At 45.0% G+C, this 57,671-nt stretch carries 55 protein-coding genes and 5 tRNA genes (2 of these 60 only partly in view); 53 read left to right on the top strand and 7 right to left on the bottom strand.

Features of this window, described 5'->3' with window-relative positions:
* A protein-coding gene (ppc, locus tag ACRRS1_RS02245; protein ID WP_432454770.1) for a phosphoenolpyruvate carboxylase crosses the window boundary here: on the bottom strand, positions 1 to 1,049 show its beginning. The gene continues 1,591 nt to the left of window position 1, outside the view; the window shows 1,049 of its 2,640 coding nt (coding positions 1-1,049); it begins with the start codon at positions 1,047 to 1,049; the stop codon falls past the left edge of the window.
* Positions 1,050 to 1,463: 414 nt separating this feature from the next.
* Here ppc and argC point away from each other — a divergent pair, with 414 nt between their 5' ends.
* From argC to argH, 5 genes are all read left to right on the top strand, one after another.
* Positions 1,464 to 2,474, top strand: a complete 1,011-nt coding sequence (gene argC / locus ACRRS1_RS02250; protein ID WP_432460772.1) for an N-acetyl-gamma-glutamyl-phosphate reductase — start codon at positions 1,464 to 1,466, stop codon at positions 2,472 to 2,474.
* Positions 2,475 to 2,482: 8 nt separating this feature from the next.
* Positions 2,483 to 3,259: an acetylglutamate kinase gene (gene argB / locus ACRRS1_RS02255; protein WP_432468498.1), complete on the top strand. Its 777-nt coding sequence runs from the start codon at positions 2,483 to 2,485 to the stop codon at positions 3,257 to 3,259.
* Between the two features lie 18 nt (positions 3,260 to 3,277).
* Positions 3,278 to 4,183, top strand: coding sequence for an ornithine carbamoyltransferase (locus ACRRS1_RS02260; RefSeq protein WP_432468957.1), 906 nt, complete (start codon positions 3,278 to 3,280; stop codon positions 4,181 to 4,183).
* Between the two features lie 46 nt (positions 4,184 to 4,229).
* Positions 4,230 to 5,435 (top strand): argininosuccinate synthase, encoded by a 1,206-nt coding sequence (locus ACRRS1_RS02265; protein ID WP_432468497.1) that lies wholly within the window; start codon positions 4,230 to 4,232, stop codon positions 5,433 to 5,435.
* Between the two features lie 84 nt (positions 5,436 to 5,519).
* Complete coding sequence (gene argH / locus ACRRS1_RS02270) at positions 5,520 to 7,397, top strand: argininosuccinate lyase (RefSeq protein WP_432468496.1); 1,878 nt, start codon at positions 5,520 to 5,522, stop codon at positions 7,395 to 7,397.
* A gap of 144 nt (positions 7,398 to 7,541) precedes the next feature.
* Here argH and ACRRS1_RS02275 read toward each other — a convergent pair whose 3' ends face one another.
* From ACRRS1_RS02275 to ACRRS1_RS02285, 3 genes are all read right to left on the bottom strand, one after another.
* Positions 7,542 to 7,907, bottom strand: a complete 366-nt coding sequence (locus ACRRS1_RS02275) for an MmcQ/YjbR family DNA-binding protein (RefSeq protein ID WP_432468495.1) — start codon at positions 7,905 to 7,907, stop codon at positions 7,542 to 7,544.
* Positions 7,908 to 8,484: 577 nt separating this feature from the next.
* Entirely contained in the window at positions 8,485 to 8,982 is a 498-nt protein-coding gene (locus ACRRS1_RS02280) for a response regulator (protein WP_432468494.1), read from the bottom strand.
* Positions 8,983 to 9,000: 18 nt separating this feature from the next.
* The gene (locus tag ACRRS1_RS02285; protein ID WP_432468493.1) at positions 9,001 to 10,878 is read right to left on the bottom strand and encodes an ATP-binding protein; all 1,878 of its coding nucleotides are present in this window, start codon (positions 10,876 to 10,878) and stop codon (positions 9,001 to 9,003) included.
* A 354-nt stretch (positions 10,879 to 11,232) separates the two neighbouring features.
* Between ACRRS1_RS02285 and rpsJ the strand changes: the two genes are divergently transcribed.
* The 38 genes from rpsJ (at position 11,233) to tuf (ACRRS1_RS02475) (ending at position 41,578) form a co-directional block, all read left to right on the top strand.
* The gene (rpsJ, locus tag ACRRS1_RS02290; protein WP_137674375.1) at positions 11,233 to 11,544 is read left to right on the top strand and encodes a 30S ribosomal protein S10; all 312 of its coding nucleotides are present in this window, start codon (positions 11,233 to 11,235) and stop codon (positions 11,542 to 11,544) included.
* Between the two features lie 31 nt (positions 11,545 to 11,575).
* Positions 11,576 to 12,211 carry a 50S ribosomal protein L3 gene (rplC, locus tag ACRRS1_RS02295; RefSeq protein ID WP_432454762.1) on the top strand — a complete coding sequence of 212 codons (636 nt, stop codon included), beginning with the start codon at positions 11,576 to 11,578 and terminating at the stop codon, positions 12,209 to 12,211.
* Between the two features lie 15 nt (positions 12,212 to 12,226).
* Positions 12,227 to 12,832, top strand: coding sequence for a 50S ribosomal protein L4 (gene rplD, locus ACRRS1_RS02300; protein ID WP_432454761.1), 606 nt, complete (start codon positions 12,227 to 12,229; stop codon positions 12,830 to 12,832).
* Positions 12,829 to 13,131, top strand: a complete 303-nt coding sequence (gene rplW / locus ACRRS1_RS02305) for a 50S ribosomal protein L23 (RefSeq protein WP_432454760.1) — start codon at positions 12,829 to 12,831, stop codon at positions 13,129 to 13,131. The genes rplD and rplW overlap by 4 nt, the downstream gene beginning before the upstream one ends.
* Positions 13,132 to 13,146: 15 nt before the next feature.
* Positions 13,147 to 13,977, top strand: coding sequence for a 50S ribosomal protein L2 (gene rplB / locus ACRRS1_RS02310; protein WP_432468491.1), 831 nt, complete (start codon positions 13,147 to 13,149; stop codon positions 13,975 to 13,977).
* Positions 13,978 to 13,988: 11 nt separating this feature from the next.
* Entirely contained in the window at positions 13,989 to 14,267 is a 279-nt protein-coding gene (gene rpsS, locus ACRRS1_RS02315) for a 30S ribosomal protein S19 (protein ID WP_026959667.1), read from the top strand.
* A 10-nt stretch (positions 14,268 to 14,277) separates the two neighbouring features.
* A complete protein-coding gene (rplV, locus tag ACRRS1_RS02320; RefSeq protein WP_432456110.1) occupies positions 14,278 to 14,610 on the top strand; it encodes a 50S ribosomal protein L22 in 333 nt (110 codons plus the stop codon).
* Positions 14,611 to 14,620: 10 nt separating this feature from the next.
* Positions 14,621 to 15,319: a 30S ribosomal protein S3 gene (gene rpsC / locus ACRRS1_RS02325; protein ID WP_329775581.1), complete on the top strand. Its 699-nt coding sequence runs from the start codon at positions 14,621 to 14,623 to the stop codon at positions 15,317 to 15,319.
* 11 nt (positions 15,320 to 15,330) lie between these two features.
* Positions 15,331 to 15,741: a 50S ribosomal protein L16 gene (rplP, locus tag ACRRS1_RS02330; RefSeq protein WP_432454758.1), complete on the top strand. Its 411-nt coding sequence runs from the start codon at positions 15,331 to 15,333 to the stop codon at positions 15,739 to 15,741.
* Positions 15,741 to 15,932: a 50S ribosomal protein L29 gene (rpmC, locus tag ACRRS1_RS02335; RefSeq protein ID WP_163134083.1), complete on the top strand. Its 192-nt coding sequence runs from the start codon at positions 15,741 to 15,743 to the stop codon at positions 15,930 to 15,932. The genes rplP and rpmC overlap by 1 nt, the downstream gene beginning before the upstream one ends.
* Entirely contained in the window at positions 15,932 to 16,177 is a 246-nt protein-coding gene (gene rpsQ / locus ACRRS1_RS02340; protein WP_432454757.1) for a 30S ribosomal protein S17, read from the top strand. Before rpmC ends, rpsQ begins: the two co-directional genes overlap by 1 nt.
* Before the next feature lie 205 nt (positions 16,178 to 16,382).
* Positions 16,383 to 17,225: a Wzz/FepE/Etk N-terminal domain-containing protein gene (locus ACRRS1_RS02345; RefSeq protein ID WP_432468489.1), complete on the top strand. Its 843-nt coding sequence runs from the start codon at positions 16,383 to 16,385 to the stop codon at positions 17,223 to 17,225.
* Between the two features lie 103 nt (positions 17,226 to 17,328).
* A complete protein-coding gene (locus tag ACRRS1_RS02350) occupies positions 17,329 to 17,628 on the top strand; it encodes a hypothetical protein (RefSeq protein ID WP_432454755.1) in 300 nt (99 codons plus the stop codon).
* A gap of 529 nt (positions 17,629 to 18,157) precedes the next feature.
* Positions 18,158 to 19,111, top strand: coding sequence for a type I pantothenate kinase (gene coaA, locus ACRRS1_RS02355; protein ID WP_432454754.1), 954 nt, complete (start codon positions 18,158 to 18,160; stop codon positions 19,109 to 19,111).
* A complete protein-coding gene (gene murB / locus ACRRS1_RS02360) occupies positions 19,108 to 20,169 on the top strand; it encodes a UDP-N-acetylmuramate dehydrogenase (RefSeq protein ID WP_432454753.1) in 1,062 nt (353 codons plus the stop codon). Before coaA ends, murB begins: the two co-directional genes overlap by 4 nt.
* Entirely contained in the window at positions 20,162 to 21,124 is a 963-nt protein-coding gene (birA, locus tag ACRRS1_RS02365) for a bifunctional biotin--[acetyl-CoA-carboxylase] ligase/biotin operon repressor BirA (protein ID WP_432468487.1), read from the top strand. The genes murB and birA overlap by 8 nt, the downstream gene beginning before the upstream one ends.
* A 111-nt stretch (positions 21,125 to 21,235) precedes the next feature.
* Positions 21,236 to 21,311 (top strand) — tRNA-Thr (locus ACRRS1_RS02370).
* A 42-nt stretch (positions 21,312 to 21,353) separates the two neighbouring features.
* Positions 21,354 to 21,437, top strand: a tRNA-Tyr gene (locus ACRRS1_RS02375).
* Positions 21,438 to 21,475: 38 nt separating this feature from the next.
* Positions 21,476 to 21,550 (top strand) — tRNA-Gly (locus ACRRS1_RS02380).
* 2 nt (positions 21,551 to 21,552) lie between these two features.
* Positions 21,553 to 21,628, top strand: a tRNA-Thr gene (locus tag ACRRS1_RS02385).
* Positions 21,629 to 21,721: 93 nt separating this feature from the next.
* A complete protein-coding gene (gene tuf, locus ACRRS1_RS02390; protein ID WP_432454751.1) occupies positions 21,722 to 22,906 on the top strand; it encodes an elongation factor Tu in 1,185 nt (394 codons plus the stop codon).
* A gap of 592 nt (positions 22,907 to 23,498) precedes the next feature.
* Positions 23,499 to 23,574 (top strand) — tRNA-Trp (locus ACRRS1_RS02395).
* Positions 23,575 to 23,629: 55 nt separating this feature from the next.
* A complete protein-coding gene (gene secE / locus ACRRS1_RS02400; RefSeq protein ID WP_432454749.1) occupies positions 23,630 to 24,007 on the top strand; it encodes a preprotein translocase subunit SecE in 378 nt (125 codons plus the stop codon).
* Positions 24,007 to 24,552, top strand: a complete 546-nt coding sequence (gene nusG / locus ACRRS1_RS02405) for a transcription termination/antitermination protein NusG (RefSeq protein ID WP_432454748.1) — start codon at positions 24,007 to 24,009, stop codon at positions 24,550 to 24,552. Before secE ends, nusG begins: the two co-directional genes overlap by 1 nt.
* Positions 24,553 to 24,676: 124 nt before the next feature.
* Positions 24,677 to 25,105: a 50S ribosomal protein L11 gene (gene rplK, locus ACRRS1_RS02410; RefSeq protein WP_432454747.1), complete on the top strand. Its 429-nt coding sequence runs from the start codon at positions 24,677 to 24,679 to the stop codon at positions 25,103 to 25,105.
* Between the two features lie 4 nt (positions 25,106 to 25,109).
* Entirely contained in the window at positions 25,110 to 25,811 is a 702-nt protein-coding gene (rplA, locus tag ACRRS1_RS02415) for a 50S ribosomal protein L1 (protein ID WP_432468485.1), read from the top strand.
* A 239-nt stretch (positions 25,812 to 26,050) separates the two neighbouring features.
* On the top strand, positions 26,051 to 26,545 hold the full coding sequence (gene rplJ, locus ACRRS1_RS02420) for a 50S ribosomal protein L10 (RefSeq protein WP_432454745.1): 495 nt from the start codon (positions 26,051 to 26,053) through the stop codon (positions 26,543 to 26,545).
* A gap of 54 nt (positions 26,546 to 26,599) precedes the next feature.
* The gene (gene rplL, locus ACRRS1_RS02425) at positions 26,600 to 26,965 is read left to right on the top strand and encodes a 50S ribosomal protein L7/L12 (protein WP_432454744.1); all 366 of its coding nucleotides are present in this window, start codon (positions 26,600 to 26,602) and stop codon (positions 26,963 to 26,965) included.
* A gap of 226 nt (positions 26,966 to 27,191) precedes the next feature.
* Entirely contained in the window at positions 27,192 to 31,226 is a 4,035-nt protein-coding gene (rpoB, locus tag ACRRS1_RS02430) for a DNA-directed RNA polymerase subunit beta (protein ID WP_432454743.1), read from the top strand.
* 81 nt (positions 31,227 to 31,307) lie between these two features.
* Positions 31,308 to 35,513 (top strand): DNA-directed RNA polymerase subunit beta', encoded by a 4,206-nt coding sequence (gene rpoC, locus ACRRS1_RS02435; RefSeq protein WP_432454742.1) that lies wholly within the window; start codon positions 31,308 to 31,310, stop codon positions 35,511 to 35,513.
* Positions 35,514 to 35,651: 138 nt separating this feature from the next.
* On the top strand, positions 35,652 to 36,035 hold the full coding sequence (locus tag ACRRS1_RS02440) for a RidA family protein (protein ID WP_432468484.1): 384 nt from the start codon (positions 35,652 to 35,654) through the stop codon (positions 36,033 to 36,035).
* A 2-nt stretch (positions 36,036 to 36,037) separates the two neighbouring features.
* The gene (gene tusD / locus ACRRS1_RS02445; RefSeq protein WP_432454740.1) at positions 36,038 to 36,436 is read left to right on the top strand and encodes a sulfurtransferase complex subunit TusD; all 399 of its coding nucleotides are present in this window, start codon (positions 36,038 to 36,040) and stop codon (positions 36,434 to 36,436) included.
* A complete protein-coding gene (tusC, locus tag ACRRS1_RS02450; protein WP_432454739.1) occupies positions 36,433 to 36,792 on the top strand; it encodes a sulfurtransferase complex subunit TusC in 360 nt (119 codons plus the stop codon). The genes tusD and tusC overlap by 4 nt, the downstream gene beginning before the upstream one ends.
* Before the next feature lies 1 nt (position 36,793).
* Positions 36,794 to 37,069, top strand: a complete 276-nt coding sequence (tusB, locus tag ACRRS1_RS02455) for a sulfurtransferase complex subunit TusB (RefSeq protein ID WP_432454738.1) — start codon at positions 36,794 to 36,796, stop codon at positions 37,067 to 37,069.
* Between the two features lie 145 nt (positions 37,070 to 37,214).
* Positions 37,215 to 37,589 carry a 30S ribosomal protein S12 gene (gene rpsL, locus ACRRS1_RS02460; protein ID WP_248714063.1) on the top strand — a complete coding sequence of 125 codons (375 nt, stop codon included), beginning with the start codon at positions 37,215 to 37,217 and terminating at the stop codon, positions 37,587 to 37,589.
* 94 nt (positions 37,590 to 37,683) lie between these two features.
* A complete protein-coding gene (rpsG, locus tag ACRRS1_RS02465; protein WP_432454737.1) occupies positions 37,684 to 38,154 on the top strand; it encodes a 30S ribosomal protein S7 in 471 nt (156 codons plus the stop codon).
* A 78-nt stretch (positions 38,155 to 38,232) separates the two neighbouring features.
* Positions 38,233 to 40,326 carry an elongation factor G gene (gene fusA, locus ACRRS1_RS02470; RefSeq protein WP_432454736.1) on the top strand — a complete coding sequence of 698 codons (2,094 nt, stop codon included), beginning with the start codon at positions 38,233 to 38,235 and terminating at the stop codon, positions 40,324 to 40,326.
* 67 nt (positions 40,327 to 40,393) lie between these two features.
* A complete protein-coding gene (tuf, locus tag ACRRS1_RS02475) occupies positions 40,394 to 41,578 on the top strand; it encodes an elongation factor Tu (RefSeq protein ID WP_432454751.1) in 1,185 nt (394 codons plus the stop codon).
* A gap of 204 nt (positions 41,579 to 41,782) precedes the next feature.
* Here tuf (ACRRS1_RS02475) and ACRRS1_RS02480 read toward each other — a convergent pair whose 3' ends face one another.
* Positions 41,783 to 44,317, bottom strand: coding sequence for a hypothetical protein (locus ACRRS1_RS02480; RefSeq protein WP_432468483.1), 2,535 nt, complete (start codon positions 44,315 to 44,317; stop codon positions 41,783 to 41,785).
* Between the two features lie 217 nt (positions 44,318 to 44,534).
* On the opposite strand from ACRRS1_RS02480, the gene oxyR reads away from it, so the two are divergent.
* On the top strand, positions 44,535 to 45,425 hold the full coding sequence (oxyR, locus tag ACRRS1_RS02485) for a DNA-binding transcriptional regulator OxyR (RefSeq protein ID WP_432468481.1): 891 nt from the start codon (positions 44,535 to 44,537) through the stop codon (positions 45,423 to 45,425).
* Here the strand turns inward: oxyR and ACRRS1_RS02490 are convergent.
* Positions 45,422 to 48,010, bottom strand: coding sequence for a penicillin-binding protein 1A (locus ACRRS1_RS02490; protein ID WP_432454733.1), 2,589 nt, complete (start codon positions 48,008 to 48,010; stop codon positions 45,422 to 45,424). The genes oxyR and ACRRS1_RS02490 overlap by 4 nt on opposite strands.
* 158 nt (positions 48,011 to 48,168) lie before the next feature.
* Between ACRRS1_RS02490 and pilM the strand changes: the two genes are divergently transcribed.
* From pilM to ACRRS1_RS02535, 9 genes are all read left to right on the top strand, one after another.
* Positions 48,169 to 49,245: a type IV pilus assembly protein PilM gene (pilM, locus tag ACRRS1_RS02495; protein WP_432454732.1), complete on the top strand. Its 1,077-nt coding sequence runs from the start codon at positions 48,169 to 48,171 to the stop codon at positions 49,243 to 49,245.
* Positions 49,238 to 49,813: a PilN domain-containing protein gene (locus tag ACRRS1_RS02500; protein WP_432454731.1), complete on the top strand. Its 576-nt coding sequence runs from the start codon at positions 49,238 to 49,240 to the stop codon at positions 49,811 to 49,813. Before pilM ends, ACRRS1_RS02500 begins: the two co-directional genes overlap by 8 nt.
* Positions 49,813 to 50,409 (top strand): type 4a pilus biogenesis protein PilO, encoded by a 597-nt coding sequence (locus ACRRS1_RS02505; protein WP_432454730.1) that lies wholly within the window; start codon positions 49,813 to 49,815, stop codon positions 50,407 to 50,409. Before ACRRS1_RS02500 ends, ACRRS1_RS02505 begins: the two co-directional genes overlap by 1 nt.
* Positions 50,409 to 50,933: a pilus assembly protein PilP gene (locus ACRRS1_RS02510; RefSeq protein WP_432454729.1), complete on the top strand. Its 525-nt coding sequence runs from the start codon at positions 50,409 to 50,411 to the stop codon at positions 50,931 to 50,933. Before ACRRS1_RS02505 ends, ACRRS1_RS02510 begins: the two co-directional genes overlap by 1 nt.
* 10 nt (positions 50,934 to 50,943) lie before the next feature.
* A complete protein-coding gene (gene pilQ, locus ACRRS1_RS02515) occupies positions 50,944 to 53,025 on the top strand; it encodes a type IV pilus secretin PilQ (RefSeq protein WP_432460780.1) in 2,082 nt (693 codons plus the stop codon).
* A 171-nt stretch (positions 53,026 to 53,196) separates the two neighbouring features.
* Positions 53,197 to 53,712: a shikimate kinase AroK gene (gene aroK, locus ACRRS1_RS02520; RefSeq protein WP_432454727.1), complete on the top strand. Its 516-nt coding sequence runs from the start codon at positions 53,197 to 53,199 to the stop codon at positions 53,710 to 53,712.
* 7 nt (positions 53,713 to 53,719) lie between these two features.
* Entirely contained in the window at positions 53,720 to 54,796 is a 1,077-nt protein-coding gene (gene aroB / locus ACRRS1_RS02525; protein WP_432454726.1) for a 3-dehydroquinate synthase, read from the top strand.
* A gap of 10 nt (positions 54,797 to 54,806) precedes the next feature.
* Complete coding sequence (locus tag ACRRS1_RS02530; RefSeq protein WP_432468480.1) at positions 54,807 to 56,285, top strand: AAA family ATPase; 1,479 nt, start codon at positions 54,807 to 54,809, stop codon at positions 56,283 to 56,285.
* A gap of 103 nt (positions 56,286 to 56,388) precedes the next feature.
* Entirely contained in the window at positions 56,389 to 57,231 is an 843-nt protein-coding gene (locus ACRRS1_RS02535) for a Dam family site-specific DNA-(adenine-N6)-methyltransferase (protein ID WP_432454724.1), read from the top strand.
* A 25-nt stretch (positions 57,232 to 57,256) separates the two neighbouring features.
* Here ACRRS1_RS02535 and ACRRS1_RS02540 read toward each other — a convergent pair whose 3' ends face one another.
* On the bottom strand, positions 57,257 to 57,671 hold the 3' portion of the coding sequence (locus tag ACRRS1_RS02540) for a DNA-methyltransferase (protein WP_432454723.1). 248 nt of this gene lie beyond the right edge of the window; the window shows 415 of its 663 coding nt (coding positions 249-663); its start codon lies off the right edge, out of view; the stop codon is at positions 57,257 to 57,259.

Raw genomic sequence — 57,671 nt, forward strand, 5'->3', positions numbered from 1 at the left:
GTATTCACTACGATGTCGCGGGCTTCTGTATACTGACCTTTCAACTTCGCGGTAAGGTAGTCGTGGGTTTCTTGTAGTTCACTGCGCAATACTTTAAGTAGCGCACGATAAGGTTCGCTCTGAGTGCCAGTTTGCTCAAGCAAGGCTTGATTTGCATCGCTCATCGACAATTCACTGACTAGCTTCTGAATTTCCTTCAGGTATAAATCTACAGCGACCCAACGGCTTGAAAGTAATACTTCTTCAGTCACTTTTGCGGTGACAAAGGGGTTACCATCTCGGTCTCCGCCCATCCATGATGAAAACACCACAGGAGCGCTATCTAAAGCAAGACGCATGTCGAAGTGATTACTGAGTTTCTTATCTAATTGTCGAACAAATTCAGGAACAGCATGCCACAATGAGTTTTCAATTACGGCAAAGCCCCATTTGGCTTCGTCAACTGGGGTTGGGCGTAGCTTACGGATTTCGTCGGTGTGCCAAGCTTGATTAATCAGTTGCTCTAGGCGACCCATCAAATTATCCCGCTCTCGTTGCGGTAAGTCTAATTCTAACCAGTCGAGACAATCATTAATACTCACGTATTTATTGATTAGTGTTCGGCGAGTCACTTCGGTGGGGTGGGCCGTTAAGACTAATTCGATATTGAGTTGGGCAACTGCGTGATGAATTTCTGCTTCGCTAAGTTGCTCTTGTTTTAATTTTTGAAATACCAAATCGATGGGATCGGTGGTGCAGGTACTGCCTTCACAATTGCGAGAAATGGTATGGAATTGTTCGGCGATATTAGCCAGATTTAAAAATTGGCTAAAGGCGCGAGTTACAGGTAATAACTCATCATCGCTTAAATTTCGTAATAGTTCTAATAGCTGCTCACGCGCTTGTTCATCATTGCTGCGTGACGCTTTTGCTAGCTGACGGATCGTTTCTACTTTCTCGAGGAAAGCCTCGCCCATATGGCTTTTGATCGTATTACCAAGTAGCTGTCCGAGTAAATTTACATTTCCTCGTAATGACGCATTGGTTTCCTGAGGCAAATTCTGGCTCATTCTTTTTCCTTTACTGTTGGCGTATGCTAGCGATTATTGAAATTAATTTACTAAATTACCCTATTCCTAGCCCAAAAACATACCTAAGACTGCGCTTATAGTCAAAGCACCTGTAATAAAATTACAGGTAACCTGAGTTCCTTTGAGGTGGATCAAGCGCTCAGGCCTATTGCGTATCTCATGGTCATCGGTAAATTTAGAGGATTAGCCACGATTTTAGTATTTTTTACAAATATTACAATAAATAAAAATGCATTATTATTGCATAACGAATTACTTGTGGTATGCTCCGCAATAATTGAAGCATAGCTTGGTTCAGCTTGTTTAAAATAATGATTTTTTATTAAACTTGTCAGCGGCGCTAAGCTTTGTCACAAATGAAAATATTACCAATGTGAAGGGAACGAAGACACGATGTTACAGGCTGCGATTATTGGAGCGAGTGGTTATACCGGAGCGGAGTTGGCAGGCTATGTGAGTCGCCATCCGCAGTTACAACTTGCAGGCTTATTTGTCTCCGAGCGAAGTCTCGATGCGGGTAAGTCTTTATCCAGTTTACATGGTCGATTACGCGGTATTGTTGATGCACCAGTTCAGCCTCTAATGGTGGCTGATATCGCCAGTACTTTTGCCAATGTTGACATTGTGTTGTTGGCAACCGCACATGAAGTTAGTCATGATTTGGCGCCGGCCTTTTTAGCTGCTGGTTGTCAGGTATTTGATCTCTCGGGTGCTTTTCGGGTGCAAGATGCCGAGTTTTATGAAACCTACTATGGTTTTACTCACCAATATCCCGAATTACTGGATAAAGCGGTCTATGGTTTAGCTGAATGGAATGCCGAGCAGATTAAACAAACTGATTTAGTCGCGGTGGCGGGGTGTTATCCTACGGCTTCTTTAACGGCCTTAAAACCTTTGGCGGCGGCGGGTTTGATTGCTGATAATAGTAAAGCGGTAATTAACGCAACCAGTGGTGTGAGTGGCGCTGGGCGCAAAGCGTCTTTAAATAGTAGCTTCTGCGAGGTGAGCCTAAGTCCTTATGGTGTATTTAAGCATCGTCACCAACCGGAAATCGCCACGCATCTCGGTCATCCGGTGATCTTCACGCCACATCTTGGCAATTTTAAGCGCGGTATCTTAGCGACGATTAATGTCATTTTAAAACCGGGAACTACACCAGAGCAGGTGAATGAAGCTTATCAACAAGCTTATGCGGGGCAACAAATTGTGCGTTTATTAGCAGACGAATGGCCATCGATTACTAAAGTAGAATATACGCCATTTATCGATTTGGCTTGGCAACAGCAGGGCGATGATCTGATTGTGGTTTCTGCGGAAGATAACTTGTTGAAGGGGGCCGCTAGTCAGGCTATTCAGTGCCTCAATATTCGCAATGGCTTTGCCGCCACAACGGCATTAGTTTAAGGTTCTGTATGAAAACTTTAGTGATTAAATTAGGTGGTGCGGTATTGAATAATTCCCACGCCTTAGATAATTTATTTGCCGCTTTAGAGGCAGTTTCTCAGCCTATTGTTTTAGTACACGGTGGTGGCGTAGTTGTCGAAGACGTATTGGCGAAAACCGGCTTTGTCTCAGAAAAACTTGATGGTTTGCGGATTACGCCTAAAGAGCAAATCCCCTATGTGGTGGGTGCTTTAGCGGGTACTAGTAATAAATTGCTATTAGCGCGAGCACTGAAGTCTGGACTGTCAGCGGTTGGTTTGTGTTTAAGTGATGCAGGCTCTTGTCGGGTGACACCAATGGATCCGCGTTTAGGGCATGTAGGCGAAGCCTCAGCTGCAAACCCGGCGTTACTGAACAGTTTAATTGAGCTGGGCCATGTCCCTGTGATTAGTTCGATAGGGATTGGAAGTGATGGTGAATTATATAATGTCAATGCAGATCAAGCGGCCTTAACGGTGTGTCAATTACTTCAAGGGCAGTTGGTGTTATTGTCTGATGTTGCAGGTGTATTAGACCAAAATAAGCAGTTAATTGCTAAGCTTGACGGTCAATTGGCGCAACAGTTGATTGACGATGGGGTGATTACCGACGGCATGACGGTCAAGGTTAAAGCGGCGCTTGATGCGGCAGCCTTTTTACAAGCACCAGTTGCTTTGGCTTCTTGGAAAGATGCTGAGCAATTAGCAAGTTTGCTCGCGGGTCAATTATATAACGGTGAGTCAGTCGGGACTCAGGTACAAATTTAAGGATAGATGATGAGCGATATGAAACACCTACTGAGCTTGCAGGAGCTAAGTCAAGAGCAGATTTTAGGTCTACTCGAGTTGGCCGCAAAAATTAAAAAAACGCCGACCGATTATGCGCAAAGCCTTGCTGGAAAAAGTGTGGTCACCCTGTTTGAAAAACCTTCTTTGCGTACTCGTGTGACCTTCGATATTGGGATTAATCGCCTTGGTGGACATGCGGTTTACCTCGACCAGCAAAATGGCGCCATGGGTGAGCGTGAAAGTGTTAAAGACTTCGCTTCAAATATTACCCGTTGGGCCGATGCCATCGTAGCACGAGTATTCTCACACCAAACCTTGCAAACCTTGCGAGCTCATTCCTCGGTACCCATCGTTAACTCTTTGTGTGACCTGTACCATCCCTGCCAAGGGCTCGCCGATTTTTTAACGATTAGTGAACACTATACGGACTTGAGTAAAGTGAAGTTAGCTTACTTGGGCGATGGCAATAATGTCACTCACTCGTTGTTACTGGGTGGTGCTATTTTGGGGATGGAAGTGGCCGCGGTTTGTCCCTTGGGTTCTAATCCCGACGCTCAAATTGTACAAACGGCACGCCAATTAGCCAAGGCTCATGGTGGTAAAATCGTAGTGACCGATAAGCTTGATGATATCAAGGGCTATGATGTGGTTTATGGCGATACTTGGGTGTCGATGGGTGATGATACGCCGTTACAGTCAGTCAAAGATCGTTTTATGGCTTATCAAATTAATCGCCAGTTAATGCAAAATTGTGGTATTAAGCATGTATTGCATTGCCAACCAGCACATCGTGAATTGGAAATCACCTCCGAGATTATGGATGGTCCTCAGTCGCTGATTTTCGATCAGGCTGAAAACCGGATGCACGCGCAAAACGCAGTCTTAGTTTCTTTATTAAATTAGTGGATTTTCAGCAATAATTGCTGGACAGAACAAGGAATACCTCAACATGACCGATATTAAAAAAGTTGTTTTAGCCTACTCTGGCGGTTTGGATACTTCAGCCATTATTCCTTGGTTGAAAGAAACCTATAATAATTGTGAGATCGTCGCTTTTTGTGCTGATGTAGGCCAAGGTGAGGAAGAACTCATCGGCTTAGAAGAAAAAGCCTTAGCTTCTGGTGCTTCTGAGTGTCACATCATTGATCTTAAAGAAGAGTTTGTTGCTGACTATATTTATCCAACGATTGCCACGGGGGCCGTGTACGAAGGAACTTATTTACTTGGTACTTCTATGGCTCGGCCAATTATTGCCAAAGCGCAAGTAGAAGTCGCTCGTAAAGTTGGTGCCGATGCGGTCTGCCATGGCTGTACGGGTAAAGGCAATGACCAAATTCGTTTCGAAAGCTGTTTTGCTGCTTTAGCGCCTGATTTAACGGTGATTGCACCGTGGCGCGAATGGAGCATGGAAAGTCGTGAAGATTTGCTTGAATATCTTGCCGAAAGAAATATCGCAACCACTGCTTCAGCGACAAAAATTTATAGCCGTGATGCCAATGTCTGGCATATTTCTCACGAGGGTGGTGAGCTGGAAGACCCATGGAACGAGCCAAGCAAAGGCGTTTGGACCTTAACGGTTGATCCGATTGATGCGCCTAACCAGCCAGAGTATGTGAGTCTAAAAGTTGAACAAGGCCGAGTCGTTGCGGTCAACGATGAAGCACTTAGTCCTTACCAAGTGGTCTCGAAACTGAATGAGATTGCTGCTGCTCATGGCGTTGGTCGTATCGACATTACTGAGAACCGTACCGTGGGCATGAAGTCGCGTGGTTGTTATGAAACACCGGGTGGTACGGTGATTGTTGCTGCGCTTCGAGGTATTGAAGAGTTAGTGCACGATAAAACCTCGCGCATCTGGCGTGAAACCGTCGGCCAACAAATGGCTCACTTAGTATACGATGGTCGTTGGTTCACACCTTTATGCCAGTCTGTATTAGCAGCGTCGGAGTCTTTAGCGGCAGACGTGAATGGCGAAGTGGTTGTGAAGTTGTACAAAGGGCAAGCACAAGTTGTACAAAAACGCTCGCCAAATAGTTTGTACTCGGAAGCATTTGCAACCTTTGGAGAAGATCAAGTCTACGATCAGAAGCACGCTGAAGGCTTTATTCGTTTATACTCTCTAGCTAGCCGGATCCGCGCTTTAAATAGCAAATAAGTTTGGCCGAAGTATAAGCAAGAAATACCTAGACCTCAGAGGCTAATGGCACTGAGGTCTTTGCAATAATAAATGGAGAGTAAAATGGCATTGTGGGGTGGGCGTTTTAGCCAAGCTGCAGATTCCAGATTTAAGCAGTTTAATGACTCGTTGCGTTTCGATTATCGATTGGCCGAGCAAGATATAACCGGTTCAATTGCATGGTCGAAGGCCTTGCTCAGTGTTGGTGTTCTGAATGCTGATGAGCAAGCGCGTTTGGAAGAGGCTTTACTGGAGTTAGGTAAGCAAGTCGCCGAAAACCCACAACAGATTTTGGGGAGTGATGCCGAAGATATTCACTCTTGGGTTGAAACCCAACTAATTCAACGAGTGGGTGATCTTGGTAAGAAATTGCACACTGGACGTAGCCGTAACGACCAAGTGGCCACCGATTTAAAACTTTGGTGTAAAAGCCAAGGTATTGAATTGTTGGAGCATCTCGATAAGCTGCAACAAAAGCTGGTTAAATTTGCTCGTCAACAACAGCATACTGTTTTACCTGGTTATACTCATCTGCAGCGTGCCCAACCGGTTACTTTCTCTCACTGGGCGATGGCCTATGTTGAGATGTTTGAGCGTGATTATTCGCGTCTGCAAGATGCCTTAAGTCGTTTGGATGTTTGTCCTCTGGGCTGTGGCGCTCTAGCGGGCACCGCCTATCCGATGGACCGCCAGCAAATTGCTAAAGACCTTGGTTTTCGCCGGGCAACCCGTAATAGCTTGGATTCGGTCTCAGATCGTGACCATGTGGTGGAACTGATTTCAACCGCCTCGATTAGTATGATCCACCTATCGCGGATGGCAGAAGATCTCATTTTCTATAACTCTGGCGAATCGGCTTTCTTAGATTTATCTGATCAAGTGACTTCTGGCTCATCGCTGATGCCACAGAAGAAAAATCCAGATGCCTTGGAGCTGATCCGTGGTAAAGCGGGCCGAGTATACGGTTCGCTGTCGGGCATCATGATGACCTTAAAAGCCTTGCCTTTAGCTTATAACAAAGACATGCAAGAAGATAAAGAAGGTTTATTTGATGCTTTAGACACTTGGGGTGACTGTTTAGCGATGGCTGAATTGGTGCTCGATGATATGGATGTGCACGAAGAAACCACCATTGAAGCGGCCAAAGGTGGTTACTCTAATGCCACCGAACTGGCAGATTATCTGGTTGCCAAAGGGATCCCGTTCCGTGAAGCCCACCATATTGTGGGCATTGCTGTGGTGACCGCGATTGAGAAAGGCGTGCCTTTAGAAGAGCTGAGCTTAGCCGAATTTAAAGAGCTCGCACCGGAAATTGAAAACGATGTTTATCCAAACTTGTCTCTTGAGTCCACTTTAGGCAAGCGTCAAGCTTTAGGTGGCGTGGCTCCGGAGCAGGTCGAGCATGCGCTAACTGAAGCTGAAACTCGTTTATCGAAACGCAATGTGAAAGGTCTATACGTTCGCTCTGCACGCATGACCGATTTAGATACCATCGAAGAGATGGTGAATTACTGGTCGCAAGCGGGTGAAAACCTGCCGCGCCCTCGCCCCGAGTTAGTGCAGGCAATCGGTGATTTTACGGTGAGTGAGCAAGCGGGTAAGGTGACCGGTTGTGCTTCACTTTATTTATACGACACCGGTTTAGCGGAAGTCCGCTCTTTAGGGGTGAACCCTAGTGCACAGCGCACGGGTCAGGGGCGAGCAATGGTTCAGCATCTGATGAAAAAAGCCAAGAAAATGGAAATCGAGAAGGTATTTGTATTAACCCGAGTGCCAGAATTTTTCATGAAGCTTGGCTTTAGCCCCACTTCGAAGAGCATGTTGCCAGAGAAGGTGATGAAAGATTGCGATATTTGTCCCCGTCAGCATGCTTGTGATGAAGTGGCTTTAGAGTTTACCCTTGATAACAAGACGCTGATCCATAAGCAAAATGTTGCTTAGATTGAGTCAATATTGAGTACTGCATAGAAGCCTCATCAGTTGATGGGGCTTTTTTGGGGGAAATGATTGGTGAGGTTAGCTAGCAAATTAGAGATTTTTATGGTCAAGTCAGTCAAGCGGTTTGCTTGAGGGATTCACGGAAATCTACTCGTCAGCTAAACCAATGAGCAGGGCTTGAACATTCCTACTCATCCCTCTGACAACTAACTCATAGGAGTTATCAATAAGCCTGAATACCTCATGTTCTGCGTCACCACCATCAAAGTACAAACTAATCCAGTGGCGCTTATTCATGTGATAACCTCGAGTAATCGAAGGATAAATATCCAATAATGCGTCAATTTGCTCGGGTTGGCACTTTAGGTTGATGCGCATCAATTCATTTTTCCATCCGACCAAGGCAAACATTTTCTTCCTTACCTTGAAGACAGGAACATCAGGTGCAAATGGTAAATCGAGCTCGGCTTCAGGCTTAGATAGCAGGTACTCTCTTAGTTCTTTGTAATCCAAGGTATCCCCCTTATATTGATAAACCAGCAAAATAACCCAAATACTGAGCGCTACATGTCATATCTAGCAGTGTATCTCAACTTGCTTCTCAAGTACTAAGAGATAAGTCTTCTTCCAAAACTACCAAATCTATAGCCGCCTGCCTAATTCAGACGCTTTAAGTAAACAAATGCAAACCAAAGTTTCTAAGATCTTACAGGTAGTAAAATACAAGGTCAGCGCTCAGGGGAGCGTTGTAATTAAATAAGTCTCGCGAGTACTTAATCGAGCAGATATGCATCACCGATGGAGATGTTTAAAGAACCATCGCGGTAAATATTGTTGTGATAGAAGTGATATTGCTTAGGGCTTGGTTTCGACGGTTCTGAGTATGAGCCCGAGGTCTGATCGATAAGACTTAGCAACTGATGAGGTACGGGTGAATGAACGCCAGTTAGCCACCTGTTGGCAAATTAAGCCAGCCCCTTGGTTTGCGTTGCGCATGTTGTCAGTTGCTTCACCCTGACAATCGGTGTGTCTCGGTAAGCGCTTAAGCTTCGTCAACGCCAGCGCTATCCATTACTGCTTTAGTACCACTCTAACTTTTTATATCCATCCGGTGTTGCCCAACATGACTAAAAATTCTGGCGCCATCGAGTACCTGAGCATAGGGCATCGGATTATCACAATGCTCTAAGACGTAGTCGGTGAGTTTTTCAATGACGATGTTGAGTAGTAATTCCTGAGTCCATGGCTTGGCTAGGTAGTAGTTCAACCCTCCACGATTAATTGCTTCAATGGTATCGTGAAGTCCCGCTTGACCGGTTAATAGTATTTTTTTTGCTGCCTCGGTATTGGCTGTGTGGTTGAGATCAATGAGAAAGTCGATGCCAAGTTCGTCGGGCATGATATGGTCGGCTAAGATCAGCGCAAGCTTGCCCCCCTGTTGTTCAAAGTCGGTAATTGCCTCGCGTGCTTCGGCGACACTTTGAGCGCCATCAATCACGAAAGGTGGACTTAAAGACATGATGTCGTGTAGTACACTGTCAAGTACTTCACGTTCATCATCAACACATAAAATCAGTAGTTGCTGCATGGTGAGACTCCTTAAGTCTTAATTCGGTTTTAGTGGTAGGCTAACAATGAATCGAGTGAATTGTCCGGGTTCAGATTCAACCTCTATCCTGCCATCATGTTGTCCGACAATTTGCTGGCAAACGGTAAGGCCGATCCCTAAACCAAAATTTCCTTCACGCTTGGTGGTAAAGTTCAACTCGAAAATTCTGTCGATCAGTTCTTGCTGCACTCCATCCCCATTGTCTTCAACGGTTACTTTGATAAGGGGCGGTGAGCCTTCAATATATTGGCTTGTTATTAATAGTTTGCCATTGGTGCCCATAGCATCGAGTGCGTTGGCAATCAAATTTGTCCATACCTGTTGTAAAGCGATTGGGTAACAACGATAGATAGGCAACAGGCCATAGTTACATTCCACCTCGAAATGACGTAGCCGATTTTCCAAAATAACTAAGGTTTCAGCTAAGCCTTCATTTAAGTCGGCTAAGACGGGTTGTTCTGGATCTTGACCTGCATAGTGCTTGAGACCTTTCACTAGGCCGGAAATTCGAGACGCGCAAACTTGAATATTACGCAGAAAATTACCGATCTGATGATAGCGTTCGAGCGCACCGATTAGCTCGTTATGGCTGCAGTTGGCTCGACATTCTAAATATTGCTGGCGCGTTTCTGGGTGGTCTAAGCCAATACTCACTGCTTTACGAGCATTGATGGCATCGCCAAACAGCTTGATACAATTTTTACTCCGCTGGCGGATATCGCTGGTGGACATTGGCGTCAGTGTTAAAGCCATTTTCAATAGCCGCTGCCCAAGCATTGTTTGTGAGTGGCTTAAGTTGCCTTCCAATATTTGCGGGAGTTGAGTCGCAATCGTGTCACTCCCTCTAATGATTGCCGCGACCGGGTTGTTAAGTTCATGGGCAACACCGGAAATTAGTTGGCCTAGTACCGCCATCTTTTCTTTTTCGATCAGCTGTTCATGGGCAGAATCTAGTGAGTCCAAGGTGTTTTGCAAGGTTAGTTTGGTTTGAATACTTTTTTGTAAGCGCCGATTAAAATGCCGCAATAATAAATTGGTGAATAGGGGGAGTAATTGATTACTAGAATCTAGCACTTTGGCAAAGGTGGGTCGGTCGAGTTTGATGACATCGGTCTGCATTGAGGTGATACCACTGGTAAAACCAGGTTCACCGGTAACGAATGACATTCCGCCGACTAAGGAACCCGCTCTCATACGAGCAACTTCTAATACTTTTCCTTCTTGCTGCTTATTAAGTACGACTTCTCCTTTGGCAATAAACCAAAGAAATTGATTGGGTTTCCCTTCTTGGGTAAGAATATGATTGGCACTATAAGTTCGACATAGGTGATCTTCGTCGTTATCTTGAAAGAAAGTATATAGGGCGCTAATTACTTTATCGGATAACTGCTCATCACTCAGCTCAGTGTAATCAAAAAACGTGGCCCGAAATTGAGCCACTTTGGCGGCTAATTGCTTGGCGAGCCATTGTTGCTGAGGGGTAATTAGCGCTGCGACAGGCCAATGTTGCTCGATAGCTTGCAGCAATGTTGTCGAATTAACTTCGGGACCAAAGATTCCGCGTGGCTGAAAACTATTGACCCATTGACATAGTTGTTTTGCATCCGGGAGCTGATTGGCATACAGCAAAATTTGAAAAGTCGATTTATGCTGAGTGATTAAGACTTCTAATTGAGCAATATGGCTGGTTTGCTCGGTCAATAAGGCTAAGTCAATGACGACTAGCCGAAGTCGCTGATCGTTGAATAAAGTTTGTAAAGCTTTAGGGTCACTTATCGTATCTAATTGAGAAAACAGCCAAGGTCTTGTCGGCGCAGCAAATACAGCGGACCAATCTTGTTTGCTTAGTACCAATAAGCGGTATTTTTCGGTCATGGTGATCCACAACTATGTTAGTAGTTAATGATTATAGCCCTGTAAAAACTATGGTTTTGCGAGCTGCTTAATGGTTCGTCATCGTGATTTGGAATAATTGTTCAGCATTTACACAAAATTTGTGGTTTCGCTTGTTTTTTTACTTTGCCTGAGTATAATGGCGCGGCTCACTAAGTTAGTGGCTGAGTTGTTCTCGAACGGCTCATGCAGATAACTCAATATAAGTTGTCTGATAACAGTGCTTCCGATTTGGAAGCAAACGTTACTCGTCGCGCGCACTACCATCCCCAAATATTGGAATTGGATGTTGTTGGTGTGTGTTAGGTTCTTTAATTTTTAATTTGGAGCTCTGTAATGCAGAACCAAAGAATTCGAATCCGCTTGAAAGCATTTGATCACCGTCTGATCGATCAATCTACTGCGGAAATCGTAGAAACTGCCAAACGCACTGGCGCTCAGGTTCGTGGTCCTATTCCACTACCTACTCGTAAAGAGCGTTACACCATTCTTGTATCACCGCACGTGAATAAAGACGCGCGTGATCAGTATGAAATTCGCACCCACAAACGTCTTGTAGACATCGTTGAGCCAACTGATAAAACAGTTGACGCTTTGATGCGCCTTGACCTTGCTGCTGGTGTAGATGTGCAAATCAGCTTGGGTTAAACCTAAGTCTGACTAATAAGAGGTTTTTACAATGATTGGTCTAATCGGTCGTAAAGTTGGAATGACTCGCATCTTCACTGAAGAAGGCGTTTCAATTCCAGTTACCGTAATCGAATGTGAGCCAAACCGCGTTACTCGTGTTATCACTGAGGAAAGCGACGGTTATCGTGCTCTGCAAGTGACCACCGGCGCTAAAAAAGCAAGTCGCGTGAACAAACCAGAAGCAGGTCAATTTGCTAAAGCTGGTGTTGATGCGGGTCGTGGCCTGTGGGAATTCCGTCTAGCTGACGGTGAAGGTGAAGAAGTTGCTGTAGGCGGTGAGCTGAAAGTTGACTTGTTCAATGAAGTTAAAAAAGTAGACGTTACTGGTACATCTAAAGGTAAAGGGTTCCAAGGCGGTGTTAAACGCTGGAACTTTGCAACTCAAGATTTTACTCACGGTAACTCTTTGAGCCACCGTGCTCCTGGTTCTATTGGTCAAAACCAAAGCCCAGGTAAAGTATTTAAGGGCAAGAAGATGGCCGGTCATATGGGTGCAGAGCGTGTTACTACGCAAAACCTAGATGTCGTACGTGTTGATGTTGAACGTAACCTAATTTTGGTAAAAGGTGCTGTACCCGGCGCTACCAATGGTGACGTGATCGTTAAACCTGCTGTTAAAGCGTAACGTTAGGAGATAGTAATGGAATTGGTATTGAAAGACGCCCAAAGCGCTCTTGAAGTTTCCGAAACTACCTTCGGACGTGACTTTAACGAAGCGTTGATTCACCAGGTAGTGACTGCATATGCTGCAGGCTCACGCCAGGGGTCTCGTGCTCAGAAAACACGTTCTGAAGTATCAGGTGGTGGTAAGAAACCATGGCGTCAGAAAGGTACAGGCCGCGCGCGTGCCGGTACAATTCGTAGCCCAATTTGGCGTAGTGGCGGAGTAACCTTCGCAGCTAAGCCTCAAGATCACAGCCAAAAAGTTAACAAGAAAATGTACCGCGGTGCAATCCGCAGCATCTTGTCTGAACTTGTTCGTCAAGAACGTTTGATTGTGGTTGAAAAATTCAGCGTTGAAGCGCCTAAAACTAAAGAATTAGTTGCTAAGTTGAAAGAATTTGACTTGAACGATGTATTAATCGTGACTGGTGAAATTGATGAAAACTTATTCTTGGCCGCACGTAACCTCTACAAAGTAGACGTTCGTGATGTAGCTGGTATTGATCCAGTTAGCTTGATTGCTTTTGATAAAGTGTTGGTAACTGCTGATGCAGTGAAACAAATTGAGGAGTGGTTAGCATGATCAGCGAAGAACGTTTGTTGAAAGTACTAGTAGCTCCACATATCTCTGAAAAGAGCACTATGTCTGCTGAAGCCGATAATACTATCGTATTCAAAGTTGTGAACACCGCAACTAAAGCAGAAATCAAAGCTGCAGTTGAAAAATTATTCGAAGTTGAAGTGACAGGCGTTACTACCTTGAACCTTAAAGGTAAAACTAAACGTCACGGAGCACGTTTCGGCCGCCGTAACGACGTGAAGAAAGCGTATGTCACCTTAGCTGAAGGTTCTGACATCGACTTCACCGGTGCCGCAGAGTAAGAGGAGTTATCTTAAATGGCTATTGTAAAATGTAAGCCTACATCTGCTGGTCGTCGCCACGTTGTTAAAGTGGTAAACACTGACCTGCACAAAGGCAAGCCTTACGCTCCTTTGTTGGAGAGTAAGTCGAAGTCTGGTGGTCGTAACAACCGCGGTGTAATTACCGTTCGTCACATCGGTGGTGGTCATAAACAACACTACCGTTTGATTGACTTCAAACGAAATGATAAAGATGGCATTCCTGCGAAAGTAGAACGTCTTGAATATGATCCAAACCGCAGTGCTCACATTGCTTTGGTATTGTACGCAGATGGTGAACGCCGTTACATTTTGGCACCTAAGGGTGTAAAAGCAGAAGCTAAACTGATGTCTGGTGTTGACGCACCGATTGAAACTGGTAACTGTTTACCAATGCGCAACATCCCAGTAGGTTCTACTGTTCATGCAGTTGAATTGAAGCCTGGTAAAGGTGCTCAATTAGCACGTTCTGCTGGTGCTTACGCTCAAATTATTGCGCGTGATGGTGCGTATGTAACTCTACGTTTGCGTAGCGGTGAAATGCGAAAAGTATTATCTGATTGTCGTGCTACTTTAGGCGAAGTGGGTAATGGTGAGCATATGTTACGTAAACTTGGTAAAGCTGGTGCAACGCGCTGGCGTGGTGTTCGTCCTACCGTTCGCGGTGTGGTCATGAACCCAGTTGATCACCCACACGGTGGTGGTGAAGGTCGTACATCTGGTGGCCGTCATCCAGTTACTCCATGGGGTGTACCTACCAAAGGTTACAAAACTCGTAAAAACAAGAGTACGGATCAATATATCGTACGCCGTCGTTCTAAGAAATAAGGGGAATCGCCATGCCACGTTCTCTCAAGAAGGGTCCATTCATTGACCTACACTTGTTGAAGAAGGTAGAGAAAGCGGTGGAAAGCGGGGACAAGAAACCATTGAAAACTTGGTCTCGTCGCTCAATGATCATTCCACAAATGATCGGTTTGACCATCGCTGTCCATAATGGTCGTCAGCACGTTCCAGTATTTGTTACCGATGAAATGATCGGTCATAAACTGGGTGAATTCGCGCCAACTCGCACTTATCGCGGCCATGCTGCTGATAAGAAAGCGAAGAAGAAGTAGGAGTTAGATGATGGAAGCTTTAGCTAAACACCGTTTTGCTCGTGGTTCTGCGCAGAAAGCACGCCTGGTTGCAGATCAAGTACGTGGTCTACCAGTTGAAAAAGCACTTGTTACGTTGCAATTCAGCAGCAAGAAAGCAGCAGGACTTGTTAAAAAAGTTCTAGAATCTGCGATTGCTAATGCTGAGCACAACGAAGGTGCAGATATCGACGAGTTAAGAGTTGCCAAAATCTTTGTTGATGATGGTCCAACTTTAAAGCGTATTCGTCCTCGTGCTAAAGGCCGAGCCGACCGTATTATCAAGCGTACCAGCCACATCACTGTGGTTGTATCTGATAACTAGGAGATAAGCAATGGGTCAGAAAGTACATCCTAATGGTATTCGCCTAGGTATCGTAAAGCCATGGAATTCAACCTGGTATGCCGATAAAGGTGAATACGCAGACAATCTTTTTAGCGACCACAAAGTACGTCAATTCTTAACTAAAGAATTGAAAAGTGCTTCTGTTTCTCGCATTACTATTGAACGCCCTGCCAAGAGCATCCGTGTGACTATTCACACTGCTCGTCCAGGTGTTGTGATTGGTAAAAAAGGTGAAGACGTTGAAAAACTTCGCAAGAACGTCGCTAAATTAGCGGGCGTACCTGCGCAAATCAACATCTCAGAAGTTCGTAAGCCTGAGTTAGATGCGAAATTAGTAGCAGATTCTATCTCTAGTCAACTAGAACGTCGTGTTATGTTCCGCCGCGCTATGAAGCGTGCCGTGCAAAATGCAATGCGTCTAGGCGCTAAAGGTATCAAGGTTCAAGTTAGTGGTCGTTTAGGCGGAGCAGAAATTGCTCGTGCTGAATGGTATCGTGAAGGTCGTGTGCCATTGCATACACTTCGTGCTGATATTGATTACTCAACTTCAGAAGCGTTGACTACCTACGGTATCATCGGCGTTAAAGTTTGGATCTTTAAAGGTGAAGTTCTTGGCGGTATGCCAGTGGCTGCAGCTCCTGAAGCTCCTTCTAAGCCGAAGCGCGGTAACAAGCGCAACGCTAAATAGGAGAACCGGGAATGTTACAACCAAAACGAACTAAATTCCGTAAGCAATTTACAGGTCGTAACCGTGGTCTAGGCAAAGGACAAGACGTGTCTTTTGGTGACTTCGGTTTAAAAGCGACTGGTCGTGGCCGTCTTACTGCTCGTCAAATCGAAGCAGCACGTCGTGCAATGACTCGTCACATTAAACGTCAAGGTAAAATCTGGATCCGTGTATTCCCAGACAAACCGATTACCAAAAAGCCACTCGAAGTTCGGATGGGTAAAGGTAAAGGTAACGTAGAATACTGGGTAGCCCAAATTCAGCCAGGCAAAGTCCTGTATGAAATGGACGGCGTAGCAGAAACACTTGCTCGTGAAGCTTTCGAGCTTGCCGCGCGTAAGTTACCTATTAGCACTACATTTGTAACGCGGACGGTGATGTGATGTTAGCTAACGAACTTAAAGATAAAAGTGTTGAAGAGCTTAAAGCTGAGCTACTTAACCTGCTTCGTGAGCAATTTAACTTGCGTATGCAAGCAAGTACTGGCCAATTAGCTCAAACACATTTGCTTAAAAACGTACGTCGCGATATCGCGCGTGTGAAAACTATTCTGAATCAGAAGGCAGGTGCGTAATGAGCGATATCCGTACATTGCAAGGTAAAGTAGTTAGCAACAAAATGGAGAAATCTATTATTGTTGCTATTGAACGCCAGGTTAAACACCCTATCTATGGGAAATATACCAAGCGTACTACTAAGCTACACGTTCATGATGAAGCCAATGTTGCCGCAGAAGGCGATGTAGTGAGCATCAAAGAATGTGCGCCAATCTCTAAGACTAAGTCTTGGACTTTGGTAGACGTAATAGTTAAAGCCTAAATTTAGGTCTTAAACTATAAAAAAGGCTCCTGTTTGGGAGCCTTTTTTACATTTAACTATATGATTAAAGCGGTAATTATTGTCTTTGCTGCATCAATAACTCATCCCTCCTCAATTTCTGGTGTTGGTTAACTGCAAGTTGTCATCCTCACCGGCACTATCTGTCACAATCTGATTTGTTGTTTAGGATTATTCGGTTCGATTCATGGGTAAACAAAAGCTAGCCAATCTTCGGAAAGCTAAAACCGGGAGTGTGCGACCGCTGCTGGTAAGTTTATGGTTGCATAAACTGCGCATTGCCGCGGTTGTAGGGGGCACGCTACTACTAACGATACTGTATTTTAAAGCAAAGCCCGAACTATACCAGGCGACTTCTACCGTGAAACTGGGCTACTGGCCCGAGGAAATGCTGCTGGTTAAGCATGACCTCGCGTCGCAAGCTACGGGCTCTTTTAATACAGAGCTCGAAATTCTTCGTTCTAAGTTAATCGCTTCTCGGGTCATTGAACAATTGGATTTATTGCATCATTCAGCATTTTTACATCAAGCGATTCAACCCTGGTTTTATTGGTGGGAACGCCTAAGCCAAGGTCATAGTAATCAGTTGGTTAACACTGGCTTATTGACAAAAGCACAGCTATTGAAGCAATTTGCACAGGGTCTAACGATCACTCCTATCGTGACCACTCAAATGGTTAAAATCAGCTTTAGCAGCTGGGATCCTCAACTAGCTCAACAAGTATCTGTGGCAGTGGCAAAAGCCTACATTGATTATCGCCATGCGGTGAGTGAAACAGCTAGCAAGCGTTCTATGGTATGGCTTATAGAGGAATGGAGCCGTGTACCAACGGCAGGGCAGGTTTTGGATCCGCCGTTGCTATTCTCTGGACGGGATCACATGGTATTGATGCGGTGTCTGGGATATATATTAGATCGCTTGAAATACGCAGAGAGCTTGAAGCGCTCGCGGCCACGCATACGGAGAAGCCCAACTTATCGATTGCGCTGTATTATCCGAACCGGTGAGTGGCAGCTAGCAAATTCTTAGCCTGCTTATTGCGGTTTTTACGGCTTTTATTATCAGTTCCCTTGTGGTTTTGTTTAAGCAAACCTTGGCCCAGGGTTTTGCGTGTCGCGAGCCATTGGAGGGAGTGCTGGATGTTGAGGTTATTGCCGAAGTACCTAAACTGAAAGGACGCAATCAGCAGTGGTTTGTGCAAGGTATTAATCCTTGGTTGAATGAGCCCTTAAGGGCATTGCCTGGGAGCTTACAGATGCGTCCCAATGGTGGACAACTGGTATTGTTTTATTCTGCTTTAGAGGGGGAAGGCAAGACGAGTTTAGTGATACAAACTGCTACTGCATGTAGTGAAGTTGAAAAAGTATTGCTGATTGATGCTGATCTACATCGAGCTTCGGCTTCTGTTTGTTTAAACTATTCTTTCGCTTAGCCCAGCTTAACTTATTTATTGGCCAGAACCCATTCAGTTGCACAATCTATTCATCGGGATCCACAACTTGGATTTGATGTATTAAACGCTGGTTTGATTGGGCCAGATTCCGCATCTTTACTAGCATCGAAAAAATTTAGATTACTGCTCACTGGCCTGTGTCAACATTATGATCGCGTTTTGCTTGACACCGGAGCCGTTGCAGGTGTCCGATGCGATGCTCATAGGGGGTCGGTTGATGCGATTTCTTTGGTAATTGAAGCAGAGCGAACCGATATTCAGTCGCTGAAACGAACGCTAAATAAATTTACTCAGGCTGGACTCGAACCTGCAGGAGTGACTTTAAATAAGGTTGCTACTCGGCATCGGACTGACAGTGTTTCACCCTCGCCATACCGTTGATTAAATGTAGTTTAGTTGCATCTATTGACGCTAAAACCTGATCACCAGAGAGGCTAATTTGGTCAGTTGAGGTGGAGTGTTTATAGCTTTTGTTATATGGTTGTGCCGCATTATATAGGAAGGGCCCATGCCAGCTATCCACAACACTACGCAGCCTGCTTTCAGTTACCTCGATTTTGAACGTGAAGCTTGGGCAACACTCCGCCAATCGGTTCCGCTTACCCTTAATGAAACCGATTTAGAAAACATTCGCGGGATTAATGAAGCTTTATCATTACAACAGGTATGTGATATTTATTTGCCCTTATCGCGTTTGCTCAATCTCTACGTGAAGGCCCGACAAAATCGCCGTGAAGTTCTTGCAGACTTTTTAGGCAGTGCTAAACATGTACCATACATTATTGGTGTTTCCGGCAGTGTAGCTGGAGGTAAAAGCACCACTTCAAGGATTTTGCAGGCGCTATTGCAACGTTGGCCGGAACATCCAAAGGTCGATATTGTTACGACTGATGGATTTCTTTACCCCAATGAAGAGCTAGAAGCCAAGGGCTTAATGCAACGCAAAGGATTTCCTGAAAGCTATGATAAAAAAGCACTTTTGGCTTTTGTCGCGGCCTTGAAAGCGGGACAGCCGAAGGTGAGCGCCCCGATCTATTCCCATTCATCATATAACATTGTGAAAGGTCGGCGGGTTGAGGTAGAGCAGCCTGACATCGTCATTTTGGAAGGCTTGAATGTGCTGCAATCGGCAGAAGGGCAGCCAGGACAACAGCGGCCACTATACGTATCCGATTACCTCGACTTCTCCATCTTTGTAGACGCAGAGCCTAGCCTATTGGAAGTGTGGTATGTGGACCGCTTTAAAAAATTACGCGGTAGTGCTTTCACCAACCCCGATAACTACTTCCATCATTATGCAAAATTAGATGAAACGCATGCCGCTAAGATTGCGGCACAAATTTGGACCAGTATCAACTACGTTAATTTAGTTGAAAATATTTTGCCGACTCGTGAGCGCGCCGATCTGATTTTGGAAAAGGGGCCAAATCACGAGGTGAGTCGAGTACGGTTGAGAAAATGAGTGTTGAGCAATCTTTTATTCGTAACGCTAGCCTTAAGCATTTAAATAGTTTTGGGCTTGAGCTAAAAGCAGATTACCTGTTTGAATTAGAACAGGTACAACAGTTACCAGCCTTGTTTGAGTGGGTGAAGGCCAAGCAATTAAGTTGGCTGATTATTGGGGGCGGCTCAAATCTATTATTAACAGAAGACTTTAAGGGTTTAGTTATCCTTAATCGGCTGCGAGGGCTCCAAGTCGAGGATAACGCGCAAGCGATTCAGTTAACTGTTGCGGCTGGGGAAGACTGGCAGCACCTTGTGCAGTGGACGATTTCGCATGGCCTACCCGGTTTAGAAAATTTGGCCTTGATCCCAGGAACTGCTGGTGCGGCACCGGTGCAAAACATTGGTGCCTATGGTTTAGAGTTTGCCGATTGTTGTCATGCCGTGAGCTATTTTTCGTTTGACGATTTTAGTGTTCAACGGTTAACTGCAGCGGAGTGCGAGTTTGGTTATCGGGATAGTATTTTCAAACAGCGCCTAAAAAATCAGGGCTTAATTACCGAGGTAGAGTTATCGCTTGCAAAAGCATGGCGAGCCTCGATTCATTACGCTGGACTCGATCGATTAGCCCCAAGTGCCAGTGCACAGCAGGTATTTGATACCGTTTGTCAGCTTAGAAAGGCTAAGCTCCCCAATCCAACTTTACTGGGTAACGCTGGGAGTTTTTTCAAGAACCCAGTCATTGCTCAGGAGCAAGTCGATAGTTTAGTGAACCAGTACCCTAAATTAGTACATTATCCAGCCGCCGGCGGACAGAGAAAGTTGGCAGCTGGTTGGTTAATCGACCATTTAGGCTTGAAAGGCTATCGTATTGGAGACGCAGCGGTGCATCAAGAGCAAGCATTAGTATTAGTCAACCATGGGCATGCTAGCGCTGCGCAATTATTGAGCTTATGCCAATACATTCGAAACCAAGTTTGGCAGGCATTTGGCATTGTGCTTGAGCCGGAAGTGCGGTTTATTGGGGCCGATGGTGAAGTGGCACCGGATTCGGTGTTGGGGCGACCCAATGAATGAAGATAAGGCCTATCGGCTCATTCAATACTTAGCAAATGGTGAGTTTTGCTCAGGTGAGCGCTTAGCGCAACTGTTGGCCGTATCAAGAACCACCGTAGCGACTTACGTTAAGCAATTTGGTCCGCTGGGTTTGGATATCTTTAGCGTAAAAGGTAAAGGCTATCGTTTAGTTCAGCCCTTATCTTTACTTGATATCGACCGTCTGCAAGCCGAGCTTTCCGCTCATTCACCTAAATTACTACATCAAGTGGATTCAACCAATGCCTGGTTGAATCGCCATCAGGCTGAGCTGAGCCATGGTCAGTTAGTGATGACCGAATATCAAAGTGCAGGACGCGGGCGTCGCGGCCGGGCCTGGCAAACCCCTTATGCGGGACAGCTTTGTATGTCTTTATTGTGGTGCTTGCAAGATGGCATTGAAGCCGCAATGGGGCTGAGCCTTGCCGTTGGTTTAGCTATCGTCGAGGCGTTAGAAGCAGAGGGTTATCGAGATCTCGGCTTAAAATGGCCGAATGACATCTATCTTGGTTCGGCAAAATTGGGTGGCGTGCTTATTGAAATGCAAGGACAGGCGAATAGCACGGTGAATCTAGTGATTGGTTTGGGGGTCAATGTCCGCGTTACGGAGTCGAAGGGGCAGTTGATAGACCAAGCTTTTGCGCAACTTGAAGTCGCGGGCGAACCGACGGTTGATCGAACTGCGTTAACAATTGCTATCGTCCACTCGCTCAATCAGATGTTTGACATATTTAAAGATCAGGGTTTTGTTGCCTTGCAACAACGTTGGAATCGATACGATATTTTTCGTGATAAAAATGTAACGTTGCACTTTTCCGAACACAAACAAGTCTCTGGGATAGCAAAAGGCGTTGACCGACAAGGTCAATTATTAGTTGAACAAGAGAGTGGTTTACAAGCCTATATGGCGGGAGAAGTGTCACTTCGTGGCCAATAAATGAGCCTAATGGCTGATTTTTGCGCGTTTGCACCTTTCCTGCAGTTTTTTTTGTATTTGCTTGTTGCATTTAATAAAGGCATTACATAGAATGCGCAGCACTTAAGCGATGCCGATTTAGCTCAGTTGGTAGAGCAACTGACTTGTAATCAGTAGGTCGCCAGTTCGACTCCGGCAATCGGCACCATCTCTTAAGTAGGCTTCACCTTGTATTTATAGGTGATTGTGTGGGGGGGTTCCCGAGTGGCCAAAGGGAGCAGATTGTAAATCTGCCGCGAAAGCTTCGATGGTTCGAATCCGTCCCCCCCCACCATTATTTTTGGTAGTAGGTCGTCTTCCAAAAGGTTTGATGCGGGCATCGTATAATGGCTATTACCTCAGCCTTCCAAGCTGATGATGCGGGTTCGATTCCCGCTGCCCGCTCCAATGCTGATATAGCTCAGTTGGTAGAGCGCACCCTTGGTAAGGGTGAGGTCGGCAGTTCGAATCTGCCTATCAGCACCACTCCTTTTCAAGTCTCCCTATTACTTTTTACAGTTCGGTAAACGCAAACCAATGGTGCTTTGGTGCCAATGACCTTTATCCAGAGGGACTATTATGTCTAAAGAAAAATTTGAACGTAATAAACCGCATGTAAACGTTGGTACTATTGGCCACGTTGACCACGGTAAAACAACTTTAACAGCGGCTATTACTAACGTATTGGCAAAAGTATACGGCGGTGAAGCAAAAGATTTCGCAGCAATCGATAACGCTCCAGAAGAGCGCGAGCGTGGTATTACAATCTCAACTTCACACGTTGAGTACGATACACCGACTCGTCACTATGCACACGTTGACTGTCCTGGACACGCCGACTATGTGAAAAACATGATTACTGGTGCTGCACAAATGGACGGCGCTATCTTAGTAGTTGCTTCTACCGATGGCCCAATGCCACAAACGCGTGAGCACATTCTGCTTTCTCGTCAGGTAGGTGTACCTTACATCATCGTGTTCATGAACAAATGTGACATGGTAGATGATGAAGAGCTTCTAGAATTAGTAGAAATGGAAGTACGTGAACTTCTATCAGAATACGAATTCCCTGGTGATGACTTACCAGTGATTCAAGGTTCAGCTTTGAAAGCCCTAGAAGGCGAAGAAGCATGGGAAGCAAAAATCATTGAGCTTGCAGAAGCTTTAGATTCTTACATTCCAGAGCCAGAGCGTGACATCGACAAGCCATTCCTACTACCAATTGAAGATGTATTCTCAATTTCAGGTCGTGGTACCGTGGTAACCGGTCGTGTTGAGCGTGGTATCATCAAAGTTTCAGAAGAAATTGAAATTGTTGGTATCAAAGAAACCACTAAAACAACTTGTACTGGTGTTGAAATGTTCCGCAAATTGCTTGACGAAGGTCGTGCAGGTGAGAACTGTGGTATTTTGTTACGTGGTACCAAGCGTGATGACGTCCAACGTGGTCAAGTATTGGCGAAACCAGGTTCAATTACTCCACACACCAAGTTCGAAGCTGAAGTATACGTACTAAGCAAAGATGAAGGTGGTCGTCACACACCATTCTTCAAAGGTTACCGTCCACAGTTTTACTTCCGTACAACTGACGTAACTGGTGCTGTAGAGCTTCCAGAAGGCGTAGAAATGGTTATGCCTGGCGACAACTTGAAATTTGTTGTTGAGCTAATCTGCCCAATCGCGATGGACGAAGGTTTACGCTTCGCAATCCGTGAAGGTGGCCGTACAGTAGGTGCGGGTGTTGTAGCTAAAATCTTCGAATAAGAAGTTAGCACAAGCAAGAAAGGTCGCTTAGGCGGCCTTTTTTATTGCCTCAAGAAAAGTAAATAGCATACTTAAAAGGGCGCTTTTGTTTTATGAAGTACCGAACTCTGCTGATGTTCGTTATCTTGCTGTTTATCCCTGCCTAGAGTTATCGCTGAGTATTGATGACGTTCAATGGCTGCGGAATCGGTATTTTGGGGCGGGTCTGTGCCAGACTTTATTGCGAAAAAATGACTTGCCAGAGGGATGTTGTTGAAGACATACAGCCGTTTGCTAAGATTGACTTTCCGGATCGTTTCAGTAGAAACCGCAAGTCAATACCAATCTAACTCATTATCTGTTCATTCTTGCTAGCCGAAATAATCACTAACTGCGTTATTTATCTTGTCATTAGAGCCACTAGTTACTGTGCTTTACGGCTCGTTACCGACAGATTTATTCAGCGCAATATGTAGGCCATATAATTAATCAGATTGGTATAAGAGAGCGAAACGCTAGAAAGTAGTTCAAAGCCACAATCTTGGCACTATTTTGCCAATTTAAGGGTTACAATCTTTAAACAAAGTGCCTATAATGTCGGGCTTCGTACTATAGGGGTGTAGTTCCAATGGCAGAACGTCGGATTCCAAATCCGAATGTTGGGAGTTCGAATCTCTCCACCCCTGCCACTATCCCTTTATAGAAGGGATTTTTGATTTTGTGGGATTATTTGCAGGTTGTTTGATGAGTACCAGTACTGAAAACCAAAGTGGGTCGTTAGATGGCCTAAAATGGGCCTTAGCGGCTCTAATTTTAATCGCCGCTGTGGTAGGTAACTACCTATACACAGATATCTCGGTATTAGTTCGTGTGCTTGGCGTAGTCATCGCAGCCGTTGCTGCACTCGCTATTGCTTCACAAACTAATAAAGGCAAGCAAGCTTTTGTCTTTGCTAAAGAATCGCGTATGGAAGTGCGTAAGGTTATCTGGCCAACTCGTCAAGAAGCCATTCAAACTACCATGATTGTATTAGCTGCTACTGCATTCATGTCGCTAATTTTATGGGGATTAGACGCCATCTTAGTTCGTCTGGTTGCCTTTGTTACAGGGGTGAGTATCTAATGACTGAAGAGCGCAAATTACGTTGGTACGTGGTCCAAGCATTCTCTGGCTATGAAGGGCGCGTATCTAAGTCGTTAAAAGAATATATTCAAATCCATGCGATGGAAGATTCTTTTGGTGAAATCTTGGTCCCGACTGAAGAAGTCGTAGAGATGCGCGCGGGTCAAAAACGTAAGAGCGAGCGTAAATTCTTTCCCGGTTATGTTCTGGTGCAAATGGAGCTTAACGATGAAAGTTGGCACCTTGTGAAAAGTGTGCCGCGGGTATTAGGTTTCATTGGTGGTACTGCTGAGCGTCCGGCACCCATTTCTGATAAAGAAGCTCAGGCCATTCTTGATCGTTTGGATGAAACCAGCGATAAGCCAAGACCTAAGACATTATTCGAACCAGGCGAAGTGGTTCGGGTTACCGACGGTCCTTTTGCCGACTTCAATGGTACCATCGAAGAAGTGGATTACGAAAAGAGCCGGGTGAAAGTATCAGTATTGATCTTTGGTCGGGCAACTCCTGTCGAGTTGGAATTTGGCCAGATCGAGAAAGGTTGATAAAAACTAAACAATTGGTTGTTTTTAGGGCAGAGGATCGCTTATAATCCGCTGCCCTTTGTTCCATCGGGAAGCCAACTGCACTTGCAGGAGGCGTTTGAACCCAAAATAAGGTAAATCTAAAATGGCTAAAAAAGTCCAAGCTTATATTAAGCTTCAAGTTGCTGCGGGTGCCGCAAACCCGTCACCACCAGTTGGTCCTGCTCTAGGTCAACACGGTGTAAACATCATGGAATTCTGTAAAGCGTTTAACGCAAAAACAGATTCAATTGAGAAAGGCGCACCAGTACCAGTTGTTATTACTGTGTATGCTGATCGCTCTTTCACTTTTGAAACTAAAACTCCACCTGCTTCGTACTTGCTGAAAAAAGCTGCAGGTATTAAGTCTGGTTCTAGTGTTCCAAATAAAACTAAAGTTGGTACTGTAACGCGTGCTCAACTTGAAGAGATTGCTAACACTAAAGCTGTCGACATGACCGGTGCTGATTTAGACGCAATGGTTCGTTCAATTGAAGGATCTGCCCGCGCGATGGGCTTGGTTGTAGAGGGCTAATACGATGGCGAAAATTTCTAAGCGCATGCGTGCGATCAACGAAAAAGTTGATTCAACAAAAGAATACTCAATCAACGAAGCGGTAGCGCTTCTTCAAGAACTGGCTTCTGCTAAATTTCTTGAAAGTGTTGATGCCTCAGTAAACTTGGGTGTAGATCCTCGTAAATCAGACCAAAACGTACGTGGTGCAACTGTACTACCTCATGGTACTGGTCGTAACGTTCGCGTTGCAGTATTTACTCAAGGTGCAAACGCTGAAGCTGCTACAGAAGCCGGTGCCGATATCGTTGGTATGGATGACTTAGCGGCAAAAGTTAAAGCCGGTGAAATGGACTTCGACGTTGTGATTGCATCTCCAGATGCAATGCGCGTTGTGGGTCAACTAGGTCAAATCCTAGGTCCACGTGGTTTGATGCCTAACCCTAAAGTGGGTACGGTTACACCAAATGTTGCTGATGCGGTTAAATTAGCGAAAGCGGGTCAAATTCGTTACCGCAACGACAAAAACGGCATTATCCATACTACTATTGGTAAAGTTGATTTTGAAGCTGACAAGTTAAAAGAAAACTTGGAAGCCTTAGTTGTTGCACTTCGCAAAGCGAAACCAGCTCAGTCTAAAGGTCAATTCATCAAGAAAGTTAGCTTATCTACCACCATGGGTGCTGGTTTAGCTATTGATGTCGCGACTTTAGAAATCCAAGCTTAATATTTACAGCGTGCGATATTTATACTATAATATCGCGCTTTGTAATTATGGGTCAGGGCCTCGGCCCTCATCCAAGACCGTAGGTGCTTGTTATGAGCTTAATTTCCTACGTAGATGGTGAGGAAACCCAAGAATAATTATTTATTCTGGAACACCAAGCCGTAAAGGTCTCTAATCCTTAGGGTTAGAGGAAAGTAAACACCAGATGTATCTGGTATTGGAATCCAGGAGTAAAGCCAATGGCATTAAGACTCGAAGACAAGAAGCAAATTGTCGCTGACGTCAACGAAGCTGCCAAAGGTGCACTTTCTGCAGTAGTTGCTGATTCACGTGGCGTAACTGTAGGTGCGATGACTTCATTGCGTGCTAAAGCGCGTGAAGCTGGCGTATCTATGCAAGTGGTACGTAATACCCTTGCCCGCCGTGCAGTAGCTGGCACAGACCTAGAATGTCTCTCTGAGTCATTCATCGGTCCTACTTTGATTGCCTTCTCTAACGAGCACCCCGGTGCCGCAGCGCGTCTGTTAACAGACTTCGCTAAAGAGCAAGAAAAATTCGAAGTACGTGCAGCAGCATTTGAAGGTGCATTAGCAGACGTAAACGTTCTTGCAAAACTACCAACTTACGACGAAGCAATTGCCAAGTTAATGGCAACTATGAAAGAAGCTTCAGCTGGCAAGTTGGTTCGCACTCTGGCCGCATTACGCGACCAAAAAGAGGCAGAAGCAGCATAATTTGCTTGTTGCTACATTATCTTATAAATTTAATTGAATTTAGGAATTTGAGTCATGTCTATCACTAAAGACCAAATTATCGAAGCTGTTGCTGAAATGTCAGTAATGGACGTTGTTGAACTAATCGAAGCTATGGAAGAGAAGTTCGGCGTATCTGCTGCTGCAGCTGTTGCTGTTGCTGGTGACGCTGGTGCGGCTGCTGAAGAGCAAACCGAATTTGACGTAATCTTAACTGCTGCTGGCGCAAACAAAGTATCTGCTATTAAAGCGGTACGTGCTGCTACCGGTCTTGGCTTGAAAGAAGCGAAAGGTTTAGTTGATTCAGCTCCTGCTGCTGTTAAAGAAGCAGTATCTAAAGAAGAAGCTGAAGCGCTTAAAGCTGCTCTTGAAGAAGCTGGTGCTTCTGTTGAAGTTAAGTAATCTGCTTATAAGTAGATTGCAGCCTTTATAGGCTATGGCTGGTGGTTATTTGACCACCGGCCTTTTTGCGCTGTAGGACGTCGTCTTTTTTATCACCGTTTTAGATGGTGCGTCTAGCAAAAAATTTAGGTGGGAAACATCTAAATACAAGACAAACGGTACGTAAGAACTGTCCCAGATTTTTTGCGGACAGAGTGGGTCACTTATCAGCGAGCTGAGGAACCATATGGTTTACTCTTATACAGAGAAAAAACGCATTCGTAAGGACTTTGGAAAACGTCCTCAAGTAGTGGACACGCCTTACCTGCTTTCAATACAGCTTGACTCTTTTGAGAAATTCATAGAGATCGATCCTGAAGGCGAGTATGGGCTGGAAGCTGCATTCCGCAGTGTATTCCCGATTGCCAGTTATTCAGGATATTCAGAGCTACAGTACGTTAGCTATCGTCTTGGCGAGCCGGTGTTTGACGTTAAAGAATGTCAAATTCGTGGAGTCACCTACTCTGCTCCCTTGCGCGTTAAATTGCGTTTAGTGTTGTTTGACCGTGAAGCTCCGGCTGGCACGGTGAAAGACATCAAAGAGCAAGAAGTTTACATGGGTGAAATTCCCTTGATGACAGGTAACGGTACTTTTGTAATTAACGGTACCGAGCGTGTTATCGTATCCCAACTACACCGTAGCCCGGGTGTGTTTTACGACCACGATCGTGGTAAAACGCATTCATCAGGTAAGGTCTTATATAACGCTCGCGTTATTCCTTACCGCGGTTCGTGGTTAGATTTCGAATTCGATCCGAAAGATAATTTATTTGTTCGTATTGACCGTCGTCGCAAACTACCGGCCTCGATCATTTTGCGTGCTTTAGAAATGACCACCCAAGAAATCTTGGCAACTTTCTTCGATACCACCACCTTTGAATTGAAGGATGGCAAGGTGTTGATGGAGTTAGTGCCATCTCGCTTACGCGGTGATACGGTTTCTTTTGATGTGATCTTGAATGGCGAAGTTTTAATTGAAACTGGTCGCCGGGTGACAGCTCGTCACATTCGTCAATTGGAAAAATCTGGTATTGAGCAGATTGAAGTCCCAGTCGAGTACCTTGCCGATAAAGTGCTTGCGGAAGACTACGTTGATGAAGCCACTGGTGAAATCATTGCAGAAGCAAACAGCGAATTAAACTTAGAGTTGATCGCAGCTTTAGCGCAAGCGGGTTATTCGATGTTGAAAACCATCTATACCAATGACTTGGATAATGGTTCATTCATCTCGGATACTTTACGTGTAGATTCATCGACTAATCGTCTTGAGGCCTTAGTTGAAATTTACCGCATGATGCGCCCAGGTGAGCCACCAACAAAAGATGCTGCCGAAGCACTATTTGAGAACTTGTTCTTTAATGGTGACCGTTATGACTTATCTACTGTTGGCCGTATGAAGTTCAACAGTCGTGTTGGTCGTGACGACGGACGAGTTGCTGGTGTGCTCGACAAAGACGACATCATTAAAGTGATGCAAATGCTGATCGAGATCCGCAATGGTCGTGGTGAAGTCGATGATATCGATCACCTCGGTAATCGTCGTATCCGTAGCGTTGGTGAAATGGCCGAAAACCAATTCCGTGTTGGTTTAGTTCGTGTAGAGCGTGCAGTGAAAGAGCGTTTGAGTCTCGGTGATCTTGACGCCTTGATGCCACAAGACTTAATTAACGCCAAGCCGATTTCGGCTGCGGTAAAAGAGTTCTTTGGTTCCAGCCAATTGTCGCAATTTATGGACCAAAACAACCCGCTTTCTGAAGTAACACACAAACGTCGTGTTTCTGCCTTAGGCCCGGGTGGTTTGACTCGCGAACGTGCAGGCTTTGAAGTACGTGACGTACACCCAACGCACTATGGTCGTTTATGTCCGATTGAAACGCCAGAAGGTCCAAACATTGGTTTGATTAACTCATTAGCAGTTTATTCACGCACCAATGAGTTTGGCTTCTTGGAGACGCCATACCGTAAAGTGATCAACAGTGTTATTACTGATGAAGTTGATTACTTGTCGGCCATTGATGAAGGCACCTACGTGATCGCTCAGGCGAACGCAGAGGTAGATGCCGATGGTAAGTTACTAGAAACCGATTTAGTGCCTTGTCGCCATAAAGGCGAATCGACTTACATGCCGACTGATCAAATTCAGTATATGGATGTGAGCCCGCAGCAAATTATTTCTGTTGCTGCTTCGTTGATTCCGTTCTTAGAACACGATGATGCGAACCGGGCATTGATGGGTTCAAACATGCAACGTCAGGCAGTTCCAACGCTGCGTGCTGATAAACCATTGGTTGGTACTGGTATTGAACGTGCGGTTGCCGTTGATTCCGGTGTGACCGTGGTATCTAAGCGTGGTGGTACTGTTGATTATGCTGACGCAAGTCGTATTGTTGTTAAAGTAAATGAAGACGAAATGAGTCCTGGTGAAGCAGGTATCGACATTTACAGTTTAACCAAATACACCCGTTCTAACCAAAATACCTGTATTAACCAACGTCCAGTGGTAAAAGCTGGTGAGTTTGTTTCTAAAGGCGATGTACTCGCAGATGGCCCTTCAACTGACTTAGGTGAGTTGGCGTTAGGTCAAAATATGCGCGTCGCGTTTATGCCTTGGAATGGTTATAACTTCGAAGATTCGATCGGTATTTCTGAAAACGTGGTGAAAGAAGATCGCTTCACTACGATTCACATTCAAGAATTAAGCTGTATTGCTCGTGATACCAAATTGGGAAGCGAAGAGATTTCAGCAGATATTCCTAACGTGGGTGAATCCGCACTGAGCAAACTTGATGAGTCAGGTATTGTGTATGTGGGGGCAGAAGTTAAGCCTGGTGATATTCTGGTCGGTAAGGTTACGCCGAAGGGTGAAACTCAGTTGACACCTGAGGAGAAACTTTTACGAGCTATCTTCGGTGAGAAAGCGTCGGATGTGAAAGATACATCCCTACGAGTACCTAATTCAGTATTTGGTACCGTAATTGACGTTCAGGTGTTCACTCGTGATGGCGTAGAAAAAGACAAGCGAGCTCAAGAAATTGAGTCAATGCAGCTGAAAGAAGCGAAGAAAGATCTTACCGAGGAATTCAAAATCCTTGAAGAGGGTATCTTTGCTCGTGCTAAATCAGTATTGATGAACGCTGGTAAGTCAGAATCAGACCTAAATCGCCAAGCGCCTACAGAATGGTTGCAAGCGGCATTAAGTGATGAAGCAGCACAAACCCAGTTAGAACAAATTGCTGAGCAATACGACGAAATCAAAGCCGAGTTTGACAAGCAATTCGACATTAAGCGCCGTAAGATCACTCAAGGTGATGATTTAGCGCCTGGTGTATTGAAAATTGTGAAAGTTTACTTAGCTGTTAAACGTCGTATTCAGCCTGGTGACAAGATGGCGGGTCGTCACGGTAACAAAGGTGTAATTTCTACCATTGTTCCTCGTGAAGATATGCCTTATGACGAAACTGGCCGTCCAGTAGACATCTGCTTGAACCCGCTAGGTGTACCATCGCGGATGAACATTGGTCAGATCCTAGAAACCCACTTAGGCCTCGCGGCTAAAGGTGTGGGTGAGAAAATCGACGAAATGCTGAAAGTTCAGCGCGAAATCGAAATGGATAAACTGCGTGATTTCATTCAGAAAGTGTACAACGTCGGTGATGATACACTGAAAGTTGACATTGCTAGCTTCACCGATGAAGAAGTAATGACACTGGCGAAGAACCTACGTGGTGGTGTGCCAATGGCAACCCCAGCATTTGATGGTGCTAAAGAAGCTGAAATCAAAGAGCTATTGCGCTTAGCCGATTTGCCTGATTCAGGCCAAATTGTGTTATGTGATGGTCGTACCGGTCAAGAATTTGAGCGCCCTGTAACCGTGGGTTACATGTACATGTTGAAATTGAACCACTTGGTTGATGACAAGATGCATGCTCGTTCTACTGGTTCTTACAGCTTAGTTACACAGCAACCGCTTGGTGGTAAAGCCCAGTTTGGTGGTCAGCGTTTCGGTGAGATGGAAGTATGGGCACTTGAAGCTTATGGTGCCGCTTACACCTTACAGGAAATGCTCACGGTTAAATCCGATGATGTGAACGGTCGTACTAAAATGTACAAAAATATCGTTGACGGTAATCATCAGATGGAACCCGGCATGCCAGAGTCGTTCAATGTACTACTTAAAGAAATTCGCTCTTTGGGTATTAATATTGAGTTAGACGAGCTGTAAGCACAGGACTTCACCTGATTTAAAAGCAAGGCGGGCGTTTCATGAGAAACGCCCCAGGTTTAACTCCGACTGGAGAGAAACGTGAAAGATTTACTTAAGTTTCTTAAGCAACAAAGCAAGACCGAAGAGTTTGAAGGCATTAAAATTGGCCTAGCTTCACCCGATCAGATCCGTAGTTGGTCTTTTGGTGAAGTTAAAAAACCAGAAACGATTAACTATCGTACCTTTAAGCCTGAGCGCGACGGTCTATTCTGTGCCCGTATTTTCGGTCCAGTAAAAGATTACGAATGTTTGTGTGGAAAATACAAGCGTTTGAAACACCGTGGCGTAATTTGTGAGAAGTGTGGCGTTGAAGTTACACAATCTAAAGTGCGTCGTGATCGGATGGGCCACATCGAGCTTGCGTCTCCTGTAGCGCACATCTGGTTCCTTAAATCGTTACCATCACGTATCGGTTTGTTACTTGATATGACGCTACGTGATATTGAACGAGTACTTTACTTCGAATCATTTGTTGTGACTGAGCCTGGTATGACTAGCTTAGAGCGCGGCCAAATGTTAACCGAAGAAACTTACTTAGATTCTCTTGAAGAATACGGTGACGAGTTCGAAGCCAAAATGGGTGCCGAAGCTGTATTAGCTCTGCTACGTCATTTAGAGCTTGATCGAGAAATCGAAGTGATGCGCGAAGAGTTGCAAACTACCAACTCAGAAACCAAGCGTAAGAAGACTACCAAGCGTCTGAAACTGATGGAAGCGTTCCGCGATTCAGGGAATAAACCTGAGTGGATGATTATGACCGTATTACCGGTTCTTCCACCTGATTTACGCCCATTAGTACCACTTGATGGCGGCCGTTTTGCGACTTCTGATTTGAACGACTTATATCGTCGTGTGATCAACCGTAATAACCGCTTGAAGCGTCTATTAGACTTGGCTGCCCCAGACATTATTGTGCGTAACGAGAAGCGGATGCTGCAAGAAGCGGTTGATGCCTTGTTGGATAATGGTCGTCGTGGTCGTGCGATTACTGGTTCTAATAAACGTCCGCTTAAATCTTTGGCTGATATGATCAAAGGTAAGCAAGGTCGTTTCCGCCAGAACTTGCTGGGTAAACGTGTTGATTACTCTGGTCGTTCAGTAATTACCGTGGGTCCAACACTGCGTTTACACCAGTGTGGTCTACCGAAGAAAATGGCTCTTGAGCTGTTTAAACCGTTCATCTATGGCAAGCTTGAATTGCGTGGTTTAGCGACCACCATTAAAGCAGCCAAGAAGATGGTTGAACGCGAAGGTGGTGAGGTTTGGGATATTCTTGAAGAAGTTATCCGCGAACACCCGGTATTACTTAACCGTGCACCAACCTTGCACCGTTTGGGTATTCAAGCCTTTGAGCCAGTGTTAATTGAAGGTAAAGCGATTCAGTTACACCCATTGGTATGTGCGGCATATAACGCCGATTTCGATGGTGACCAAATGGCGGTACACGTACCGTTAACTATTGAAGCGCAGTTAGAAGCACGTTCGTTGATGATGTCCACCAACAACGTACTATCGCCAGCTAACGGTGAACCGATTATCGTGCCTTCGCAAGACGTTGTCTTGGGTTTGTATTACATGACTCGGGAACGAGTGAATGCGCAAGCCGAAGGTATGTATCTGTCAGGTCCGAAAGAAGCTGAGAAGCTTTATCGTTCTAAACAGGCCAGCATACACGCACGAGTTAATGTGCGAATCACCGAAGTGATTGTTGCTGAAGACGGCTCTAAGATCGAAAAGACCGAAATCAAAAAAACCACGATTGGTCGTGCTATCTTGTGGTTAATCGTACCGAAAGGTTTACCTTTTGAATTGGTTAACCGAGCAATGGGTAAGAAGCAGATCTCTGGTTTACTGAACACCTGTTACCGTAAACTAGGTTTGAAGTATTCAGTTATTTTCGCTGACCAATTGATGTACACCGGCTTCCATTACGCAACTTTGTCTGGTGCCTCTGTAGGTATTAATGACATGGTTATTCCTGCCGCGAAGAAAGATATCGTGGATGAAGCCAGTGAAGAAGTGAGTGAAATTCAAGAGCAATTCCTAGCGGGTCTGGTAACTGCCGGTGAACGCTACAACAAAGTTATTGATATTTGGGCGTCAGCTAACGAAAAAGTTTCCAAAGCGATGATGGACAACTTGTCGACTGAGGTCGTGATCAATAGAGATGGTGAAGAAGAAGCGCAAGCGTCTTTCAACAGTATCTTTATGATGGCTGACTCCGGTGCGCGTGGTAGTGCTGCTCAGATCCGTCAGTTGGCGGGGATGCGTGGTTTGATGGCAAAACCGGATGGTTCGATTATCGAAACGCCGATTGTGGCTAACTTCCGCGAAGGCCTTAACGTACTTCAGTACTTCATCTCAACGCACGGTGCACGTAAAGGTTTGGCCGATACCGCACTGAAAACAGCAAACTCGGGTTATCTAACGCGCCGTTTGGTTGACGTTGCTCAAGATTTAGTGGTAACCGACACCGATTGTGGTACCGAAGAAGGTATCTTGATGACGCCTCATATCGAAGGCGGTGACGTTGTTGAGCCATTGCGTGAGCGTGTTCTTGGTCGGGTATTGGTTGGCGACGTCATCAAGCCAGGTACCGAAAATGAAGTGTTAATTAAATCTAAGACCTTGCTTGATGAAAAACTGTGTGACCTTCTTGAAGAGAATTCAGTTGATACCGTTAAGGTTCGCTCTGTAATTAGCTGTGAAAATGACTTTGGTGTTTGTGCACTTTGTTATGGTCGTGATCTTGCTCGAGGCCATTTGGTCGGTCGCGGTGAAGCGGTCGGTGTCGTTGCAGCACAATCGATTGGTGAGCCGGGAACCCAGCTTACCATGCGTACTTTCCACATTGGTGGTGCAGCGTCACGAGCGGCAGCAGAAAACAGTATCCAAGTGAAGAACGTGGGTACTATTAAGTTACATAACGCCAAGGTTGTGACGAATAACGAAGGTAAATTGGTTGTAACTTCGCGCTCTACCGAATTAACGATTATTGATGATTTGGGTCAGACCAAAGAAAGTCATAAATTGCAATATGGTAGTGTTTTGGAAGTTGCTGACGGTGGTGCGGTTAACTCTGGCGATACTATCGCTAATTGGGACCCACACACTCACCCGATTATCACTGAAGTACCTGGTCGCGTTAAATTCGTTGATATGGTTGAAGGTGTCACCATTAGTCGTCAAACCGATGAGCTAACCGGTCTTTCAAGCATTAACGTATTAGATCCGAACGAGCGCCCTAGTGCTGGTAAAGAAATGCGCCCAATGGTGAAATTGGTTGACGGTTCAGGCAATGATGTATTGATTGCTGGTACCGACATTCCTGCTCAGTACTTCCTACCAAGTAAATCAATCGTAAACTTGGAAGATAATGCTGAAGTAGGTGTGGGGGATGCGATTGCACGTATTCCGCAAGAATCAAGCGGTACTAAAGATATTACCGGTGGTCTACCTCGGGTTGCAGATCTATTCGAAGCTCGTCAACCGAAAGAACCTGCTATTCTTGCTGAGATCAGCGGTACCATTAGTTACGGTAAAGAAACTAAAGGTAAGCGTCGTTTAGTGATTACTCCAACGGATGCTGCTCCTTACGAGGAAATGATACCGAAGTGGCGTAACCTGAACGTGTTCGAAGGTGAGAAGGTTCAAAAAGGTGAGGTTATCGCCGATGGACCAGAGTCTCCACACGATATTTTACGCTTACGTGGTATCAGCCCTGTTGCGAACTACATTGTGAACGAAGTTCAAGATGTATATCGTTTACAAGGGGTGAAAATTAACGATAAGCATATCGAAACCATCGTGCGTCAAATGCTACGTAAGTGTTTGATTCTTGATGCGGGTGATTCTAGCTTCTTGCTCGGTGAACAGGCAGAAGTGGCACGGGTGAATATCGAAAACCGTGTGTTGGTTGCTGAAGGTAAGCGGCCAGCGGTTTACCGCCGTGAGCTACTGGGTATCACCAAGGCTTCACTATCTACGGAATCGTTTATTTCAGCGGCATCGTTCCAAGAAACCACACGCGTGCTTACCGAAGCGGCTGTGGGTGGAAAACAGGATGAGTTACGCGGTCTGAAAGAAAACGTGATTGTAGGTCGTTTGATCCCTGCGGGTACTGGTTATGCGTATCATGAAAAACGTCGTAATCAATCGGTTGCTCCAGCACCGATAACGGCGGATGAAGCTGCCGATAATTTGGCTGCTTTATTGAATGCTGCACCAAGTAGTGATGCTGAATAAGCTTTAGTACTTGATAAAAAGGCGGCCATTGGCCGCCTTTTTTTATGCAAATAAATCGATGGTTAGCGCAAAATATTTGACAAGCGTATCCCCAAGTCACAGACTCCGGTTTTTAATATTAGTATTGAAGAGCATATTATGAGCAAACAAATTGTATCAAGCGATGCAGCACCTGCTGCGATAGGTCCATATTCTCAGGCAACAAAAATCGATGAATTGGTGTTTACTTCAGGACAGATCCCTTTAGTTTCAAGTAGCATGGAAATTGTCGATGGCGGTATTTCTGAGCAAACTCGTCAAGTGATGGAAAACTTAATGGCGGTATTAGCGGCTGCTGGTGCAGACCGGACCACGGTATTTAAGACTACTTGTTTTTTGAGCGATATGGCTAACTTTACTGCATTCAATGCTGTGTATGCTGAATATTTTCCGGAAAATGCGCCGGCGCGTTCTTGTGTTGAAGTTGCGCGTTTACCCAAAGATGTTCTGGTTGAAGTTGAAGCTATCGCTCACATTAAGTAAACATGCTAAAAAATCTAAATTATGCCTTGGTTGTTACCAGTCCCTTATATGGTCGACAGGGCAGTGCGACTGCTCTAAATCTGGCAAATGCGATTGTTCAACAGGGGCATGCATTGAATACCGTATTCTTCTATTTAGAAGGGGTTTCCAATGCCATCGTGAGTGCTCTTCCTGCGAGTGATGAAGTTGACTTTCATCAAGCTTGGCTGGATCTGAAGGTCCGTGCCAATTGTGAGTTGTTAGTATGCAGTGCTGCAGCGTATCGACGTGGGGTTGTGACCCAGCAGGATGCGCAAAACCATGGTCTTGAGAGTTGGTCGATGAGTGAGCATTTTAGTATGTCCGGATTAGCCGAGATGTCGATGGCCATGCTTGCTGCCGACCGGGTGGTTCAACTGTGAATAAGGCATTAGTGTTCATTTTTGCGACTCCGCCTCATGGAACTTCTCTCGCCCGTGAGTCGCTCGATGCTTGTTTAGCGGCTTCAGCCGTGACCGAGGATGTGGTGGCTTACTTTGACGGTGAGGGTGTATGGCAGTTGTTGGTGAACCAACAGCCAGCAGGCATTTTGCAGCGGAATATTTTACCGACCTATGGTTTACTTGAGTTATACGATGTAGAGCAAGTTTTTGTTAATCCTTTGGCGTTAGCCGAGCGAGGACTGACACTGGAGCAATTGGCTATCCCTACAAAGGCATTGGCAAGTCAGGATTTTTGGACGCGTTATGGGCATGCCCATGCGATATTAAGGTTTTAAAATGCTTCATATTATGCGTCACAGTTATGCAAGTTCAGAGTTTCAAGCCTGTATCCAACAAATGGACGTTGACAGCCATTTGGTGTTGATTGAAGATGCTGTGTATGCCTTAGTCAAAGCTGATGCAAAGTTAGTGGCGTTAAGCGCACAGGGCCGTTTATCGGTGTTGTTGGATGATATGCAGGCTCGCGGGCTTAAGATTAGCTCCTTTAATGCTATCGATTATCAACAATTTGTTCAGCTCACGGTAAGCCATACCCCCTGTCTCACTTGGTAAGCTATCCCTCAAGACTAAAAAATATTAGATTTAGGTGATTCGCAAGTCTTGACTCTTATCCGCGCAACGCATAAAATTTCGCCTCCCCAAAATAGGGGATAGATTTTTTTCACATGTTTAAATGTAATTTCAGGAGCTATTTCGAATGGCAACGATTAACCAGTTGGTTCGTAAGCCACGTGCAAGCAAAGCTGTAAAAAGCAATGTACCTGCACTTGCTGCGTGTCCACAACGTCGTGGTGTATGTACTCGTGTATATACCACTACTCCAAAAAAACCTAACTCAGCATTACGTAAGGTCGCTCGTGTTCGTTTAACTAACGGATTCGAAGTAACTTCTTACATCGGTGGTGAGGGTCATAACTTACAAGAGCACTCAGTGATCTTGATCCGTGGTGGTCGTGTTAAAGACTTACCAGGTGTTCGCTACCACACCGTACGCGGCGCATTAGACTGTGCTGGCGTAAGTGATCGTCGTCAAGGACGTTCAAAATACGGCGCTAAACGTCCTAAGTCATAACGGCTCTCCGTTAAGTAAGGCCAAACATTTAGTTATAGCGAAATTTTTTTAAAATTCGTTTTGGGGAAACCTGAAGCATACCGGAGATATTCAAATGCCTAGACGTCGAGTGATCGGTCAACGCAAAATCTTGCCAGATCCTAAGTTCGGATCAGAACTTCTGGCTAAGTTCATCAACGTAGTAATGGTTGATGGTAAGAAATCTATTTCAGAAAAAATTGTTTATGGTGCATTAGACGGTGCAGCTGAGAAATCAGGCAAGTCTCACCAAGAAATTTTTGAAATTGCTCTTGAAAACGTGCGCCCATCGGTAGAGGTTAAATCTCGCCGTGTTGGTGGTTCTACTTACCAAGTGCCTGTAGAAGTACGCCCTGTGCGTCGTAACACTCTAGGTATGCGTTGGATGGTAGATGCAGCACGTAAACGTGGTGAAAAATCTATGGCTTTACGTCTAGCGGGTGAAATCCTAGACGCGAGCGAAAACAAAGGTTCTGCGGTTAAGAAACGTGAAGACGTTCACCGTATGGCCGATGCAAACAAAGCGTTTGCTCATTACCGCTGGTAATTGCTTGCACAGCTGCTTAAAACAGCTGTGCTGCTTTCTATGTGAGACTAAGGATATTTCCTTAGCAAGAGGATAACAATGGCTCGTACAACTCCAATTGAGCGCTACCGCAATATCGGTATCTGTGCTCATGTTGACGCTGGCAAAACAACAACTACAGAGCGAGTCCTTTTCTATACCGGTCTATCTCATAAAATTGGTGAGGTACATGATGGCGCAGCTACCATGGACTGGATGGAACAAGAACAAGAACGCGGGATTACGATTACTTCTGCGGCGACGACCACTTTTTGGCGTGGTATGAATGCCCAATTTGAAGAACATCGTGTCAATATCATCGATACTCCTGGGCACGTTGACTTCACCATTGAAGTTGAACGTTCGTTGCGGGTATTAGATGGTGCTGTAGTTGTATTTTGTGGTTCATCAGGTGTTGAACCTCAATCTGAAACAGTGTGGCGTCAAGCCGATAAATATTCAGTGCCACGATTAGTATTCGTGAACAAAATGGATAGGGCTGGTGCAGATTTTGAACGGGTAATTGAGCAAATCCGTGATCGTTTAGGTGCTAATTGTGTACCTATTCAACTTAACATTGGTGCTGAAGAAGGATTCGTTGGAGTTATCGACCTAATTAAAATGAAGGCGATTAACTGGAGCGAAGCGGACCAAGGGACCACCTTTAACTATGAAGACATTCCAGCTGAATTAGTCGCCCGAGCTGAACAGCTTCACGAAGAACTCGTGGAAGCTGCTGCAGAGGCTAGCGATGAGCTTATGGATAAGTACTTGGAAGAAGGCGAGTTAAGTGAAAGCGAAATCAAGTTTGGCTTGCGTAAACGCACGCTAAACAACGAGATCGTGCTAGCGACATGTGGCTCGGCATTTAAGAACAAAGGTGTACAAGCTGTGCTTGACGCTGTTGTTGAATATTTGCCGGCGCCAAATCACGTTGCCGCTATTAAAGGTTTGGACGAGAAAGACAACGAAGTTGACTGTCCAGCAGATGACGATGCACCTTTTGCTGCGTTGGCGTTTAAAATTGCGACCGACCCATTTGTGGGAACGTTAACCTTTATGCGTGTTTATTCGGGAACGGTTGAAACCGGCACTGCGGTGTATAACTCGGTTAAACAAAAACGTGAGCGTCTTGGTCGTATGGTGCAGATGCATTCAAACGACCGGAAAGAGATCAAAGAAGTTCGTGCTGGTGATATTGCCGCTGCGATTGGTCTCAAAGACGTCACCACGGGTGACACTTTATGTGATATGAACAATAAAGTGGTTCTTGAGCGAATGGAATTCCCGGAGCCGGTGATTCAAATTGCGGTTGAGCCTAGAACTAAAGCAGACCAAGAAAGAATGGGTGTTGCTTTGGGGAAATTGGCCGCTGAGGATCCGTCGTTCCGCGTAGAAACTAATGAAGAATCTGGACAAACCCTTATCTCAGGTATGGGTGAGTTGCACTTAGATATCATCGTAGATCGCATGAAGCGTGAATTCAACGTGGATTGTAATGTAGGTAAACCTCAAGTTGCTTATCGCGAAGCGATTCGCAAGCAAGTTGAAGTGGAAGGAAAGTTTGTGCGTCAATCAGGTGGTCGTGGTCAATATGGTCATGTTTGGTTGCGTATGGAACCTCTAGAGCCAGGTGCTGGTTACGAATTTGTCAATGAGATTGTTGGTGGTACTGTTCCTAAGGAATACATCCCAGCGGTAGACAAAGGCTGTAAAGAGCAAATGGATCAGGGTGTGCTGGCGGGTTACCCAATGCTTGACGTTAAAGTCACTTTATTCGATGGTTCGTACCACGATGTTGACTCTAACGAAATGGCGTTTAAAATTGCCGGTGCAATGGGCTTCAGAAAAGGCGCATTGGATGCTGATCCAGTATTGCTTGAGCCGATGATGAAAGTAGAAGTTACAACTCCTGAAGATTGGATGGGAGATGTAGTGGGTGACTTGAATCGTCGTCGTGGCATAATTGAAGGCATGGACGATGGACCTGCGGGCTTAAAGATTATTAAGTCTAAAGTGCCGCTGTCTGCAATGTTCGGCTATGCTACAGATCTACGTTCGGCAACTCAAGGGCGTGCGTCGTACTCGATGGAGTTCACCGAGTACAGTGAAGCGCCCAAGAATGTTGCTGATGCTATTATTGAAGCAAAATAAACTAATTCAACTATGATTGATTTGTCTCTGGTTGAGGCAGGTCGGAATGGAAAAGAAGGTACATATCGTGTCTAAAGAAAAATTTGAACGTAATAAACCGCATGTAAACGTTGGTACTATTGGCCACGTTGACCACGGTAAAACAACTTTAACAGCGGCTATTACTAACGTATTGGCAAAAGTATACGGCGGTGAAGCAAAAGATTTCGCAGCAATCGATAACGCTCCAGAAGAGCGCGAGCGTGGTATTACAATCTCAACTTCACACGTTGAGTACGATACACCGACTCGTCACTATGCACACGTTGACTGTCCTGGACACGCCGACTATGTGAAAAACATGATTACTGGTGCTGCACAAATGGACGGCGCTATCTTAGTAGTTGCTTCTACCGATGGCCCAATGCCACAAACGCGTGAGCACATTCTGCTTTCTCGTCAGGTAGGTGTACCTTACATCATCGTGTTCATGAACAAATGTGACATGGTAGATGATGAAGAGCTTCTAGAATTAGTAGAAATGGAAGTACGTGAACTTCTATCAGAATACGAATTCCCTGGTGATGACTTACCAGTGATTCAAGGTTCAGCTTTGAAAGCCCTAGAAGGCGAAGAAGCATGGGAAGCAAAAATCATTGAGCTTGCAGAAGCTTTAGATTCTTACATTCCAGAGCCAGAGCGTGACATCGACAAGCCATTCCTACTACCAATTGAAGATGTATTCTCAATTTCAGGTCGTGGTACCGTGGTAACCGGTCGTGTTGAGCGTGGTATCATCAAAGTTTCAGAAGAAATTGAAATTGTTGGTATCAAAGAAACCACTAAAACAACTTGTACTGGTGTTGAAATGTTCCGCAAATTGCTTGACGAAGGTCGTGCAGGTGAGAACTGTGGTATTTTGTTACGTGGTACCAAGCGTGATGACGTCCAACGTGGTCAAGTATTGGCGAAACCAGGTTCAATTACTCCACACACCAAGTTCGAAGCTGAAGTATACGTACTAAGCAAAGATGAAGGTGGTCGTCACACACCATTCTTCAAAGGTTACCGTCCACAGTTTTACTTCCGTACAACTGACGTAACTGGTGCTGTAGAGCTTCCAGAAGGCGTAGAAATGGTTATGCCTGGCGACAACTTGAAATTTGTTGTTGAGCTAATCTGCCCAATCGCGATGGACGAAGGTTTACGCTTCGCAATCCGTGAAGGTGGCCGTACAGTAGGTGCGGGTGTTGTAGCTAAAATCTTCGAATAAGAAGTTAGCACAAGCAAGAAAGGTCGCTTAGGCGGCCTTTTTTATTGCCTCAAGAAAAGTAAATAGCATCATTCTGCTTAGCAGGTCTTAGCAGGTCTTAGCAGGTCTTAGCAGGTCTTAGCAGGTCTTAGCAGGTCTTAGCAGGCTTAGTGTGGTAGTCCATAAAAAGCCAGTCATTGACTGGCTTTTTATTACGAGAGGTGGTTAGCCGGCATCAATAATGGCGATGGAACGAGAGCTCTCTACTCCCCCAGGGCTAGTTACAGTGACCGTCATCGTGCCTTCAGTGCGGTTGTTCGGACTACTTTCCTGTATCACGCTAAGGCCAATTAAATCACATAGCCGCACACCGTCAGGCACTGTGAAGGAGGTTTGTCCGGATAGTTCACCATTATTAGAGCCGATAGATACGGTGGTACCAGCCGGCATTTGGTTACCATTAAGATCTTGAACTGTAATCACTAAACCCTGAGATGAAACTGCGGTTAAATCAACACTGCTGACTGGACTGGTGTTAGTGGTATCAGAAATCAGAATGTTAGCGCCAGAGGTGGCCATAATGAGTACCACAGAATCGCGCACTTCGACCAAGTCACGGGTACATAAACCGTTAGTGTCCGAATCTACAATACAAGATAAGCCATTAAACAGTTCTACGATGGAACTAGCTGGTACCGTAGAGTCCTTGATACCAGTCGCGCTGTCGTACTCATTGTTTTCGTTGTAATCTCGGAATCGCTCCTCAACATTGACACTATCATGGTTAATGATGCCAGCTACATCGTAGCTACCATTTTCATTACTATCCACAAAGGCTTCACCAAGAGCGGTGAATGTTTCGCCAGTATCATATATGCGATTACCATTGACGTCAGAGTAGTACTCTTGGCCGACGGTTACCGCTAATACTGAGGCTCGCCCCACGCCATAGCGGTTGTTGCCTAGAGTGTTTACTAGGTCTCCAGGAATGTAACCAGGTGCATTACAGCTGCCTGCCGGAAGATCGTAGAGGTGACCTTTCGGGCGGGGGTTTTGGCTTGCCCAGCTAACCGAGCAGCTACTGTTGGTATCTTCGCCACTAGTTTTACAATTGCCTGAAATTTGGCCGCCATCGCTTTCAAATACGATGGTCGTATCATTAGGGATGGGATTGTTGTTTTCATCACTGACCCTCAGAGTTAGGGTGCTATTTACGCCATCGATCCCCCAAGCCTCTAAGGCTAAAGTGCTCGCCGATAACGACATACTTTGCTGTGAAGGCACGCCAGTATGAATCGCAAGCGCGTTGGAAGTGCTGGAGATGATACTGCCAGTGTCGGGGTCACTAAAGCTTGCATTGACCACGACCGTTCCTGACATGTTTCCGCTCGTGACACGGGTCAGTACTTCACCAGATGCATTGGATTGAGCTATTAGCGGGCTGATTTTTACGCCGTGTAGCTTTGAATCGAGTGCAAAAGTGACCTCTTGACCAGATTTGGGCTTGCCTGTTGGATCGGTGACAACATAAACCAGCTCGGCGATGGTTTCACCCACCGATTCTTTCAAATAAATGGTTTGTGGCGTTGCTGACTGGAAGGTAATTCCGCTGGCTTTGGTTGTGGCAATATCGATAACATAGTTTTCAGGGTCAATCACGCTGATACTCGGCGTCACAGTAATCGTATCACTGCCGCTACAACCATCAGCCTGATAAATGGCAGTTGCAACGCCGTTTACAGTGGTCACTGAATCTGAAATCTTGGCAAGATCTTGGGCGCTGCAACTAGAAGCAAAGCCTATCGCCACAGGGGTGGTGTATAGGTCACCTTGACTATCGGTAATTGTGGCACTAATACTAGCCGTTGCGTCAGAGCCCAAAGTTGCGCCATCAGTGAGGCTGGAACTTAGGGTCATCATTAGGTTGGCTTGACCTACTTGATAGTTGGCGCTAGTAGTGACGCCTAGTTCGCTATTGCTTGCGACTAAGCTATCTGCACCAGTTGTTTCCAATTGAGCGAACAAAGTAGCAATCCCCAAGCCACTCTGGTCCGTCAAGATCGTTTCTGCGCTCAGGTCTGCGTTGGTCGTTGATAATGAAATCAGTTCGTTACTTGCGGGAGCTCCGCCAGTATAGCTTAAGCGAGCGACTGCTGTAATGGGCGATTCGATAGAAAGGCTATTGGTTACGTTACATCCGGTGGGGATTTGATCTCGTGCTACACCATTGCAGTCGTACAGAGCAAGTTGAAGCTCATTTAAGCCGCCGGAACCACCAGAGTTGATTTGCACTTGGTAGTTCTCTGTGGCCGTAACAGTGGCGGTTTCTCCATTGCTCTGATAGCTATAAGTAGCGATAACTGAGTCAGCATTGGTGGCATCGGTACGTGCGCTCATTGTTGTATGACCGATGCCATTATCACCAATCAGAATGGTGGTTGCTTTAAGTTCAGCACTATTGGTACTCAGACTGACCAGTTCATTCGCGATAGCGCTCGCATTTGAGAGTGTGACTACAACGTAGGTATCAGTATCACTGGGAACGGTATTAGTTTTCACACACCCCTGCGGAATTAATGCAGTATTAATCCCATCCGCACAGGTATAAAGGGCAATACCGATTGAAGCGGTGGTGCTTGAGCTGGTTCCACCATCGCCACCACTGCTGCCCCCACCGCTGAGGTCGACACTGCCGTCTCCCCCACACGCGAATAGTATTGAACTAACGAAAATTAATAAGCTGTGTTTGAACCACACCATGGTTATTCCTCCGTGAACCGATACGACCTGTATTCGGAAATCCTGATAGTTTACTTATATATCATATCTAAGCGTTTCTTGGCATTACCGTGTTTGTGAATGCGAGCTTTATAGCAAAGTTTCTTAGATCGCGACTTAGCCTACACGAGTTACTCGCTTACAGTATGGTTGATTGAGACGAAGCAGCGTATTATTAGCTGTAATTAAAGGAGAATGCATGAACCTTCGTGATTTAGAGTATTTAGTGGCTTTACAAGAGCTGAAGCATTTTCGCAAAGCTGCGGAAAAATGTTTTGTCAGTCAGCCGACTTTGAGTGGTCAGGTTGCCAAGTTAGAAGAAGAGTTGGGCTTGTTGTTGATCGAGCGTACTTCTCGCAAGGTGATTTTTACGCATGCTGGCGATGAGTTGGCTGCTAAGGCCCGACAGATCCTGCTCGAGGTAAAGGGCCTTAAAGATATGGCGAAGAGCTTTCAGGCACCAATGGCTGGCCCCTTACATATGGGCTTAATTCCTACTTTGGCGCCGTATTTATTGCCCCAAATAGTGCCACATATTCGTTCTGAATTTACCGATATGGCCCTATTTCTTTATGAGGAACAAACACATATCTTGTTGCAACGCTTAGAGGATGGTGATTTAGATTGCCTATTGTTGGCTTATCTTCCTGAAATGGAACGTTTTGGTTCGATCGATTTATTTGATGAAGCGTTAGTGCTCGCCATACCTTCTCAGCATAAGTGGCAGCATCAGGCTCACATTGAATTGACTGAATTAAGAGGCGAGCAATTGTTGATGCTGGAGGATGGCCATTGTTTGCGTGATCAGGCCATGGGTTACTGTTTTGCGGCTGGGGCGAAAGAAGATAACAGTTTTAAGGCGACCAGTCTTGAGACTCTAAGACATATGGTGGCTGCGGGCATGGGGATCACTTTATTGCCACAGTTGGCTATCCCTCTGGAAACTGAGCAAAATGGCATTTGTTATCGCCATTTTAGCGCTCCTGAGCCGAGCCGACGGATTAGCCTGTTATATCGTAATAACTCGGTACGTCGACCCTGCTTTAATCAATTAGCCGCCCTGATTAAGCGGCATACTCACTTTGATTAAAATAGTTCGTCTTCAGCATCAAAGACTGAACCACTGCTCGGTTTAACATACTCGCTAGGTTCAGTTCCTTTTTCAAAGTATTCGAATCGAGTCGTGTAATCGCTGGCGGTGGTTAACAAGCCGCTGGCGCGGTCTATCCGCACCGTACTTATATTTTTAGGGATTGACCAAGGTTGTTCAGGGATCCCTTCTAAGCCTACTTTCATGAAGTCTATCCAAGCGGGTTGCGCAGTTCTGGCTCCAAACTCTTTCCCTGTGACTTGATCTTTGCCTAAATTAGCATTGTATGAGGCTTCACCTAATTCGCGATTGAAATCGTCAAATCCTATCCAAGATGTGACCACTAAGCCGGGGCCGAAGCCCGAAAACCAAGCGTCTTTGGCATCATTGGTGGTACCTGTTTTACCGGCAATATCGTGTCGTTTTAGCTCTCTTGCTGCACGCCAACCTGTGCCATTCCAACCTGTTTTATGTGCCCAACTTCCTCCGCCCCAAATGACGCTATTCATCGCTTGTGAAACCAAAAAAGCATTTTGTGAACTAATAATTCGTGGCGCCAAGTCTTCTGTTTCAGCAAATGAAATCGCACATTGTTTTAGTGGATCGCCAGTTTGTTCAAGTAGCTCATCTAAGTCTGGCGCATGATTAATAATCTCATGGCAATCATCACAGGCGACTTTCGGTAACTGCTGGAAGATCACATGGCCTTCGCCATCTTCTATTCGGTCAATAAAATAAGGACTGACTAAATAGCCGCCATTGGCAAAAGAGCCGTAAGCACTCGCCACTTGCATCGGAGTTAATGACGCTGAGCCTAGAGAAAGTGATTCGTTGCGGGGGAGCTCATTCGCAGGAAAGCCAAATTTGGCTAAGTGCGAAATCATCGTATTGATGCCTAAGTCGCGCATTAAACGCACCGAAATAACATTTTTAGATTTTGCCAATCCCACTCTCAAACGGATCGGACCATCGTAAACTGGCGGTGAATTTTTGGGACGCCATGCGACGCCCATCGCCTGATCCCAGCGATTAATTGGGGCATCATTTTCTAAGCTCGCTAAGGTCATACCATGTTCAAATGCGGCGGAGTAGAGGAAAGGTTTAATATTGGAACCCACTTGCCGGCTGGCTTGAGTCACGCGGTTAAATTTACTCTGATTAAAGCTAAAACCGCCAACCAGTGCTTCTATTGCACCATCCAGCGGAGAAATCGCAATCAGTGCCGCGCCAGCATCTGGAAGTTGTGATAGTTGATAATGAGTCAACTCTGATTTTTGGGCTTCGCTGTTGTTTGGCGCAGTTGAATCACTACTTGAGTCTGGACCCGTTTCAGCGCTTACTTGGTTGAGGGCGACAACCCAAATAATATCTCCAGCAGTGAGCACTTCAGTGGCTGTTTTAGGCGCCGGCCCTTGCCGGGTATCACTAATAAAACGGCGAGCCCACTGCATATTATCCCAGTCGATCACCCCCACTTCCCCTTGTTTGGTCACGATGGTCGCTTGCTGTTCGGTGACCGATATCACCGCTGCAGCGACAAGTTCTCCATAGTTAGGAAAGTTGGCTAATTGTTCACTGATTTGCTGAGGCTCCAAGGCGGGCTGTCCGGGTTTCCATAGCTGGTCTATTGCTCCGCGATACCCATGTCGTTGGTCATAATTTAATAGGTTTTTGCGCAATGCTGAGGTGGCCGCATTTTGCCGTTTAGCTGTAATGGTGGTGTATACATCCATGCCGGATATGTAGGCGTCTTCACCAAATTGTTCAAGGATCTGCTGGCGGACCATTTCTGCAAGATAGGGAGCCGGTAACGTAATTTCTGCACCATGGTAGGATGCAGTAATTGGGGCTTGATTGGCTTCATCGAAGCGAGCCTGGTCAATATAACCGGTCTCTAGCATTCTTCCTAAGACTACTCTTCGGCGATCACGAGCGCGTTCTGGTGAACGAATTGGATTGAGTGCAGAAGGGGCTTTCGGCAGCCCTGCAATGATCGCGATTTGGGCGAGAGTTAATTGGTCTACCGTTTTGCCGTAATAGACTTGCGCAGCGGCTCCAACGCCGAAGGAACGGTAGCCTAAGGAAATCTTATTAAGATATAGCGACAAAATTTCATCTTTTGATAGCTGTTGCTCAATCTTAAGGGCTAAGAAAATTTCTTTTATTTTTCGAATATAGGTTTTTTCACGACTTAAAAAGAAATTTCGGGCAACTTGCTGGGTGATGGTACTTGCTCCTTGGCTTTTCTCGCCAGTTGCAAGTAGATTAACCGCTGCTCGGGTGATACCGATCGGGTCAATGCCTGGGTGAGAATAAAAACGCGCGTCTTCGGTGGCAAGGAAGGCATGAATCATCTCATCAGGGATATCTTCAATGGCTAAGGGGATCCTTCTTTTTTCTCCAAATTGCGAGATTAACTCGCCGTCGGCACTGAATACTCGCATCGGCGTTTGCAGCTGGATGTCGCGCAGAGTGCTTACGTCTGGTAACTGCGGCGCGACATAAAAATACAGTGCGGTGACTGCGACTAAGCCGAGGCTAGAACCTAAGAAAATTAAAAATAACAGTCTTTTAAGCCATTTCATTACTAAAGTTGTACTCTGTATCGAAAGAACCGTCGATTATATCGTCAAATTGTGACCTGTTTCGACAACTTTCTTAAGATCTATTAGCGTATAGATCAATTACTAGTTATTCTTTATCTACAGGTAACTGTTTAATTTAAAAAGATAGTTGGCGGGTCATGATACTAGGGATAGGTAAAAAGACATCGGCTGCGTTGTTAGGGATAGATTTCGGCTCTGCTACCATCAAAGGTCTGCTACTCTCAAAATCTGCTCAGGGGTTTAAAGTAGAGGCGGTTGCGGAGGTCGTTACACCAACTGGCGCACTGGTCGATAATCAAGTCGTTTCTCCAGAAGAGATTACGGCGTCTTTACGCGAATTAAAAAGAAAATTTCCTTCCCGTAATCGTCAAGTGGCGACTGCTGTCGCAGGTAGTCACGTGATTACCAAAATCATATACATGGACAATAGTTTGTCCGATTTGGAGCTAGAGACTCAAGTTGAGCTTGAGGCCGAAAACTCAATCCCCTTTCCTATTGATGAGATCAGCCTTGATTTTGAAGTCCTCGGTAGTAACGAAAGTGATGCGAATCGTAACAATGTATTATTAAGTGCGGCACGTACCGAAGCGGTTAGCATTCGTGCCGAAGTATTGGCAAATGCTGATTTCGAAGCCAAAATTGTTGATGTTGAGTCGCATGCCTTAGGCCGAGCTTGGCATTATTTATTGCATCATCAAGAAGATGAATTTGACGATAGCAAAATCATTGGCTTGGTCGATATAGGTGAATCCACGCTCAATTTTGCTATCCTCAATAAAGGTGAAGTGGTTTACAACCGCGCCCAAAACTTTGGCGGTGCCCAATATACACAGCAAATCGCTAGTTTTTACAGCTTAAGCCTGGAAGAGGCGAAAGAGATGAAAATTAGTGGCCGTCTACCCGAGAACTATGAAATTGATGTTTTCGCTCAGTTTGTTAGCGGGGTCATTCAAAACGTTCGTCGGCAAGTGTCGCTATTTTTGAGTTCTAGCGGATATAAGTCTTTGGATGCGCTTGGCGTGAGCGGCGGTAGTGCTTTGTCTGACGAATTAGTCTTACAGATGCAGAATGATTTAGAACTGCCAGTTATCAAGGCTGAGCCTTTCAATCATTGCCAGTTTGATCGTTCTGTTGATCCCGACGGATTACGCCGCGATGGAGGGAAGTATATGGTGGCTTTGGGTCTTGCTTTGAGGGGTTTTGATAATGTCTAACATTAACTTGCTTCCATGGCGGGAAGAGCTCAAGGCAAAACAAAGGCGTGATTTTTGGCTGAGTTTGGGGGTCGCCGCTGGCCTTACCTTATTCGCTTCATTTGGGGTGCAAAACTATTATACGAGTCTGCAAAATAAGCAACTTGCGCGTAATCAGTATTTAGAAACTGAAATAGCGGTCCTCGACCAGCAAATTGGTGAAATACGTAAAATAAAAGAGCAGAAAAAAAGCTTAAATGAACGAATCAGCTTGATTCAGAAGTTGCAAGAAAGTCGTAATGTTCCAACCAAAATATTCAACATCCTACCATTGATTTCGCCAGCCGGAGTTTATCTGGATAGCTTAACTTTTCAAAATTCCTTGATTAGCCTCGATGGGAAGAGCGAAGCCAACTATCGAGTCGCGAGTTTAATGCGCAATATTGAGCAAAAAACTTGGTTAGGTAGCCCCAAGATTAGTTCCATCGTCGCTTTATCGAACAAACAAGCGGATATGGAGCTGAGTAAGTTTCAACTTGAATTCGTCGTTAAGTTGGGTCTGCCAAGTGAAAAAGTCGGAGCTAAGTAATGGATTTACAACAGCTTAATGAATTAGATTTAGAAAGCATCGGCACTTGGCCTCGGCCTGCAAAAATAATATTCATTGGTCTCATTTGTGGCTTGATTGCGGCAGGATTTTATTACGTTCAAGTATCAGATGAACAAACCAAGTTGGCTCAATTTGAAGCACAAGAACAAGAGTTACGTAGCAAATTCGAAATTAAAGCTGCTTTAGCAAGTAACTTGCCTGCTTATCAGGCGCAAATACAGCAGATGCGAGATGCCTTTTCCTCTTTGCTCAAACAGCTGCCCGAAAAACATGAGATCCCAGGTTTGCTAGACGAGTTGAGTTTTATCGGTATCGATAATGGCTTAGAGTTTCACCGTATTAACTGGGAGCCAGAAGTTGAACGTGAGTTTTCAACTGAGTTACCGATAAAATTAGAAGTGAGTGGAACTTACCATCAGTTAGGTGGTTTTGTGAGTGCCGTTGCCGCTTTACCGCGAATTGTGATTCTCGATGATATTTCGCTGAAAAAACAAAAAGACGGCGCAGTTTTAACGATGGCGATGTTAGCGAAGACCTACCGTTATAAAGAGAAAATAGAGCCTAAGGATAAGTAATGAGAGCAATCATATTAGGGCTAAGCTTGCTTACATTATTTGCTTGTGGGGGCTCCAAAGATGATTTACAGCAATATGTCATGCAAGTGAAAGCGCGTAAGGTTTCGGTGAAACAAGATGTGCCAGAAATTAAGCCTTTTGAGCATCTTGCTTACCAGGCCGATAACCTAAGAAACCCTTTTACGAGCCCTGTTCCTGAAGCGGAAGCGATTGCTCTAGCCTCTGAAAAGGAATGCTCTTTAGCACCGAATTTTGACCGTGAGAAACAACCACTCGAACAGTATTCTTTGGCGAGTCTAACGATGCGCGGGATCATGGGGGATGGTGCAAACCTATGGGCCTTAATTGATGTTCCTAGTGGTGAATTGTATCGAGTGAGAGAAGGTAATTTTCTAGGCTTGCATAACGGTATTATCATAAAAGTTAGTCAGCTCGGTTTAGATATTAAAGAAGTCGTTTCTGATGGTGAAGGCTGTTGGAATGAGCGAAATACTCAGCTTTTGCTTTCGAAAGTGGAACAATAGGATAAATGGCATGAAGGGAAGAATGCTGCAAGGTATCTGCAACAGTAGCTTAATATTCGCGGGGCTTTTCTGTTATGCAGCTCAAGCTTGGGCTAACGCCCAGTTAATTCAGCTGAATACCAACCCGATGATTAAAGGCGCGGTAGAAATTGAGTTACTATTTGATGCGCCTATCGAGCAGGTAAATGATCACCTCGAATACTCTCCTAATCAGTTAGTGATTGACGTTGCAAATGCCAGCTCCGCACTGAAGGTTAATCCTTTGATTATTGGCCGAGGCGGGGTGAAACAAGTACAAAGCTTACAGACAGAGTCTGGTTTACAACTCGTTTTGGCCTTGGAAAGCTTAGTCCCATATCAAGTACAACAAGACTCTAAACGGCTGCTGATTAAGTTAGGTGCGCTGCCTACTACTGCCACCGCAAGCAATTCTAAGTCTACAACGGTTAACAATGCTTTTGAAACCGCCAGTCGTGTTGAGCATGCTACGATCAATCATATTGAAGGCATCGATTTTCGGCGGGGCAAAGGTGGAACCGGCCAGCTGATGATTGATCTGAATAATCGCTCTATCGCTGCCGATATTAAACGACGCGATAATAGTTTGATTGTCGATTTTTATAATACCGATATTGCCGACGAAAATGTTTATGTGATGGATGTGAATGACTTCGCAACCCCAGTCGATAATGTTGAAGTCTTTAAAGATGAGGCGAAGGTGCGTTTAGTCGTGACGATTAACGGGGCTTTTGATTATCGTTATGATCAATCAGGAGAACTGTTTCTGGTTGAAGTTAAACCTTTGCAAGCGGAAGAAGTCGCGAAAGCTGCGTATCAGGGCAAGCCCATTTCTCTGAATTTTCAAGATATTCCAGTACGTACCGTGCTGCAATTAATTGCTGATTTTAATCAATTAAATCTAGTCACAACGGATTCCGTGGTTGGTAATATCACCTTGCGTATGGATGATGTTCCCTGGGAGCAAGCTCTCGATATAATTTTGAAAGTAAAAGGTTTGGATAAACGCCTTGATAATAATGTGTTGTTAATTGCGCCTGCGGCAGAGTTGGCTGAGCAGGAACGACAACAATTAGAAAGCGCTAAGCAAGTTGCCGATTTAGCCCCTCTGTATTCAGAATATATCCAAGTGAATTACGCGAAGGCCTCTGACTTATCGGCCTTGCTTAAAAATGAGCAGGCGTCGATGTTATCCGAGCATGGTTCGGTGAGTGTGGACGAGCGAACCAATACCTTGTTGGTAAAAGATACCGAAGACTCGCTAAGCGATATTAAGGCGATGATTAAGAAATTGGATGTCGCGGTTCAACAAGTTGTGATTGAAGCGCGCATGGTTACGGTACTTGATAGTGTCAGTGAAGAGCTCGGTGTACGCTGGGGGGTGACTAATTCGGGGTCAGTCGGTGGTAGCACTGGGATTACAAGCGGAAGCTTAGAAGGTGTTGATAGCGTCGTCTCTGGCGACATTCCAGCCTTGGACGATCGCCTAAATGTTAACCTTCCGGTCACTGATGCCGCAGGCTCGATTGCTTTTCAAGTGGCTAAGCTCGCGAATGGACAAATTCTCGATCTAGAATTGTCTGCCTTGGAGCAAGAGAATAAAGGCGAAGTGATCGCCAGCCCAAGAATTACTACCGCCAATCAAAAGGCGGCCTACATTGAGCAAGGTCGAGAGATTCCTTACGTAGAAAGCTCGTCTAGCGGGGCAACGGCGGTGACCTTTAAAAAGGCGGTGCTAAGTCTTAAGGTGACTCCGCAGATTACCCCAGATGGGAATGTTATTTTGGACTTAGTCATTACCCAAGATTCCGAAGGTGAAGCCGTTGCTACCTCTACCGGGACAGCGATTGCCATCAATAAACAGGAGATTGGAACTCAGGTCTTGGTGAAAAACGGCGAAACGATAGTCTTGGGGGGGATCTTTCAGCAGCAAACAACTGACTATGTGAAAAAAGTTCCGATATTGGGCGATATTCCGGGTTTAGGTGTATTGTTTAGAACCACGACTCAAAGCGTAGAAAAAAATGAATTATTGATTTTTGTTACCCCAAGGATCCTGGTTGATAGTCTCTAGGAAAATCAGAGTATCGGGTTTAATCTGAGTCAATCGTGGTTGAAGGTGATTTTGCGGTTGCCAAAGTCCCCTTCATGCTGAGATAATCGCGCCCTGATCTTTTTACTAAGGTTGGTACATTAGGTGCCCGCATTGCGGGGAGAAAATAGACAAAGATAAATTTGAAGAAGCATGGCTGAGAAACGAAATATCTTCCTTATAGGACCGATGGGTGCTGGGAAAAGCACCATTGGTCGTCATTTAGCACAGCAATTACATTTGCAGTTTTACGATACAGATCAAGAGATTGAACGCCGTACTGGCGCGGATATCGCTTGGGTATTTGACGTAGAAGGCGAAGCTGGTTTTAGAGTCCGAGAAGAAGGGGTTATTGATGATCTGACCCAACTTCAAGGCATCGTATTGGCCACCGGAGGTGGTTCAGTCATTAGTAAAGAAAACCGTAATCATCTTTCTGCTCGCGGCATAGTGGTTTATCTAGAAACTACCATTGATAAGCAGTTTGCTAGAACACAACGCGATAAACGTCGTCCTTTATTACAAAGTGATGAGCCAAGAGAGGTCTTGGAAAATCTAGCTGAAGAACGTAATCCGATGTATGCAGACGTAGCTGACTATACGGTTAAAACAGATGATCAAAGTGCCAAAGCAGTGGCTAACCAAATTATTGAACTTTTAGGATTCTAAGCTAATCATGGAATGTTTAACAGTTGCTCTCGGTGAGCGTAGTTATCCCATCACTATCGGGCAAGGACTAATTAGTCAGCCCGATTTTTTTACTTCTGCTATTGCTAGTAAAAAAGTAATGGTTGTTACAAATACTACGGTCGCGGAACTCTATTTAGAGCCTCTGTTGAAGGGTTTGAGTGCTTTTCAAGTGGATGTAGTTAGTTTGCCCGATGGCGAGCAGTACAAAAACTTGCAGACACTTGATCTTATTTTTTCTGGATTATTGGAAAAACAACATAGCCGTGATACCACCATTGTTGCCTTAGGCGGCGGCGTGATTGGGGACATGGCTGGATTTGCTGCCGCTTGTTATCAACGGGCGGTTCCTTTCGTACAGGTACCAACCACTTTATTATCGCAAGTTGACTCATCGGTTGGTGGTAAAACCGCAGTGAATCACCCTCTCGGTAAAAATATGATCGGTGCTTTCTACCAACCAAAGGCGGTACTGATCGATATTGATTGTTTAGCGACCTTGGATAAACGTGAGTTATCAGCGGGCATGGCCGAAGTAATCAAGTATGGCATTATTTATGATGCTGACTTTTTCACTTGGTTGGAGAATAATCTTGATCCGTTGATGCAATTAGATGCAGTATTAATGACTCAAGCAATTGCTCGTTGTTGCGAAATTAAAGCCGAAGTTGTGGCTAAAGATGAAACCGAGCAGGGGATTAGAGCTTTGTTAAATCTAGGTCATACCTATGGTCATGCGATCGAAGCAGAGCAAGGTTATGGCGTTTGGCTACATGGCGAAGCAGTTGGGGCGGGAATGGTGATGGCTGCCGAAACCGCTGAGTTAGTTGGAATGCTCTCTCAACAGCAAGTACAACAGATCCGAACTTTGATTAAACGTGCCCAGTTACCGATTGCTCCACCGGCAGATATGGGGGTTGCGCAATTCCTACCTCACATGTTGCGCGATAAAAAAGTACTAAATGGGAAACTTCGTTTAGTATTACCGAATGCTATCGGTTCAGCAGAAGTTGTTGATACGATTACTGAAAATAATATAGAAACAGTTATTCATCGATTTCAATAAGGCTATTTGAATGGTGAGAGTGCGGCCTGATGCCGAGTTTGCGCAACTGCAAAGCCAATTACGTTTGCGCGATAGACTGATCACCCAAATTCGTTTTAGTGCCAAGCTAATTTGTATTACTGGCAGTGTGGGCTCGGGTAAATCCTTTATCGCCAGTGGGATACTCGAACGTGCTCAGTTCGCGAATCATGCCTTAGTGACTGCCAGCGATAAAGACGATGGCTCTCGCTTGCGTCGAGAACTGCTACAACAGTTATTACATGATCCATTGTTTAACCAAGATGATCCTTTATTTGATAGCTTTAAACGCAATGTACAAGAAACCAATGCTCCGTTAGTGATTATGATCGATGATGCCCATCGATTAACGACAGAATTACTAAGAGAGTTGTTGGAGTTTTATCAACATTACAATCAGCTATACCAATATTCCTTATCGTTACTGTTATTCGCAGAAGCTAGCAATAGCTTTAGTGCTCAGTTGGATGTGTTGAGCGCTGATATTCTGTATTTTGAGGTTCCCTCACTGAGCGACAATGAGTCTTTTGAATTGGCTTCATTGTTATTTAATCGAGCCGAGTATGTTGCGGAGTTTGAAAATCAACAAGCAATCGAACAACATATAGCATCGGCGAAAGGAAACCCTCGTCTTATTTATCAATTTGTCGATCAAATCGTTACTGGAGATATCCCCATGTCGGAAGCTAGTGCTCCTAATAGAAAAAAACTTTATATCGCCATTGTTGTCGTATTGTGCGCAGCAGTCGCTGGTTTACTGGTTCAGTTGGTCAACGACTGGGGTAAAGAGGATAAGGGAAATGATAGCCGTATTGCCTTGGCTCTTATGGAGGAGCCGACTTTAGCCAATGGCTCTACTCCGGCCGAAGAATTCGCATCGGCGCAAGCGAATTCCAGTTCTAGCACTCAAGTCGATACCGCTAAACTACCTTCGTTAGATGTTGCGACAGAAGTTGATTTGACCGCACAAAGTCAAGCCAAGCAATTACGAGTGGTGGTTGAGGATGATGTCGTGAGTAAGTTGTTAGCGGATCAGGGAAAAGCCGAAAACCAAGCTAAGCCTGACTTGACGAGCAACATTAATGATAGTGAAAACTTGTTGGTTGAGCCACAACCATCAACAATATCGACCGATAAAATTGAGTCAGCCGATGTGACGAAAGAAGTTCCAATTCAGTTGACCGATGTGAAGTCTTTGCTTCAAGCTAAACCAGCGAAACATTATACTTTACAGTTAATGGCGTTGAAAAATCGAGAAAAAGCCGAGCAATTTGTTTCTTCTCGCAAATGGTATCATGAGGTATGGGTCTACCATTCGTCGGCTAATCCAAATGTGCCTTATAAAATCATTTATGGTGATTTTACGACGCGGGAGCAGGCTCAAGCTGCACGTCTCAATTTGAAAAAGCAGAATCTGGATTCTTTGATCAAGCAATTTAGCCAAGTTCAGTTCGAATTAACGGAATCGTGATGACGCATCTTCGAGCCTTTTTTCAGTGGGTAGAGCATTTTGGCGAAACAAGGCAGAAGACTGATTTGTTGGTGTGTCTATTATATTTAGCTGAAGGTCATCTGTGAGTCGTAATATATCTTCAGTTAATCGTAAGTCTCCGTTGAAGTGGGCTGGTGGCAAGAAGCGCATTGTTGATGAAATCAAAGTGAATCTTCCATCTACTGGAAAGAAGCGTTTGATTGAGCCATTTGTAGGTGGCGGTTCGGTGTTTCTTAATTTTGAGTTTGATGAATACCTATTGGTGGATACTAACCAAGATCTCATTAATCTGTTTGGGTTCATCAAAACGCAGCCGGATAGATTTATTAAGGAAGCAGAAAACTTCTTTATTGGTAACCATAATCATCCCGATTTCTACTATCAGCTGCGCGAGCAATTTAATCAATCCACAGATCCATATGAACGCTCATTACTCTTCGTCTACTTAAATCGACACGGTTATAACGGGCTATGTCGTTATAATAAAAGTGGTGGATTTAATGTACCTTTTGGACGCTATAAGCGGCCTTACTTTCCTCGAGAAGAGTTTATCGAATTCTCTAAGGTCGCTCAGCGTGCATCATTTGTATGTGGTGATTTTGAACAGGCATTTCTCGCTGCGGGTGAACATGATGTTGTTTATTGTGATCCGCCTTACTCGCCAATTAATCGAACCTCGAACTTTACTGCTTATGCTGGAAATAAGTTTACCGATGATGACCAACGTCGTTTAGTTGAATGCGCGCTGCAAGCGAAGCAGCGTGGTGTATCTACACTTATATCAAACCACTTTACCGACTTCACTCAGGAGCTATATGCTGGCGCTGATACACTTAGCTTGTTGAGTGTTCAACGTAATATTAGCTGTAAGGGAAGTGTGCGAGGCAAGTCTAAAGAGGTTATGGCGCTTTATTCGGGAAGCTAGGCGGCGCATTAAAGCGCCTTGTTTGTTAGTTTATTTCTGCAACTCGATTTCGAAAGTGTTGGTGAGCGGATTCCGAAATATCGCATCCGAGATATTCTCGGCCTAAGTTTTTAGCGGCGATTAAGACCGAACCAGATCCAAAAAATGGATCGACGACCAGCTGATTTTTCGTGCTGCTTTGAGAAATTAGTGTTTCAAGCAATGGCACTGGCTTTTCTGTGGGATATCCGCGATAAACTCGTTTACATTCAAGAATATCTGGTATGCCTAAATTATTGAGTTTCTTTTTTCCTTTTTCAAAGAAAAGGATGTACTCGTGACGAGCTCTGTAATGGTATCCCATGCCGATTGTGACTTTATCCCAAATAATAGGTTTCCAAAATTTGAATCCTATTTTTTCTGCAATTGGTTTTACGACAAACATTGTTTCTTGATCGCAG

It is taken from the genome of Agarivorans sp. Z349TD_8, assembly GCF_050870825.2.
Lineage (GTDB): Bacteria > Pseudomonadota > Gammaproteobacteria > Enterobacterales > Celerinatantimonadaceae > Agarivorans.

Excerpts from the sequence above, each read along its gene's own strand:
- nusG (WP_432454748.1), top strand. The coding sequence starts at position 24,007 with ATGACTGAAGAGCGCAAATTACGTTGGTACGTGGTCCAAGCATTCTCT.
- ACRRS1_RS02285 (WP_432468493.1), bottom strand. The coding sequence starts at position 10,878 with ATGACCGAAAAATACCGCTTATTGGTACTAAGCAAACAAGATTGGTCC.
- pilQ (WP_432460780.1), top strand. The coding sequence starts at position 50,944 with ATGAAGGGAAGAATGCTGCAAGGTATCTGCAACAGTAGCTTAATATTC.
- ACRRS1_RS02500 (WP_432454731.1), top strand. The coding sequence starts at position 49,238 with ATGTCTAACATTAACTTGCTTCCATGGCGGGAAGAGCTCAAGGCAAAA.
- murB (WP_432454753.1), top strand. The coding sequence starts at position 19,108 with ATGAGTGTTGAGCAATCTTTTATTCGTAACGCTAGCCTTAAGCATTTA.
- rplA (WP_432468485.1), top strand. The coding sequence starts at position 25,110 with ATGGCGAAAATTTCTAAGCGCATGCGTGCGATCAACGAAAAAGTTGAT.
- birA (WP_432468487.1), top strand. The coding sequence starts at position 20,162 with ATGAATGAAGATAAGGCCTATCGGCTCATTCAATACTTAGCAAATGGT.
- argB (WP_432468498.1), top strand. The coding sequence starts at position 2,483 with ATGAAAACTTTAGTGATTAAATTAGGTGGTGCGGTATTGAATAATTCC.
- rpsG (WP_432454737.1), top strand. The coding sequence starts at position 37,684 with ATGCCTAGACGTCGAGTGATCGGTCAACGCAAAATCTTGCCAGATCCT.
- rplV (WP_432456110.1), top strand. The coding sequence starts at position 14,278 with ATGGAAGCTTTAGCTAAACACCGTTTTGCTCGTGGTTCTGCGCAGAAA.
- rpsS (WP_026959667.1), top strand. The coding sequence starts at position 13,989 with ATGCCACGTTCTCTCAAGAAGGGTCCATTCATTGACCTACACTTGTTG.
- rplL (WP_432454744.1), top strand. The coding sequence starts at position 26,600 with ATGTCTATCACTAAAGACCAAATTATCGAAGCTGTTGCTGAAATGTCA.
- ACRRS1_RS02505 (WP_432454730.1), top strand. The coding sequence starts at position 49,813 with ATGGATTTACAACAGCTTAATGAATTAGATTTAGAAAGCATCGGCACT.
- argH (WP_432468496.1), top strand. The coding sequence starts at position 5,520 with ATGGCATTGTGGGGTGGGCGTTTTAGCCAAGCTGCAGATTCCAGATTT.
- ACRRS1_RS02510 (WP_432454729.1), top strand. The coding sequence starts at position 50,409 with ATGAGAGCAATCATATTAGGGCTAAGCTTGCTTACATTATTTGCTTGT.
- oxyR (WP_432468481.1), top strand. The coding sequence starts at position 44,535 with ATGAACCTTCGTGATTTAGAGTATTTAGTGGCTTTACAAGAGCTGAAG.
- rplK (WP_432454747.1), top strand. The coding sequence starts at position 24,677 with ATGGCTAAAAAAGTCCAAGCTTATATTAAGCTTCAAGTTGCTGCGGGT.
- rplB (WP_432468491.1), top strand. The coding sequence starts at position 13,147 with ATGGCTATTGTAAAATGTAAGCCTACATCTGCTGGTCGTCGCCACGTT.
- ACRRS1_RS02440 (WP_432468484.1), top strand. The coding sequence starts at position 35,652 with ATGAGCAAACAAATTGTATCAAGCGATGCAGCACCTGCTGCGATAGGT.
- rpsQ (WP_432454757.1), top strand. The coding sequence starts at position 15,932 with ATGAGCGATATCCGTACATTGCAAGGTAAAGTAGTTAGCAACAAAATG.
- ACRRS1_RS02480 (WP_432468483.1), bottom strand. The coding sequence starts at position 44,317 with ATGGTGTGGTTCAAACACAGCTTATTAATTTTCGTTAGTTCAATACTA.
- tusB (WP_432454738.1), top strand. The coding sequence starts at position 36,794 with ATGCTTCATATTATGCGTCACAGTTATGCAAGTTCAGAGTTTCAAGCC.
- rpsL (WP_248714063.1), top strand. The coding sequence starts at position 37,215 with ATGGCAACGATTAACCAGTTGGTTCGTAAGCCACGTGCAAGCAAAGCT.
- ACRRS1_RS02265 (WP_432468497.1), top strand. The coding sequence starts at position 4,230 with ATGACCGATATTAAAAAAGTTGTTTTAGCCTACTCTGGCGGTTTGGAT.
- tusD (WP_432454740.1), top strand. The coding sequence starts at position 36,038 with ATGCTAAAAAATCTAAATTATGCCTTGGTTGTTACCAGTCCCTTATAT.
- rpoB (WP_432454743.1), top strand. The coding sequence starts at position 27,192 with ATGGTTTACTCTTATACAGAGAAAAAACGCATTCGTAAGGACTTTGGA.
- ACRRS1_RS02280 (WP_432468494.1), bottom strand. The coding sequence starts at position 8,982 with ATGCAGCAACTACTGATTTTATGTGTTGATGATGAACGTGAAGTACTT.
- secE (WP_432454749.1), top strand. The coding sequence starts at position 23,630 with ATGAGTACCAGTACTGAAAACCAAAGTGGGTCGTTAGATGGCCTAAAA.
- rpmC (WP_163134083.1), top strand. The coding sequence starts at position 15,741 with ATGTTAGCTAACGAACTTAAAGATAAAAGTGTTGAAGAGCTTAAAGCT.
- coaA (WP_432454754.1), top strand. The coding sequence starts at position 18,158 with ATGCCAGCTATCCACAACACTACGCAGCCTGCTTTCAGTTACCTCGAT.
- argC (WP_432460772.1), top strand. The coding sequence starts at position 1,464 with ATGTTACAGGCTGCGATTATTGGAGCGAGTGGTTATACCGGAGCGGAG.
- rplD (WP_432454761.1), top strand. The coding sequence starts at position 12,227 with ATGGAATTGGTATTGAAAGACGCCCAAAGCGCTCTTGAAGTTTCCGAA.
- fusA (WP_432454736.1), top strand. The coding sequence starts at position 38,233 with ATGGCTCGTACAACTCCAATTGAGCGCTACCGCAATATCGGTATCTGT.
- rplW (WP_432454760.1), top strand. The coding sequence starts at position 12,829 with ATGATCAGCGAAGAACGTTTGTTGAAAGTACTAGTAGCTCCACATATC.
- rpsC (WP_329775581.1), top strand. The coding sequence starts at position 14,621 with ATGGGTCAGAAAGTACATCCTAATGGTATTCGCCTAGGTATCGTAAAG.
- ACRRS1_RS02490 (WP_432454733.1), bottom strand. The coding sequence starts at position 48,010 with ATGAAATGGCTTAAAAGACTGTTATTTTTAATTTTCTTAGGTTCTAGC.
- ACRRS1_RS02260 (WP_432468957.1), top strand. The coding sequence starts at position 3,278 with ATGAAACACCTACTGAGCTTGCAGGAGCTAAGTCAAGAGCAGATTTTA.
- tuf (WP_432454751.1), top strand. The coding sequence starts at position 21,722 with ATGTCTAAAGAAAAATTTGAACGTAATAAACCGCATGTAAACGTTGGT.
- ACRRS1_RS02345 (WP_432468489.1), top strand. The coding sequence starts at position 16,383 with ATGGGTAAACAAAAGCTAGCCAATCTTCGGAAAGCTAAAACCGGGAGT.
- pilM (WP_432454732.1), top strand. The coding sequence starts at position 48,169 with ATGATACTAGGGATAGGTAAAAAGACATCGGCTGCGTTGTTAGGGATA.
- aroK (WP_432454727.1), top strand. The coding sequence starts at position 53,197 with ATGGCTGAGAAACGAAATATCTTCCTTATAGGACCGATGGGTGCTGGG.
- rpsJ (WP_137674375.1), top strand. The coding sequence starts at position 11,233 with ATGCAGAACCAAAGAATTCGAATCCGCTTGAAAGCATTTGATCACCGT.
- rplC (WP_432454762.1), top strand. The coding sequence starts at position 11,576 with ATGATTGGTCTAATCGGTCGTAAAGTTGGAATGACTCGCATCTTCACT.
- aroB (WP_432454726.1), top strand. The coding sequence starts at position 53,720 with ATGGAATGTTTAACAGTTGCTCTCGGTGAGCGTAGTTATCCCATCACT.
- rplJ (WP_432454745.1), top strand. The coding sequence starts at position 26,051 with ATGGCATTAAGACTCGAAGACAAGAAGCAAATTGTCGCTGACGTCAAC.
- rplP (WP_432454758.1), top strand. The coding sequence starts at position 15,331 with ATGTTACAACCAAAACGAACTAAATTCCGTAAGCAATTTACAGGTCGT.
- ACRRS1_RS02530 (WP_432468480.1), top strand. The coding sequence starts at position 54,807 with ATGGTGAGAGTGCGGCCTGATGCCGAGTTTGCGCAACTGCAAAGCCAA.